The 56,299-nt window shown below is 68.3% G+C and carries 53 protein-coding genes and 3 pseudogenes; 26 read left to right on the top strand and 30 right to left on the bottom strand.

Annotated elements, in window-relative coordinates; all coding sequences use genetic code 11:
- Positions 1-105: 105 nt before the first annotated feature.
- On the bottom strand, positions 106-771 hold the full coding sequence (locus ACIQK6_RS31105) for a hypothetical protein (protein ID WP_402695978.1): 666 nt from the start codon (positions 769-771) through the stop codon (positions 106-108).
- 77 nt (positions 772-848) lie between these two features.
- On the opposite strand from ACIQK6_RS31105, the gene ACIQK6_RS31100 reads away from it, so the two are divergent.
- The 3 genes and pseudogenes from ACIQK6_RS31100 to ACIQK6_RS31090 all read left to right on the top strand — a co-directional run.
- The gene (locus ACIQK6_RS31100; RefSeq protein WP_329106832.1) at positions 849-1,505 is read left to right on the top strand and encodes an aminoglycoside phosphotransferase family protein; all 657 of its coding nucleotides are present in this window, start codon (positions 849-851) and stop codon (positions 1,503-1,505) included.
- 54 nt (positions 1,506-1,559) lie between these two features.
- Positions 1,560-1,778, top strand: a pseudogene (locus ACIQK6_RS31095) (helix-turn-helix domain-containing protein); the annotation flags it as partial.
- A pseudogene (locus ACIQK6_RS31090) lies at positions 1,774-2,195 on the top strand (ATP-binding protein); the annotation flags it as partial. The pseudogenes ACIQK6_RS31095 and ACIQK6_RS31090, both read left to right, overlap by 5 nt.
- Here ACIQK6_RS31090 and ACIQK6_RS31085 read toward each other — a convergent pair.
- Positions 2,192-2,638 carry a hypothetical protein gene (locus tag ACIQK6_RS31085; protein WP_329106830.1) on the bottom strand — a complete coding sequence of 149 codons (447 nt, stop codon included), beginning with the start codon at positions 2,636-2,638 and terminating at the stop codon, positions 2,192-2,194. The pseudogene ACIQK6_RS31090 and the gene ACIQK6_RS31085 sit on opposite strands and share 4 nt — an antisense overlap.
- A gap of 294 nt (positions 2,639-2,932) precedes the next feature.
- On the opposite strand from ACIQK6_RS31085, the gene ACIQK6_RS31080 reads away from it, so the two are divergent.
- From ACIQK6_RS31080 to ACIQK6_RS31065, 4 genes are all read left to right on the top strand, one after another.
- Positions 2,933-4,186, top strand: a complete 1,254-nt coding sequence (locus tag ACIQK6_RS31080; RefSeq protein WP_329106828.1) for an MFS transporter — start codon at positions 2,933-2,935, stop codon at positions 4,184-4,186.
- 810 nt (positions 4,187-4,996) lie between these two features.
- A complete protein-coding gene (locus tag ACIQK6_RS31075) occupies positions 4,997-5,689 on the top strand; it encodes an ATP-binding cassette domain-containing protein (protein WP_329106826.1) in 693 nt (230 codons plus the stop codon).
- Position 5,690: 1 nt separating this feature from the next.
- The gene (locus ACIQK6_RS31070) at positions 5,691-6,965 is read left to right on the top strand and encodes a hypothetical protein (RefSeq protein ID WP_402695976.1); all 1,275 of its coding nucleotides are present in this window, start codon (positions 5,691-5,693) and stop codon (positions 6,963-6,965) included.
- The gene (locus ACIQK6_RS31065) at positions 6,962-7,561 is read left to right on the top strand and encodes a hypothetical protein (RefSeq protein ID WP_402695975.1); all 600 of its coding nucleotides are present in this window, start codon (positions 6,962-6,964) and stop codon (positions 7,559-7,561) included. The genes ACIQK6_RS31070 and ACIQK6_RS31065 overlap by 4 nt, the downstream gene beginning before the upstream one ends.
- 215 nt (positions 7,562-7,776) lie before the next feature.
- Here ACIQK6_RS31065 and ACIQK6_RS31060 read toward each other — a convergent pair whose 3' ends face one another.
- From ACIQK6_RS31060 to ACIQK6_RS31020, 9 genes are all read right to left on the bottom strand, one after another.
- Complete coding sequence (locus ACIQK6_RS31060; protein ID WP_329106820.1) at positions 7,777-8,286, bottom strand: hypothetical protein; 510 nt, start codon at positions 8,284-8,286, stop codon at positions 7,777-7,779.
- A 92-nt stretch (positions 8,287-8,378) separates the two neighbouring features.
- Positions 8,379-9,113 (bottom strand): Crp/Fnr family transcriptional regulator, encoded by a 735-nt coding sequence (locus tag ACIQK6_RS31055; protein ID WP_329106818.1) that lies wholly within the window; start codon positions 9,111-9,113, stop codon positions 8,379-8,381.
- A gap of 2,112 nt (positions 9,114-11,225) precedes the next feature.
- The gene (locus ACIQK6_RS31050) at positions 11,226-11,822 is read right to left on the bottom strand and encodes a DUF6461 domain-containing protein (RefSeq protein WP_402695974.1); all 597 of its coding nucleotides are present in this window, start codon (positions 11,820-11,822) and stop codon (positions 11,226-11,228) included.
- 584 nt (positions 11,823-12,406) lie between these two features.
- On the bottom strand, positions 12,407-12,745 hold the full coding sequence (locus tag ACIQK6_RS31045; RefSeq protein WP_402695973.1) for a hypothetical protein: 339 nt from the start codon (positions 12,743-12,745) through the stop codon (positions 12,407-12,409).
- Positions 12,742-12,978 (bottom strand): hypothetical protein, encoded by a 237-nt coding sequence (locus tag ACIQK6_RS31040; protein ID WP_329106811.1) that lies wholly within the window; start codon positions 12,976-12,978, stop codon positions 12,742-12,744. The genes ACIQK6_RS31045 and ACIQK6_RS31040 overlap by 4 nt, the downstream gene beginning before the upstream one ends.
- 71 nt (positions 12,979-13,049) lie before the next feature.
- Complete coding sequence (locus ACIQK6_RS31035; RefSeq protein WP_329106809.1) at positions 13,050-13,352, bottom strand: hypothetical protein; 303 nt, start codon at positions 13,350-13,352, stop codon at positions 13,050-13,052.
- A gap of 111 nt (positions 13,353-13,463) precedes the next feature.
- Entirely contained in the window at positions 13,464-13,763 is a 300-nt protein-coding gene (locus ACIQK6_RS31030) for a hypothetical protein (protein ID WP_329106807.1), read from the bottom strand.
- Between the two features lie 653 nt (positions 13,764-14,416).
- A complete protein-coding gene (locus tag ACIQK6_RS31025; protein WP_329108265.1) occupies positions 14,417-15,049 on the bottom strand; it encodes a GNAT family N-acetyltransferase in 633 nt (210 codons plus the stop codon).
- A 331-nt stretch (positions 15,050-15,380) separates the two neighbouring features.
- On the bottom strand, positions 15,381-16,241 hold the full coding sequence (locus ACIQK6_RS31020; protein WP_402695971.1) for a hypothetical protein: 861 nt from the start codon (positions 16,239-16,241) through the stop codon (positions 15,381-15,383).
- Positions 16,242-16,434: 193 nt separating this feature from the next.
- On the opposite strand from ACIQK6_RS31020, the gene ACIQK6_RS31015 reads away from it, so the two are divergent.
- The 4 genes from ACIQK6_RS31015 (at position 16,435) to ACIQK6_RS31000 (ending at position 20,695) form a co-directional block, all read left to right on the top strand.
- A complete protein-coding gene (locus ACIQK6_RS31015) occupies positions 16,435-16,659 on the top strand; it encodes a hypothetical protein (protein WP_402695970.1) in 225 nt (74 codons plus the stop codon).
- Between the two features lie 572 nt (positions 16,660-17,231).
- Complete coding sequence (locus tag ACIQK6_RS31010) at positions 17,232-19,037, top strand: alpha/beta fold hydrolase (RefSeq protein ID WP_329106801.1); 1,806 nt, start codon at positions 17,232-17,234, stop codon at positions 19,035-19,037.
- Positions 19,038-19,218: 181 nt separating this feature from the next.
- Positions 19,219-19,632, top strand: a complete 414-nt coding sequence (locus ACIQK6_RS31005; protein ID WP_329106799.1) for a DUF6087 family protein — start codon at positions 19,219-19,221, stop codon at positions 19,630-19,632.
- Between the two features lie 211 nt (positions 19,633-19,843).
- Positions 19,844-20,695: a hypothetical protein gene (locus tag ACIQK6_RS31000; RefSeq protein ID WP_329106797.1), complete on the top strand. Its 852-nt coding sequence runs from the start codon at positions 19,844-19,846 to the stop codon at positions 20,693-20,695.
- 90 nt (positions 20,696-20,785) lie between these two features.
- Here ACIQK6_RS31000 and ACIQK6_RS30995 read toward each other — a convergent pair whose 3' ends face one another.
- From ACIQK6_RS30995 to ACIQK6_RS30985, 3 genes are all read right to left on the bottom strand, one after another.
- Positions 20,786-21,211 (bottom strand): hypothetical protein, encoded by a 426-nt coding sequence (locus tag ACIQK6_RS30995; protein WP_402695969.1) that lies wholly within the window; start codon positions 21,209-21,211, stop codon positions 20,786-20,788.
- A 101-nt stretch (positions 21,212-21,312) separates the two neighbouring features.
- Positions 21,313-21,957, bottom strand: a complete 645-nt coding sequence (locus ACIQK6_RS30990) for a hypothetical protein (protein WP_329106792.1) — start codon at positions 21,955-21,957, stop codon at positions 21,313-21,315.
- Positions 21,958-22,208: 251 nt separating this feature from the next.
- Positions 22,209-22,550, bottom strand: coding sequence for a hypothetical protein (locus ACIQK6_RS30985; protein ID WP_329106790.1), 342 nt, complete (start codon positions 22,548-22,550; stop codon positions 22,209-22,211).
- A gap of 497 nt (positions 22,551-23,047) precedes the next feature.
- Between ACIQK6_RS30985 and ACIQK6_RS30980 the strand changes: the two genes are divergently transcribed.
- Positions 23,048-23,425 (top strand): hypothetical protein, encoded by a 378-nt coding sequence (locus ACIQK6_RS30980; RefSeq protein ID WP_329106788.1) that lies wholly within the window; start codon positions 23,048-23,050, stop codon positions 23,423-23,425.
- A 652-nt stretch (positions 23,426-24,077) separates the two neighbouring features.
- Here ACIQK6_RS30980 and ACIQK6_RS30975 read toward each other — a convergent pair.
- Together ACIQK6_RS30975 and fdxA are read right to left on the bottom strand one after the other, a co-directional pair.
- Positions 24,078-25,286: an SMI1/KNR4 family protein gene (locus tag ACIQK6_RS30975; protein ID WP_329106785.1), complete on the bottom strand. Its 1,209-nt coding sequence runs from the start codon at positions 25,284-25,286 to the stop codon at positions 24,078-24,080.
- Positions 25,287-25,763: 477 nt separating this feature from the next.
- Positions 25,764-26,087, bottom strand: a complete 324-nt coding sequence (fdxA, locus tag ACIQK6_RS30970; protein ID WP_329106783.1) for a ferredoxin — start codon at positions 26,085-26,087, stop codon at positions 25,764-25,766.
- Positions 26,088-26,182: 95 nt separating this feature from the next.
- On the opposite strand from fdxA, the gene soxR reads away from it, so the two are divergent.
- Complete coding sequence (gene soxR / locus ACIQK6_RS30965; protein WP_329106781.1) at positions 26,183-26,647, top strand: redox-sensitive transcriptional activator SoxR; 465 nt, start codon at positions 26,183-26,185, stop codon at positions 26,645-26,647.
- Positions 26,648-26,757: 110 nt separating this feature from the next.
- On the opposite strand, the pseudogene ACIQK6_RS30960 reads toward soxR, so the two are convergent.
- Both ACIQK6_RS30960 and ACIQK6_RS30955 read right to left on the bottom strand, forming a co-directional pair.
- Positions 26,758-26,991: pseudogene (locus tag ACIQK6_RS30960) on the bottom strand (transcriptional regulator); the annotation flags it as partial.
- Positions 26,992-27,349: 358 nt separating this feature from the next.
- Positions 27,350-27,832, bottom strand: a complete 483-nt coding sequence (locus ACIQK6_RS30955) for a hypothetical protein (RefSeq protein WP_329106780.1) — start codon at positions 27,830-27,832, stop codon at positions 27,350-27,352.
- Between the two features lie 107 nt (positions 27,833-27,939).
- Here ACIQK6_RS30955 and ACIQK6_RS30950 point away from each other — a divergent pair, with 107 nt between their 5' ends.
- Together ACIQK6_RS30950 and ACIQK6_RS30945 are read left to right on the top strand one after the other, a co-directional pair.
- The gene (locus ACIQK6_RS30950; protein ID WP_329106778.1) at positions 27,940-28,641 is read left to right on the top strand and encodes a response regulator transcription factor; all 702 of its coding nucleotides are present in this window, start codon (positions 27,940-27,942) and stop codon (positions 28,639-28,641) included.
- A gap of 442 nt (positions 28,642-29,083) precedes the next feature.
- Complete coding sequence (locus tag ACIQK6_RS30945) at positions 29,084-30,298, top strand: alpha/beta hydrolase (RefSeq protein WP_402695965.1); 1,215 nt, start codon at positions 29,084-29,086, stop codon at positions 30,296-30,298.
- 552 nt (positions 30,299-30,850) lie between these two features.
- Here ACIQK6_RS30945 and ACIQK6_RS30940 read toward each other — a convergent pair.
- From ACIQK6_RS30940 to ACIQK6_RS30930, 3 genes are all read right to left on the bottom strand, one after another.
- Positions 30,851-32,035 (bottom strand): hypothetical protein, encoded by a 1,185-nt coding sequence (locus ACIQK6_RS30940; RefSeq protein WP_329106774.1) that lies wholly within the window; start codon positions 32,033-32,035, stop codon positions 30,851-30,853.
- A gap of 46 nt (positions 32,036-32,081) precedes the next feature.
- Positions 32,082-33,623 (bottom strand): hypothetical protein, encoded by a 1,542-nt coding sequence (locus ACIQK6_RS30935; protein WP_402695964.1) that lies wholly within the window; start codon positions 33,621-33,623, stop codon positions 32,082-32,084.
- A 153-nt stretch (positions 33,624-33,776) separates the two neighbouring features.
- Entirely contained in the window at positions 33,777-34,793 is a 1,017-nt protein-coding gene (locus ACIQK6_RS30930; RefSeq protein WP_329106771.1) for a hypothetical protein, read from the bottom strand.
- A gap of 554 nt (positions 34,794-35,347) precedes the next feature.
- Between ACIQK6_RS30930 and ACIQK6_RS30925 the strand changes: the two genes are divergently transcribed.
- A complete protein-coding gene (locus ACIQK6_RS30925; RefSeq protein WP_329106769.1) occupies positions 35,348-35,800 on the top strand; it encodes a subtilase-type protease inhibitor in 453 nt (150 codons plus the stop codon).
- A gap of 170 nt (positions 35,801-35,970) precedes the next feature.
- Here ACIQK6_RS30925 and ACIQK6_RS30920 read toward each other — a convergent pair whose 3' ends face one another.
- Both ACIQK6_RS30920 and ACIQK6_RS30915 read right to left on the bottom strand, forming a co-directional pair.
- Positions 35,971-36,717 carry a lytic polysaccharide monooxygenase auxiliary activity family 9 protein gene (locus tag ACIQK6_RS30920; RefSeq protein ID WP_329106767.1) on the bottom strand — a complete coding sequence of 249 codons (747 nt, stop codon included), beginning with the start codon at positions 36,715-36,717 and terminating at the stop codon, positions 35,971-35,973.
- Between the two features lie 66 nt (positions 36,718-36,783).
- A complete protein-coding gene (locus ACIQK6_RS30915; RefSeq protein ID WP_402695963.1) occupies positions 36,784-38,184 on the bottom strand; it encodes a fibronectin type III domain-containing protein in 1,401 nt (466 codons plus the stop codon).
- 412 nt (positions 38,185-38,596) lie between these two features.
- On the opposite strand from ACIQK6_RS30915, the gene ACIQK6_RS30910 reads away from it, so the two are divergent.
- Together ACIQK6_RS30910 and ACIQK6_RS30905 are read left to right on the top strand one after the other, a co-directional pair.
- Positions 38,597-39,520: an aminoglycoside phosphotransferase family protein gene (locus ACIQK6_RS30910; RefSeq protein WP_329106763.1), complete on the top strand. Its 924-nt coding sequence runs from the start codon at positions 38,597-38,599 to the stop codon at positions 39,518-39,520.
- A gap of 465 nt (positions 39,521-39,985) precedes the next feature.
- Positions 39,986-40,546 carry a GNAT family protein gene (locus tag ACIQK6_RS30905; protein WP_329106761.1) on the top strand — a complete coding sequence of 187 codons (561 nt, stop codon included), beginning with the start codon at positions 39,986-39,988 and terminating at the stop codon, positions 40,544-40,546.
- A 244-nt stretch (positions 40,547-40,790) separates the two neighbouring features.
- Here the strand turns inward: ACIQK6_RS30905 and ACIQK6_RS30900 are convergent, their stop codons facing one another.
- Complete coding sequence (locus ACIQK6_RS30900; protein ID WP_329106759.1) at positions 40,791-41,237, bottom strand: hypothetical protein; 447 nt, start codon at positions 41,235-41,237, stop codon at positions 40,791-40,793.
- A 738-nt stretch (positions 41,238-41,975) separates the two neighbouring features.
- On the opposite strand from ACIQK6_RS30900, the gene ACIQK6_RS30895 reads away from it, so the two are divergent.
- From ACIQK6_RS30895 to ACIQK6_RS30885, 3 genes are all read left to right on the top strand, one after another.
- On the top strand, positions 41,976-42,266 hold the full coding sequence (locus tag ACIQK6_RS30895) for a hypothetical protein (RefSeq protein ID WP_329106757.1): 291 nt from the start codon (positions 41,976-41,978) through the stop codon (positions 42,264-42,266).
- Positions 42,267-43,227: 961 nt separating this feature from the next.
- Positions 43,228-43,518 carry a hypothetical protein gene (locus tag ACIQK6_RS30890; protein WP_329106755.1) on the top strand — a complete coding sequence of 97 codons (291 nt, stop codon included), beginning with the start codon at positions 43,228-43,230 and terminating at the stop codon, positions 43,516-43,518.
- A 342-nt stretch (positions 43,519-43,860) separates the two neighbouring features.
- On the top strand, positions 43,861-44,565 hold the full coding sequence (locus tag ACIQK6_RS30885) for a hypothetical protein (RefSeq protein ID WP_402695960.1): 705 nt from the start codon (positions 43,861-43,863) through the stop codon (positions 44,563-44,565).
- Positions 44,566-44,751: 186 nt separating this feature from the next.
- Here the strand turns inward: ACIQK6_RS30885 and ACIQK6_RS30880 are convergent, their stop codons facing one another.
- A complete protein-coding gene (locus ACIQK6_RS30880) occupies positions 44,752-44,880 on the bottom strand; it encodes a hypothetical protein (protein WP_329106751.1) in 129 nt (42 codons plus the stop codon).
- A 241-nt stretch (positions 44,881-45,121) separates the two neighbouring features.
- The gene (locus ACIQK6_RS30875; RefSeq protein WP_329106749.1) at positions 45,122-46,288 is read right to left on the bottom strand and encodes an NAD(P)/FAD-dependent oxidoreductase; all 1,167 of its coding nucleotides are present in this window, start codon (positions 46,286-46,288) and stop codon (positions 45,122-45,124) included.
- 236 nt (positions 46,289-46,524) lie between these two features.
- Between ACIQK6_RS30875 and ACIQK6_RS30870 the strand changes: the two genes are divergently transcribed.
- The gene (locus ACIQK6_RS30870; protein WP_402695959.1) at positions 46,525-47,130 is read left to right on the top strand and encodes a TetR/AcrR family transcriptional regulator; all 606 of its coding nucleotides are present in this window, start codon (positions 46,525-46,527) and stop codon (positions 47,128-47,130) included.
- A gap of 89 nt (positions 47,131-47,219) precedes the next feature.
- On the opposite strand, the gene ACIQK6_RS30865 is transcribed toward ACIQK6_RS30870, so the two are convergent.
- Both ACIQK6_RS30865 and ACIQK6_RS30860 read right to left on the bottom strand, forming a co-directional pair.
- Positions 47,220-48,809, bottom strand: a complete 1,590-nt coding sequence (locus ACIQK6_RS30865; RefSeq protein ID WP_402695958.1) for an MFS transporter — start codon at positions 48,807-48,809, stop codon at positions 47,220-47,222.
- A 197-nt stretch (positions 48,810-49,006) separates the two neighbouring features.
- The gene (locus ACIQK6_RS30860) at positions 49,007-50,140 is read right to left on the bottom strand and encodes an ROK family protein (RefSeq protein ID WP_402695957.1); all 1,134 of its coding nucleotides are present in this window, start codon (positions 50,138-50,140) and stop codon (positions 49,007-49,009) included.
- Between the two features lie 523 nt (positions 50,141-50,663).
- Here ACIQK6_RS30860 and ACIQK6_RS30855 point away from each other — a divergent pair.
- The 3 genes from ACIQK6_RS30855 (at position 50,664) to ACIQK6_RS30845 (ending at position 52,641) form a co-directional block, all read left to right on the top strand.
- Positions 50,664-51,173 (top strand): hypothetical protein, encoded by a 510-nt coding sequence (locus tag ACIQK6_RS30855; RefSeq protein ID WP_402695955.1) that lies wholly within the window; start codon positions 50,664-50,666, stop codon positions 51,171-51,173.
- A 71-nt stretch (positions 51,174-51,244) separates the two neighbouring features.
- On the top strand, positions 51,245-51,619 hold the full coding sequence (locus ACIQK6_RS30850) for a hypothetical protein (RefSeq protein ID WP_402695953.1): 375 nt from the start codon (positions 51,245-51,247) through the stop codon (positions 51,617-51,619).
- Positions 51,559-52,641, top strand: a complete 1,083-nt coding sequence (locus ACIQK6_RS30845; RefSeq protein ID WP_402695951.1) for a choice-of-anchor A family protein — start codon at positions 51,559-51,561, stop codon at positions 52,639-52,641. The genes ACIQK6_RS30850 and ACIQK6_RS30845 overlap by 61 nt, the downstream gene beginning before the upstream one ends.
- Before the next feature lie 408 nt (positions 52,642-53,049).
- Here ACIQK6_RS30845 and ACIQK6_RS30840 read toward each other — a convergent pair whose 3' ends face one another.
- Positions 53,050-54,297, bottom strand: coding sequence for a GNAT family N-acetyltransferase (locus ACIQK6_RS30840; RefSeq protein WP_402696119.1), 1,248 nt, complete (start codon positions 54,295-54,297; stop codon positions 53,050-53,052).
- A gap of 519 nt (positions 54,298-54,816) precedes the next feature.
- On the opposite strand from ACIQK6_RS30840, the gene ACIQK6_RS30835 reads away from it, so the two are divergent.
- Entirely contained in the window at positions 54,817-55,542 is a 726-nt protein-coding gene (locus tag ACIQK6_RS30835; protein WP_402695949.1) for a hypothetical protein, read from the top strand.
- Positions 55,543-55,807: 265 nt separating this feature from the next.
- Here the strand turns inward: ACIQK6_RS30835 and ACIQK6_RS30830 are convergent, their stop codons facing one another.
- A complete protein-coding gene (locus tag ACIQK6_RS30830; protein ID WP_329106698.1) occupies positions 55,808-56,272 on the bottom strand; it encodes a lamin tail domain-containing protein in 465 nt (154 codons plus the stop codon).
- Positions 56,273-56,299: the final 27 nt, after the last annotated feature.

The raw sequence follows: 56,299 nt of genomic DNA, 5'->3' as shown, positions 1-56,299 counted from the left end.
AAGTGCGGCGCTCCGGGGAGGCGCTCGGTCCGGGTCGAAGTCGTGCTCACCCAGCACCGGCCCGGGGCCCGCATGCAAGGCCCACTCATGCGGCGGGCCCGGGGGTCACCAGTCGACGTGCGCAGTGATCCATCTGGCCAGGCCGTCTTCGTCCTCTTCGCGCGGCAGGTCAGGGCCGCAGCCGAGTGGTGTGTAGGACAGCTGAAGGTGGGTGAGGTAGCCGTAAGGGCCGTTGTCTGCCGCCGGTCCGAGTACCAGCGCGTGGGTGCGGGTGCGCCAGACGCGGTGCGTCAGCGCAGGACCTGTGACCACCGCTGCGGACGACAGAATCGTGCGCTCTGGAGCTGAGCCGAGGTACTCGGTGACGGCTCGCGCTGCCTGCGCGAGGACGTGCTCGCAGTCCTGATCGGTGCCCGTTCGGCGCCCACTCCAGCCGGCCTGTTCCTGCCAGTCGTCCATGAGGCCGTACAACCACGGTCCGTTCGTCATGCTCTCGTCGTCCGGGTCGACGGGGTAGACCTCGCCGAAAACCAGGAAACGCCGGGCCTCTGGCTGCCCGAACGGATTGCGGCCCTCAGCGCACAACACATGTCCGTATCCGGTGCGGAAGGAGTCGCAGACCAGGTCGTGCTCCCAGCTCCATCCGCGTTGCAGGATCACCGCTTCGACGTCGTCATAGTGGATGTGCAGCTCGGCCGGCAGAGCAACGAGCTCGGCGACAGCCGCTGCCGTCAACGGCCGGTGGGCGAAGGCATGTACAGGTATCGGCACGCGTCCCACCCTAGTGTCGCGTGAGGCAGCGTTCGCCCTGTTGGCGCGGGCTGGTCCGTCAAGACAGACTGCACCGCATGGAGTTGATCGCGCGGGGTCGGGATGCCGATGTGTATGCCCTGGATGAGTCCAGGGTGCTGCGGCGGTACCGGCACGGGGGTCCCACTGGTCTGGAGTCGCGTCTGATGACGCACCTGACGGCATGCGGGTATCCGGTGCCCCAGGTGTACGAGGCCACCGGGACCGACATGGTTCTGGAGCGGCTGACCGGGCCGACGATGCTGGACGTGATGGCCCGGCGCCCGTGGCAGGTGGGTTCCCTCGGCCGGATGCTGGGCGGCCTCCACGACCGCTTGCACGTGCTGCCGGCACCGGAGTGGCTGCCCAAGCGCTTCAGCACGGCGGATGATGATCGGGTGCTGCATCTGGACCTGCATCCGGGCAATGTCATGCTGACCCGCCGGGGCCCGGTGGTGATCGACTGGTGCAACGCGAGCGCTGGTGATCCCGCTGCCGATGTGGCGATGACAATGGTGACCATCGGCAGCGCGGACGTCCGCGGACTTGCCGCCCGCCTGGGGCGGGGCTTGTTGCTGCGCGGCATACGCGACGGCTCTCGGAGCGATCCCACGGGACGGATCCAGGAGGCGGTCAGGGCCAAGCTGGCTGACCCGAACCTGATGCCTGCGGAGGCAGCGTGGTTGCGGAGCCGCTTTGCCGAGGCCGCTTTCTGACACTCGTGTGGTGGCCCTGGCGGGGGCTGTGGGGATCTGCCAGGGTGCTGGTCTGTGGCTGGGCAGGTGCGGGCGCGCGAGATCGATGACGACGAGGCGGACGGCTGCTGCAGATCATCAGCAGGGGCATCGGGTCGGTGTGACCTGGCGGCGGGCCCAGATGATCCGCTGTCCGCGCAGGGCATGCCGGTGGCGAAGATCGCCGGAGTGTCGTTCATCAGCGTGGACCGGGTCCGCGACGTGATCCACAACTTCACCATCGACGGCTTCGACCATGCTGATCGCGCTGGGGACCGAGGCGGCGATGGCCGGCTACCGGCTCGAGTACGTGCTGGCGACGAAGCTGGTCAACTTGCTCGTCGAGGCCGCCGATGAGGAGCAGCTCTCGCAGATATTCGCCCGCAACGGCCGTATCGACCTGCCCTGCATCGACGGACTCGGCTGGGATGGGGCTCGGCCGCCGCGGCGCCGAACTCCTCTTCCAGGTCCTGACCGAACGCGAGGAGAAGAACATCGTGGCCGTCGCCTCGAACGAGTCGTTCGGCGGCTGGACGAAGACGTTCACCGATCCCCGCCTCTGCGCGGCCATCGTCGACCGCCTCGCCTTCGGCGGCGCCATCATCGAGACCGGCACCGACTCCTACCGCCGCGCCAGCACCCCGAGCCCGAGCCGAAGCCGCGGCCAGCTAGCTCCCGCCAGGGCCGTCGGCCGTTTGTCCAGCCTCACGGGAAGTTGGCCCGCGGCCATCAGGGCGAAGGGCGGTCCGCTCCTCGTAGGGGGGAGGCTCGGGGTCAGGCACCGGCTGGCCGTCGTCGGATGGCCAACCAGGGCGGATGCGTTCGACCAGGGCTGCGAAGTCGTTCCGCAGATACCGAGAATCGCATGGCACCAGCCGGATCTGTTGGCGGCCGTCAGCCCACCAAATCTTGAAATCGGCAACCGTGCCTTCCGCTGGCCAGTCCTCGACCTCACCCGACAGCCACAGGACGTCGACAAACCCTCCGACGCTCAGGCCGATGTCCACGAAGATCCCGATCACACCGGGCCGGGGAACCTTCACCACGGTGCCTTCAAATATCTGCCCGAAGCGCAAGTCCCTCCGGATCCGAGTCCACTCTGCATCCGTCACCACGAACAGATCCTCGCACCTTCGTCCGGGCGCCAGCATCCGGGATTCAACGTGAACCGAGCCAGCGTCCCCTCACGATGTTCGCCTCAGCTACACGGCACTGCCGCTACTTCTCGTGAACATCCACGCGCCAGATGGCCGACCAGACACTGCTTAAACCCATCAACAATCGCTGCTGCTGAACGTGAACAGAGCCAGAAAGTCTTCGGCCAGCCGGCACTTCACGCTTTCGGTGGTCCCGAAGAGACGCCTGTAGCGTCACGGTGCGACCGTACAGCTCGTCAAGGGAGAACGACGATGTCAGACTCGGCACACGATCAAGCAGCCTGGCGCGGGTTCCGGCGATTGTGGATATCCACGGCCACGTCGAACCTCGCGGACGGGATGCTGCTGTCCGCCACGCCACTGGTCGCCCTGACCATCACTCGCGACCCCCTGGCCATCACCACGATCACCGCCATGCAGTACCTGCCGTGGCTGCTGTTCTCGGTGCCGTTAGGAACCCTGGCGGACCGTGTCGACCGTGTGCTCCTGCTCCGCATGGCGAGCACCACTCGGGCCCTGGGTGTCGGCCTCCTGACCCTGATCCTGGCAACCGGGCACGTGCACATCCTCATGCTGTGCACCTTGTCGTTCCTGTTCGGCCTGGCCGAAACCCTGTACGACAACACCTCCTCGGCGCTGGTGCCCACGCTCGTCGAGGACCATCAGCTCGAACGGGCCAACGGCAGGCTCCAGGCGACCTACACCGTCGCCAACAACTTCGTCGGTCCTCCGCTGGGCGGCAGTCTCTTCGCGCTCGCAGTCGCCGCTCCCTTCGCCCTGGGTGCAACTGGCTATGCCGTGGCCGCACTGCTGTTGACCGTGCTCCCCCTCGCGCGCAGCAAGCGGGCGCCCGGCAGGGCCGCGACCACCTTCACGGAAGACCTCACAGCGGGAGTGCGTGGCTTCACCGGCTCGCCCCTACTCGTTGCCCTGTGCGTCCTGTTCGGCGTCGGCAACCTGGCAAGCTCGGCCACCTACAGCCTCATCTCCCTGACCGTGGTCGAACGTCTCGACGCAGGCCCCTCCGTCTTCGGTTTCGTCCTCGCCGGCGGTGCGGTCGGAGCCTTCCTCGGCGGCGTGTACGGCGACCGCGTCGGCAGGCTCACTCGCCCCGGTACGACCCTGCTCTGGACCACCGGCGTGTCCGGCGTGGCGACCGTCGCCCTGGGGCTGGCCGACCACGTCGTCGTCCTCAGCGCCCTGATGGCGCTGGACGGATTCGTCGTGGTGACCCAATCGGTCATCGCCGTGAGCCTGCGGGCCCGGCTCATTCCGGACCACTTGCTCGGTCGAGTCACTGCCGTCTTCCGGACGCTGTCGACCGGCGCATCTGCCCTGGGAGCGGTCCTGGGCGGTCTCTTGGCCCGCGCACTCGGCTTGTCCTGGCCCTTCATCATCGCCGGCGCCGTCGTCGTCGCTCTCGGGCCGGTCCTGTTCCACTGGCTCAGCAACGACCGCATCGCAGCAGCCCACCCCACCAGGCAAACGGCTGAAGAGAAGGTGTGATGTTCGAGGGTGCACCATCACGCACGCGCCCTCGGCAGCCACCGCGCCGCAGCGTTCACGCGCTGGGTCACTCGTACATCGTCCGCCCCTCAAACGCCTCCGCGGTCACTATTGACTAGCGCCACACCCAGTGACGATTGCGGAATTGGGACCGGCTGAACGAGGAGCAGCAGCGCAGGCTCGCCACGCTCGGCGTAGGAAGGCCTTATGGAGACCGAGTTCCGCATGGACGCACGCCCACGCCGTCGCCCAGCCGTAGTTGGCGCAGTGCCTTCGGCCCCATCCCCTGCAGCTGCCTGGCGAAGGCCGAATGCGCCGATCGGTTCGCTCCGCCCCCATTGCAGGGACTTCGCCGCTCCTACGCGCCGGTCCGCCGGCGTGCCCGGCGACGGTACTCAGTGCCCTGCGGGGTCGCCGCTTGGGACGCTCCTCTCCCCTGCTGCAATGCAGGGAGTGTCCGGGCACGCCTTCTCCTGTTCCACACGGAAGTCGGTGCTGCCGCCGGCGGCGGGGGTGACGGTGGATTCCAGGGCGGCCGGCCGTGCACCGTGCCCGTGCCGAACGCCCGGGCCGCTGCACTGTGTGTCGGGCCTGAAATTCGGCCGATACCTGACGGTGCGCAACGTCACCACCCTGTATTGATACACATTGCGCGACTACGGCCTCAAGTCTCCTGTTTCACAGGGCTCTTGAGGCTACACACGTTTCAGCAGACCACTACCAGCCGCCCGCACACCGGGCGGCGGATTGCGCAGCCTCATGGCTCTGGTTTTCGACGGCGTAACCTTCCGGTACACCCGGAGGAACGACGTGTTCGATGGGTTCGACCTTCACCTGGACAGCCCCGCTACAGTCCTCCTGGGACCCAACGGCGCCGGCAAGTCGACGCTCATGGCGCTGGCCTCATCACAGCTGCGTCCCCTCGGCGGCAGACTGTCCTTCAATGACCTCGATCCTGCGCAACGCCGCGAGAGGGCAGCCTTCCGCCGCCAGGTCGCCTGGATTCCCCAACAGGTGACGCCGATGCCCGGCCTCACCGTCCGGGAGCAGGTCGCCTACGCAGGCTGGCTCAAGGGAATGTCCCGTAGAGACGCCTGGCAGGCGTCCGAGCGCGCTCTTGACCAGGTCCTGCTGAGCAAGCTCGCAGACCGCAAGAGCCACCAGGTCTCCGGGGGCCAGCTCCGTCGAATGGGCATCGCGGGGGCACTTGCGCACCGCAGCGAACTGATCCTCATGGACGAGCCGACCGCCGGACTCGATCCACAGCAGAGGTCCGTTTTCCGCCGACTCGTCGAGGAACTCACCGGGGCCGTCCAGATCCTGGTCTCCACGCATCAGACCGAAGACCTCTTCGACCTCTACAGCCAGGTCGTGGTATTGGACGAGGGAACCGTCCGTTTCCAGGGCACGACCGCCCAGTTCCACGAGCTGGCCGACCACGGCGACTCACCCCGCGCACACGCAGAGAACGCCTACGCCCGTCTCGTCGGCAAGGAGGTCTGAGATGCTGCTGCGCGCCGTCATCCGTTCCTCCTCGGCCACCTGGCTGCTGCCCCCGCTCGCCCTGTTCGTGGTCACGGCCCTGGGCGACGACCTCACCACCTGGGTGACGCCGCTGTACTGGCCCTCCGCCACCGGCACCGCGACGTTCGCCCAGCCCTTCATCGCCTCCGCATGCGCGGCTGCCGGGGCGTGGGAAAGCGCCCGCCTCCATCGGGGACGCGTTTTCGACCAGGGTCCGGTCCGCTCCCCGCTGGCCATCGCCTTCCCCGCCCTCGCCCCGGTCGTCGCCATGGGCGTGCTCGCCCTCCTCGTCGCGTTCGCCCCTGCCGCGGCCGCCGCCGACCTCGGCTTCGGCATCCCGGACCTGGGCATCCTCGCCGTCTCCACCGCCGCCCTCATCGCGAACACTCTCGCGGGAGCCGTCCTGGGCCGAGCCCTGCCCGGCGCGCTCGCGGCGCCCCTCGCACTGATCGTGGCCTTCATCGCCAACGCCTACCCCGCGTCCTGGAACATCCGCTGGATCCGGCACCTCGTCGCCAGCAGCCTCGACAGCTGCTGCGCCGTTGACCAGGTCATCGACCCCCGCGCCCTGTGGAGCGGCGCCGTCTTCGCCCTTGCCGTCAGCGGCGCCGCCCTGGTCCTGATCCACTTCCGAGGCACCCTCACGGCAGCCGCGGCAGCCGTAGTCGTGGCGGTTTCGGGCGCCGGAATCGCGGGCTACCTGGCTCGGGACATCGGCTACGACCCCGTCGTCGCCCGCCCTGCCTCCGAACTGGTCTGCGACAACGGCGCCCCCAAGGTGTGCCTGTGGCCGGAGCTGGAACCCCGAGCGGGCATGATCGCGGCAGGGGCCCGGGCCGCGACAGACCGCCTGGCCACAGCCGGACTCACCATCGCGCCCATCCTCACGATGGCGGCTGAACCCGGCCCGGGGGAGAGCAAGCTCGGCATCCCCACCCGGCCCACCCCCCGCGACCTCGCGGCCGGTGTCGTTTCCGGGTTCCTTCCCAAGCCTCCCGCCTGCGCCCTCAACGGAGACGTCTACCCAGCCGGTGCTGCTCAAGGACCCGTCGCGGCGTGGCTCTATGCCACGGCCACCGGGGAAACCCGCCTCATCGAGGGCCGCTTCGACCCACGCGACGTCGCCTTCGTCACCGAGAAGGTCCTCAGCCAGCCGAAGAACGTCCAGCTTGACTGGTACCGGCGCAACACCGCTGCCATGGCCAACTGCACCGACGAGCCCCCGATCGCCCTCGTTGCCGGGAGCGGCCAGTGATCTGGTGGTGCAAGGCCCGCGCGGTCCCCGCCCTCCTGGCCACCCTCGCCGCGACCATCGTCCTCGGCCTCCTCATCGGCGACGTTCGGCTCCCCGTACCCGCGCTCACCGGGGCATCAGGTGTTTTCCTGATCGGGCACCTGATCACGCTGGCGCCGGCGATCGTCCTTCTCTACGGCACAGGGCGAGGCGACCTCGCCACCGAGACGGTCGCGAGCCGATCCTTACGCGTCTGGGACACCGCGCTTGCCGGGGCCGTCGGTCTCCTCGGACTGAGCACCGCAGTGGTCAGCCGCCTCGCCGGCTCGGACGGCCTCACCACCGTCCTGGGCCGCAACCTTGCCGGCTATACCGCACTCGCCTTGCTCCTCATGCCCATCCTCGGCCGGCACCTGTCCACCTCAGCCCTCGCCTGCATCCCCCTCATCTGTGCCGCCACGGGCTGGGTCCGCAACGGCCAACCCGAGCAGTGGGCCTGGATCCTCCACCACGCCGACTCCGTCCCCGCACTGCTCCTCGTCGCCGCCCTGCTCCCGGCAGGCATGGCGTTCGCACTGACATGGTGCCGACCGCCCCTGACCATCCGGGGTCTTTGAGTCCCCACCCCCAGACCCGGCCTCTGCACGAGAGGCCGTTGTCACGTCTCCCCTCACTCCGGTGGCCAGCCCCGAAGGGGAAAGCAAGCGCCAGTAGTTCTGGTGCCGGAGCGGTTCGAACAACCCTCCGCCTTCGGGATGCGTGGGTGGTAGCCACACGACCGGGTAGGCGGGCGGACGCGTGTTGCAGTCCGCCCGTACTGGTCGCCGCTTTCTCAGCCCTTGCGGAGCGCGCGGCTCTTCTGCTGAGCCTTCATGATCGCTGTGTGCAGGTGCATGCGGGCATTTTCCTGTTCCATGGCGCGCTCCAACTGCTGTCGTCGGTCTCCGCTCGTGAGCGAGGGGAGACCTGTTGAAAGGTATGAGGTGAAGCCCTCAACGACTTCCCTCAGCTCAGTGCGCATGGCTTCCGGCGCATTGGCAGGGGTGCTGATCTGGGTGCGAAGCTGGCGCAGTGAAGCGAGGTCGCCGGTCGTACACGGCACCTGGGCGAACTCGCACAGTTTTTCGTGACTCTGCCTGAGAGTTGTGTCGATGTCGTTCAGGTCGTCGCCGTTTCGGTCGATGGCTCGCGCGGTACGGGTGTCGTGCAAGACGCGCTGTCCGTGACGGTAGAGGAGAACGGATACGGTCAGGGCGGCCATGCCGATGACCGCACCGATGGCGCCGACGATCAAGGTGCCCGCACTGGTACCGATGGCCAGGACGGTGTAGCTGGGGAGCATCGTGGTCGTTCCTTCTGGAATCACTGCTGGACCAAGTCTTGGATGTTCAGCGTCCGTGGAGACCGTTCGTTCCGGGGAACGGGCGCTGCGAGCTATGAGGCAGCGACGCCTTGGAGCCTGCGCATGTCAGTGACCATGAGTTGCCGGTACTTGCAGGCGACCACTTGGTACTCGCGCAACTGAGCCACGGCCTTTTCCACGGTGGACTTGCCCAGGAGGAGGGCGTCGGCGATGTTCGTCTGGCTGAGTCCTGTGATCGTGATGCGCTCGGGGTCGTTAGGGTCCTTGGCGCCGGCGACGACGGCGAGGTGGGCGAGCAGGGTGCCGACACGCTGGACCGGTGACCGGTCGGCGGTGCTGTAGATCAGCTCGTCGCTGCGGTTGCGCGCCTCGAGGCTGAGGAGGAGGGCGTCTTCGACCTCACGGCTCTGCTTGAGCAGTACGTGCAGGCGTCGCGCGTCACAGGGCATGACCCATGTTGTGCTCAGGCACCACGTGGTGACGGACGAAGACGGATCGATGAGCTTCGCTTCGCCCACGACCTGCCCGACGCCGCGGAAGCGAGACACCTTGGGAGCCCTGTGGCCTCGGCCGAGGGGAAAGCGTTCCTGGATGACGCAGCCACCCATGACGATATAGACGTGCTGGTTCCCGGGGCCGAGGGGAAGTTCCTCGCCTCTCTGGTAGGTGCGGGCGTCGGGCCCCCAGGTGTGGACGAAGTGGGGCCAAGCTGCTGCCGAGAGGTTGCCGAGGAAACTTCCCGGGGGCATGGGTTGACGCCCCATGAGGACATCGGTGGTGTGGAAGGCTTCCACGTTCGGTGGCATCTACCTACTCCCCCGTTCCGGAGACGGAGGAAGCGTTCGTGTTCACGAGCGTGTGGGAGGACTGCGTACCACCAGGTTGGTGACGGGCAGTCAGTGTCGGCTCTGCAGTGGGGCGGACAGGCTGAGTCCGCGCTCCACGCGTGACGACGCCGTGAGTAACGGCGGTGGCCATCTGGTCTGAGCTCCTTCGATCGGGGACACAGCAGGTGGTGGGTCCAGCGCCCTCTCCTCCGCCTGTGCTCTCCGGTTGGTAGCCGGAAGCGGCGTCGACGACGTCAGGCAAGCCACGTTACTCCGTCGTTGGAGCGAATCCCAGCCGCCCCTACCCGGCTCCATTTAGCTCGACGCACTTCCCTTCTCCATAGGGCAAGTCACGCACTGCCGAATATAGCTGCGCGCTGCATCAAAGAAAACGCCATCACTTTTTCCAACGTTTCCAAAGTGCGCGACACGCGCAAGTAGATATCTGCAAATCACGGCAGCAACGTTAAATGTACGTAAAGGGCAGAAAAACAAAGAGGCCCCCGGGGTACCACCCGCCGAGGGCCTCCTGAAAGGGCCTGGACCCACCAAGGCTCAGACCTGTGCCCAGTTAACACCATGAGCCGCGAGAGAGTTGCGGGCGAGGGCCTTCAGTCGCCCACTTGCCGTATTTATGGGGGGTTGCACGGCGAGAAATCCGACTCGCGGTCGGGTGAGATCGCGCTCCAGCCGGCCGTCCCACATGTCCACTACGGCCCGAATTGCCACATCTACCGCACGCGGACGCCGAGCGGCCCTGCATACAACCGTTCAGACAAAGACATCCTGCGATCACTGTTGACTTCTTCCAAACATGCACCTGGTACGCCCTACACACCCTTCGACCGTACCCGAGCGGCCCAGGTCGGCCCGAACAGTTCCTCGCTCACAAGTTGACTGACGGTTCAGAATCAGTCCCACCCATTATTTTCCAAATGGATCTCTTGCAGTCGCCATTACCCTGTTCCGGTTTTACGCAGACCCCCACCGACTCCCCTTGAAGTCGACGTATACACAAACCCATAGAGGGAGTGCGACCCACACGGCACATTCACGCTGACCGAATGAGGAGGTCTCTCGCTTGACCGGCGACGAAGCATCAACTCCCCTACGAGCCAAGGGAGTCGTTGGCCCAGCCGACCCGCCGGTGAGGCTTATCACTCAGAATGAGAAGCTGCTCGCCCTGTGTAATCATCCGATGAGTAAAGCGGCCCGCCGCAGCGCATCGAGCCCAACTCCGAAGACGACCGGAGGGCGAGTACCCGTGCCGAAACCGTCCAGAGACCGGGGACCGGGGCTTGCCCAGGCATCAAGAGGCCCGCCCGGGGCGGAAGCGGGAACGCCAGCCGCGGGCTTTTCGGTCGGGGCGGCCCCCTGCTCCAGGCGGTCGCGCTCAGCTGGTCCGTGGCCGCGACCATCTTGGTCTCGCACAGCGTCGGCTGACACTGTTGGCTGTTCCTCCATGGGTCACGGTCGAACCTCGTCCGCGGACGTCGCAGACCGGGCGGGCGGCTTCGTGCTCGGCCCGCTGCTGCTCGACCGCGCGCCGCAGCTTCGCCCGATATTCCGCCTGGTCCACCCGAGCCCGCTCCGCACGGCGAGCGAGGACGGCGTCTCGGCGGCGCTTGCCGGATCGCGTCGCGCAGTGACTGCATGTGGGTGCGGCCAAGCGGAGCAAGCCGGGCGATGCAGATCTCGGACACCTTCGGTCTGTGCACCTGCGTCCGTGCCGAACAGTGCACGGACGGCTTGGCTTGCTGCAGATCCTCATGGGCATGTGTCATGTGGGCCGTGAAGACGTCGACGCCGACAACCCTGCATCGTCCTGCCCGGGTTCACCCGAGGCCCTGGATGCGGTAGGGGACAGAGGCCGGAGCCGGGGTGACTGCTGACCGGGGGCGGCGCCGGCGACGTGTGACGGCTACCTGGCCTACCCGCGGTCGACAGCACCACGGGGCCGGGAGCAGCCCGTCCGAAGGCGGCTCCACAGCGGTCGCTATTGCACCTCTCGGCGGGGGTCCGGCAGGGCGTTGCCGCGCTGGCGATTCCCCGCCCGCGTGGCCGTCGGCTCGCTGCTCGCTCCGCTGCTGGTCACCGGATGAGGAAGGCGGGTAGGCGCTGGTGCGCCATTGCGTCACGGGGAAGGAGCAGCCCGAACCGGGCCTCGATGAGCGCCAGCGTATGCCGGTCTCGGTCGCGGTAGTCCTCGCTCTCCGGTCGCGCGTACTGGCCGTCCGGGTGCAGTACACCAGCTGCTATCAGCTCCGGCAACAGAAGGTCCGGGTCCTCACCCCATCGCCAGACTTCTTCACCGATCCCGAAGCTACAGACGTGCACACCGTCTCTGGCGTAGGCGAACATCGACGGCGGATGGTCAGGGGAAGGCTCCAGGCCGACGGCCTCCACTCCGTTCAGGGAGACCTCGGACAGCCGGCCACCCCCGTCGCCCAGCCCGTATTCGATGGCGAAGGACCAGCCAGCACACGCACCGACCCGCACGACGTCTTCATCGTCCGTACTGAGGTCCAAGACCATGTCCCACGCCTGCGCATCCGTGATCGGCGACACGACGGATCCCGGCGTCCCACCCATCCGCAGGCCCAGTTCCTCCGGCTCGATGCCGCGCGCGAAGACCACTGTGTGCTGCCAAGGATCCTGATCCACAAGCCACTGAATTCCGCCCACCACGATGCCCCCTGCTCCACGGACACGGGCCGTCCGCCCGTGCCCACCGAAGTGATCAGCCTATTCGGCAGCACCGACAGCGCCAGGCGCGACGCTGGGGCGCGTGAGCGATGCGGCAGTGGGCGCTGAACACGGCGGCCGCCACCGGTTGTCAGTCCGCCGGCGCGTCCACGTCCTCACACGCGCTGTTCGCGGCCGTCTCGGAAGGTGTGATCGCACGTCCACCGGCGCAGGGTGCAGCAGAGGGCTGAGTGCGGCCGACCGGAGTAGTGACCGGCGAAGTGTGACGGCAGCCGGGGTCCTGTACGCGGTTGGCAGCGCCACGGGGGCGGAAGCAACCCGTCCGTCCACCGGCCCACTCCCCCGCCACCCGCACACAGCCGGCCACAGTGCGGCTGCTGGCCGTCGCACTGAGCCCGTTTCTGCCTCCCGGCGCCGGTGGTGGAAGCGTCGACCTCGCGGACTTCGCCCGTATCTGCGCCCTGCCGAGGGCCGTTTCCGGGAGACCGTGGAGGTGCGCTGCGCCACCTCCTCTGTCCAGCCTCCGAGTTCCTCAGCACGCGACCAGAATCAACTCGTCCACGGCGTCAGAGCTCAGGCGTGAGGAGGGTAAGGCGCAGGATCGCGGCGAAGGCCAGCAGTGCCGGCAGGGTCAACCACCATCTGCGCAGCCACTCGGCCTTCACGAACACCCACGTGAGGAGTGCGATCACGGCGGCAAGGGCCAGGGCCAGGCCGGCCGCGAAATGGGAGTGGGCGACGCCTTCGCTGTCCCAGGGGCCGGCGGGTTCCGCAGCGTAGGCGAGCAGGAGGAAGTATCCGCTCGCCAGGCCGCCCAAGGTCAGGAGGATGGCGCACACGACAGCGCCTATCTGATGCGAGGGGCTCCTGAGGTGCTGCTGGGTCATGGTCCTCGTCTCGTTCACCGCAATGCTCTCCCCGCGTCATCCAGGTTGCCGTCGAGTAGACGGCCGTATGCCTGCACGCTGCTGCTTTCGTAGGAGGGGCCGCCGTTGTAGCGGGCCGCGAGTTCCCTCGTCTGTTTGCGAGTCATGTCCTCCGGCAGCACGTCGGCGAACCCTCTCTCGGCCCTGGGCTGGGCAAGGTGCTCGGAGGCGATGAAGATGTTCTTCGCCGGGTTTCTCACGGCGGCCACCACCTCGCGCTGTATCTCCGTGAGGCGCTGCGGGCAGAGGCTACGCAGGAGCCCAGGACCATCTCTGCGACCCTCTAGCCGGACGCCGTCGCCGTCAGCCGTAGCCGCGTCGTGCCGCTCTTCTCCTCGATGACGACCGTATACGTGAGCGTGGTCGGTCCGCAGGCCATGCTCATCGCCGGGCAGGCCTCGGCAACCTGCGTAAGGTCGGAGGGGACGCCGTTGCCGTTCCACTCGCGGACTAGGGGGTACGGGGCCTCGCCCTTCTTGAAGCCGCGGAAGGCGTCAGTGTCCTCCTCGTGACCAAGCAGGGTGAAGAGCTTGTCGCAGGCGGCCGGCGAGGCCTGGCCCCGTTCCATCTCGGCGCCCTTCAGCACGGGTTCGCTCTGCCACCCGGACCGCTCCAGATCCCTTGGCAACGAAGGACCGCCGCCCCCCTCCACAGCTGGTCAGGACAAGGGGAAGGACGGCGGCCAGGTATCGCTTCTTCACTTCACTCCGAGGTACTCGCACAGCTCCGGTCCGGACTTTTCGGCCAGGGCCAGGAACTCGCCCAATACGACGGGCTCGTCTGTTTTCAGCGCGAGAACCTCCTCGACTTCGGGAGACATGCGGATCTGAGGCGGTGAGGTGCTGTTCTGGGCGGAGATAGTGGGGGACTCGCCTGCCGGGGTCAACTCGCGCAGGACGTGGGCGACCGCCAAGTCTCGAGGTTCGACAGCGACACCGTGACGCACCCGCGCCACCTCGACCGCCACGGCCAAAAGCCGCCGGGCGTCGGAATCCATTGTCCGCATGCGCGCTCCTTCAGGGGGTCAGGTCAGCCGGTCAGTTAGCGGGTCCGGGAGTAGAACGTCGGGAGGGTCCAGAAGTTCCCGTGCCGGCCGAAGTGCGTGCCCTCGGTCCGGTACAGGTATACGCCAGGGACCTCGCAAGGAAATCAGCACCTTTCACCGGTCGGCGTCTGATCTTCCGGGGCAACCTCCACCACGTGGTGGAGGCCCTCGACGACAACCCAGCCAACGCGGGACGCCTCCGCGAGCAGGCCGCAACTCCCCGGGCCGACATGCCGTCGCGGCCGGCCCCGGGCCGGACGTCAACCGCTGCCCCTCTGCACGCCTACCCCGAAGGCCTGTTGCCCGCACTCGGGCAGCGGGCGCGGCACGAAGGGCGCCCGCGCTACGTGCCCGAAGACCTCGACCTCTCCGCTCTCCCCCGCTCCGTACGCGTGAAGGCAGTCCTTGTCCTTCACCACGCCTCGAGATGAGCTCGGAAAGGGCTCCGCTTTCAACGGCCATGCCGCTTCGCCGGCCGGGTGCGGCAAGCGGGAAGGCCGCGATCGCCGCGCAGAAGGGCTCACACGCAGCACACGGGTGCCCTCGCACCTCTGGGTTGCGGGGGCGTCCGTATGTCCGGTCGTGGCTATCTGGGCTACAAACCCTCAGTGCCAGTCCGAGTAGCGCGTCAGACTGCTGGTATCGGCCAGTTGCTCCACGGCTCCGTCAAGGTCCTCCGGCAGAAGGCTCCAGACGATGAAGTCGGTGCGTACGGCGGTCCAAGCGCCGTCGTTCATGCGGGTGCGCACTATGCACGCGTTACGCAGGACGCCCTCGCTGAGGCAGCCGATCTTCTGGGCGACCTGCTGGGAGGCGGTGTTGTCGGCGGCCGTGCGCAGTTCGATGCGTTCGAACTTCTGCTCGCTGAACAGCCAGTGCGCAGTGGCGAGCGCCGCCTCGGAGGCGTAGCCCTCGCCTCGAGCCCAGGGGGCGACGATGTACGACATCTCGGTGGAGCGCACCCGCCAGTCGGTGTTGCGCAGGTGCACGGTGCCGACAAGGCGCTGCGTGAGGGTCTCGACGATGGCAAAGACGATGCCGCGGCCCTCAGCGCGTTCGGTTGGGGCGTACTCGGTGACCCAAGCGCGCGCGTCGCTCTCCGTGTAAGGCTGCGGAGCAGTGATCCAAGCCGCGACCTGTTCGTCGTTCATCATCTCGGCCAGTGCGGGCACATCCTCATCGTGGAGGGGACGCAGCAGCAGGCGCTCAGTGTTGATGGGATTGTCGGAGAAGGTCACAGTGCGCGGCTGGAAGGCTGTGGGAGGTTCTTCAGGACTTGTGGGTCCCTGAGCGGTATGTCCCGCATCGGCGACGGTGAGGGCGGCACGGATCACACTGAGCAGCTCGTCAGAGAGTGCTCCTTGCGTGCGGTACCCACTGTCCTCGAGGAATTGGAGAAGCTCGTGGGCGGCCTGCACGGTCCCCTCCGGGCCGCCACTTGAGTGTGCGATCTGATTGCGCAGCTCGATGATCCTGCGCACCGTACGAGCCTGGCTGTGCGGGGTGCGCTCGCGTAGCCTTCGGGCGGCTGGGCTGCCCAGGGACGACCTCTCCAGCAATGCCTCGAAGTCATCGTCTTCCTGGCTCACCATGTTCGTCACCTTCTTCCCTGTCCCAGTTTCGCTGCTCATTGGTCCGCCAGCGATGGAGCAGTCCCTCGACTACGCGGACCGATGCCGCGTCCAAGACTTCGCGGATTTCATCCTGAGGGCAGTCGTCGATGGTCAAGGCCACGGCCACTCGAGTCCGGGTGTTCTTGATGCGGCTCAAGCGCCCTTGCACCACCATTTTGCCCAGGACTTCGTCGTCGACCCTGACCGGGCTGACGGGGTCCCCGGAGTGCTCTTGTAGATGCTGCAGGGCGCGGCGGTGTCGTTCCTCGCCTTTCCGCCACCGACGGAACTCGTTGGCGAATTCGTAGGTGCAGGCGCCGATGAAGTAGGTGCTGATGCTCGCGCCACCCACGGGGGTCCAGCCGCCCTCGATGAGCGCTCGTTGTCTGAAGCGGGGCAGTGCGCAGGCTATCGTCATGATCGCCAACTCCTCCCGCAGGTCACTGTCCGACGCCAGTAGTTCCCGTTCGAAGTCGTGTGGCTGGAGGGCGTGGCCGCGTTTGGCGAGCAGTGTGAAGATGAAACCGGAGTACATCCATCCGCGCAGTACCGGGATGCTGTAGCGGACCAGCTCGTCCACAAACCGATCGTAACGCGGGCCCTGGAAGTCATCCCGGGCGAGGATATCGAAGATCTGCTGGTCAGCATCGGTCCTCCCCTGCAGCCGTGCGGCGTCACGACTGTCGTCGCCGTTCAGCTGGTGCAGCCCGTCGTCGGCTACGGGCTCATCTTGATCCTGGAGCCTCGGTTGAACCGAATGCCGAAGGTCGTGAACAGGCTCGGCCGCGGACTGCCCGCCCGCGTCGTCGCCTTCCATGTCCTCTCCCTTCCTGTCCTGTCGTCGTGCGGCCATTTCTTGTATGTGCGTCGCACGCGGATACCCCACGCATCCTTTCAAGATTTCCCGGAAGCCGTGGGGGACTCGAACCAACTCGAATCAATCCGTGGGGTCCCGGGCCGGACGCGACGTAGGAGCAGGCGTCCGACCACCAACACCGCTGGAGCAGTCAGTGAGTTCAACATCTACGCCTACCCCGCCGAACCAGCCCGAGCCGATGCAGAACGACCCCTTCGTGAGTCAGCACACCGCCATCATCCTCTTGGCAGGGTTCGTCATCGGCCTGGTCGTCGGTGGCCTCACGTTCCTCAGCGGCACCCCGGCCGCCGGCGCGGTTCTCGCCGGGCTCCTCAGTGCCGGAGGCAGCGTGCCCTTCCTGCGCACCCTCATCGGCTGACATGCCACCGACACTGGACCGGGGATCGTGACCGTGGCCGATGCGCACCCCGACCTGCTGCTTGGTGATCAGGACTCGCACGTCACATGAGCCGGCCACTCCAGCGGCAGAAAGGCGTCTCGCCCCGTACGTCCGAGGCCAAAAGGCGGCCGCGCTCGAATCCGCCCAACGGTGCCAGGTTCGAGACGACCGTGAACCTCACGCCGAAAGCCGAGGCCAAACGCCCGACCCTGCACCGCTACCCGACGGGCCCGTGTTTGCCCGGGCTCGGCTAATACTCCAGTGTGACTTCGTGATCTCGGGCTGAAGTGAAGTCATCGAGCGTGCTGTGCGCGGCAACGCAGTAGGTTCAGCGGACTGTCGGATGCCATTCGTGGAGCATGCGCTCCAGAATTCTGCGGGCGGCGCAGTGGGGCGCCAAGTATGTAGTGCGTGGCGTAGCCGGGGCGCGCGATATCCCACATCGCAACAACATCACTAGCTCCGGTGAATGTTGATGACGTGTCATTCCGGCTCCCTCTGATCTGATCATGGTGCCGATCGGCATCCGTTCACAGAGAAGGTGGTTCCGAATGACCAGTGACCCGACTCCGTCGGTCACCGAAGCGACGCTCACCGACATCGCCACCAACGGCATCTGGGGCCCAGGCCACACCGTCAGCCAGGCCGTCGTCGACGTGTCCCGGGCACTGCTCGCCTCCCTTCAGGGCGAGGAGGGCCTCGAACTCCCGCCGGAGCTCTCGGAGCTGGTGGCCGAGGTGAAGCGGATCGCCACGATCGCACTCCCCCGCATCACCACGCACGACGGTGTCCGGCTGTCGGCATTCAGGATCAAGCTGAAGGACGACGCCCCGCACCCCGTGGTGATCGTGCCCGCCGGCTGGAACCCGTACGGCTGGCTGCCCTTCCTCTACGCGTACCTCAAGCTGGCGCAGCGCGGCTACCACGTGCTCGCCTACTCGCCGCGCGGCATCGGCATCGAGGGCTGGCCGTCGACCTCCGAAGGCTTCGTCGACGTGGCCGGGCCCAACGACTGGGCCGACGGCTCGTACGTGATCGACTACGCGCAGCAGTCCCTCGAGCCCAGCCGGATCGGCTTCCTCGGCGAGTCCTACGGCTCCGGGATCAGCCAACTGGTCGCCGCGCACGACCCGGCCGGCCGGGTCGACGCCGTGGTCGCGCTGAGCACCTGGGGGAACCTCGCCACCAGTCTGTACAACAACGGCACCCGGCACCTGGAGGCCGTGCAGGCGCTGATCGACTTCACCGGTGGCCCGCTGGAGGAGAAGTTCGACGAAAGGGCCCAGCAGGTCCTCAAGGACTTCATGAGCGGCCGGAACCTCGACGAAGTGATCGCGTGGGGCACTGAGCGCTCCCCAGAGACGTACGTCGACCAGACGAACGCGCGGGGCATCCCGACGTTCATCTCGAACACCTGGCACGAGACGCTGTTCCCGGTCAACCCGGTGCTCGACCTCTTCGAGCGGCTCACCGTGCCGAAGCGGCTGAACCTGTGGATCGGCGACCACGGCGCCCCCGAGGGCCCCGGCCTGGCCGGGCTGGTGCTCGGTGCGCCGTTCCCCGGGCTGGCGGTGCCGACGCGGGAGGCCTACGAGTGGCTTGACCACCATCTGCTCGGCGTCGACAACGACGTACCGAACTGGCCGGCGGTGAACAGCCAGAGCATGTTCACCTACCGGACGGTCGCCAACTCGGGCGGCACCCACCTGATCACCGCCCCGGCGCGCCGCGAGACGTACGCGTCCTGGCACGAGGCCACCACCGGCAGCGAGGCCTGGTACCTCACCGGCACCGGCGACAGTGGAGACGGCGCGCTGACCGACAAGCCGACCGCCGGGTGGTCGCGGGACTTCGAAGCCGGCGCCCTGACCGCCTCCGTCGCGGGCGAGCTGCTCAAGACCGGGCAGCAGGAGTGGTTCGGCAACCCCAAGGCGTACGAGCCCGCGAAGTTCGAGCGCGACCAGCTGCTGGTCTGGTCGACCGACCCGCTGACCGGCTCCGGTGAGGTGGCCCGCCGGATCCGGGGCGCCGCCACCGTGCGGCTCACCGTGCGCAGCAACGTCGACGCCGCCACGGTGATCGCGTACCTGTACGACGTCGCCCCGGACGGCACCGCCCGGATCATCACCCACGAGCCGTACACGGCCACCGACCTGACCCCGAAGGCCGACACCGCCATCGTCTGGTTCCTCCAGGCCGTCTCCTACGACCTGCCGGTCGGGCACCGCCTCTGCCTGGTGATCAACAGCCGTGACCCGCTGTACTCCTACGCTGGCTCCGACCTCCCCGCCCTCACCACCACCACGGTCAGCTCAGTGAGCGGGAGCGAGGCCCGGCTGGAGCTGCCGCTGGGCTGATACCCCACGGCTCCAGTGCCCGTACAGCAGCCCGCCGATCGGTGTGCAGCGGGCTGCTGTACCGGTGTCACGGGGGCCGGGTGGGAACGGCAACGGCGCCTGGAAACCGCCGAACGACGGGGGTCGTGTGAACTCCCGAAGATCATGCGATGGCCGCGGGTCACGGCATTGACGCCGCCCGTTGGCTGGCGTTTTTCGACCAAGCCATGGCCCGGATCGCAGGCCGGTTCAAGCGGGTGAACCCGCGTGCCGCGGCGGCGCCAGCCACCTCCGCCCCAACGAGCCCCGCGTCCTGGAGGAACGGAACGGCTTCGCGTACGCACCCGCCGGCACGACCCCGAACCTCGCAACCACCCAGGAGCGGGTGAACGAAATCCCGATCGACAACAGCCCCGCCGCGCAGCCACCTCTGGTGACTGGCAGAGGCCGTGATCGGCAGCCGCGGCCCCGAAGGGCCAGCGGTGATGTTTCCTGGCTGCAGGCCCCCTGTCTCCAGTGGAGCAAGGGCCCGGCGGCGTTGACGGTGTGGTGTCAGTCGAGGAGGTTTCCCACACCGGAGGCGCGCAGGGATGTGGGCGTGCTCAATCTCTTGTGAGGCGTGTGAGGCGTTGGCGCGTTCGGTGAACGGCCGTCGGCAAGGAGGCCGCGGCGCGGCGGCTCGACCACATGTAGGCGATCACACCAAAAGAAGCGATGCCTCAGTCAGTACGCGGGCGCCCCGGGTGCGGACCCGGCGCCCGGGGGACGGAAGGCGCCCGGTACAGTCCCCTCTCGATCTTGATCAACTCGGGGGACGGGAGCGCTGCATGGCGCGGCGGGACGGGTACGAGCAGCAGCCGGACGGCTGGCCTCGGGCGGGACGGGCCGACGCCGGACCGTACGGGACGCCACCGGCGGACCGGGAGCAGGCGCCGCGCCACGGCTGTGTGACGGTGCTGATGGCTCCCTTCGTCACGGCCGCCCGTTTCCAGCGGCCGGGACGCGAGGACCGGCTGGCCGACCCCGCCATCTCCGGGACCCAGGTGGCCCGTACCTGCATCGGCCTGGGTGCCACGGCCTGGCTGTTCTACGCGTACTCGCTGCGCCAGGGGGCCGAGGACGTAATCAACGACAAGCTCACCGAGGTGCTGATCGCCGCCGCCGTGCTGATGGTCGTGGGACCACTGGCGGTCGGCGCCTTCGTGCTCGCGGCCCGGCCGCCGCTGCGCAGCCGGTACCGCCGGCGGCTGCCCGGCCCGCTGACGGCGTTCGGCGTCCTCTTCGGAGCGGCGGCCCTGCTGGCCTTCTCCTTCAGGCCCGACCTGCACGACCGGCTGTTCGGAGGAGCCGGCGACGTCGGCTTCCTCCTGAGCCTGCTCACCGGGATGGCCTCCCTCTTCCTGCTGCCCTTCGTCCTGACGTCCTCGGTGCTGTGCGTCCACCACTCATTCCGGACCGCTGACGTCCACGAGGTGCTGCCGCCCCTGCTGTCCCCGGTCGTCATCGTGGCGATGTCGGTCCTCCAAGCCATCGACGGGCCACCGGTCAACGCCCCACAAAGCGTGTGGTTCCTCTTTCTCGCCGGAGCACCCCTGTCGGTGACCGCCCTCTCCTTCTGGGAGATGCGCCGGCTGCGCACCCGGTACGGGATCACCCTGCGCGGCGCCCTGGGCCGGTAGGCGGCCGCACCGGTTCCGCGCCGCCGCCGGAACCGCCCGGTGCTCCGACCGCGTCGGACGGCGCATGTGGCCTTCGCCTTACTGCCGACATCACAACCTGCCGGTCAGCGGCTCGAAGCCGTTCTGCATCGCGACCATCATCGGCCTCGCCCCACACCAACTCGCCGGGTGGGCGATCCCCGAACACGTGCGAACCGAGCTCGTCAGCAGTGCCTTCGCTGAGATCTGCAGTTCAGCGGGGGGCCGGCAGAGCACTGGCACGGTCGGGTCCAGCGCGGACAACGCCGCCGCGGAAGCTTCAACGCCGCCTTCAAGAGAGAGACCGATGGGGCGGCCCGGGTGCTCGGGGCGGTGAACCCGCTGATCGCCCTCCCGCACCGGATGCGGTGCGGGGCGTTCCCGGTGGAGGTATCGCTGCTTGAGCGCGCGGCGTCGGTCAACCATCTCGGTGCCGGCCTCGGTGATGCGACGCGTCTGCTCGGCGGTGAGCTCCAGGGCCTCCGCGGGGCTCGTCACCACGCCGTCCCGTCGAGCCCGAAGGGCAAGCAAGGGCCTCCCGCACCCGGGAGAGCTCCCCTCCCGGGCAGGCAGTGCTCATACGGTCCCCGCTCCGAGGATCAACGGGAGGCGGCGCGGCGGCGCCGGAACAGGACGTAGGTCCCCGCACCTGCGGCGGCCAGAGCGGCGGCGGCACCGACGAGCCAGGCCGCCCTCCCCGCGGACTGCCCGCCCGCCAGCGCGGCTTGCTGGTCCCGACACGCCCGGCGGGCCACCTCGTCGATCGGCGCTACCCGGTAGCGGGCCCAGACCTCGTCCCTGCCCACCCAGCGGACCTCGAACAGGCCGGGCTGGGCGTCACAGCGAACGACCGCCTTCGCCGTCAGGACGGCCTTGGCACCGCTCATGACGGCCTCCCCGGTGAAGCCCGGCGAGGTGAGAGTGTCGCCGTACCCCAGGTCCGCGTCCGAGCCCGTGGGCGTCATTTTCTCGCCCGGCCAGAAAGTCCGTACGTCCCAGGGCGACTGCGGCCAGGAGTCACCCGCAGGCCAGCGCTCCTCCTGCTGCTCCGGGGGAAGGGCCGCCACTTCCGCGGGGCACGCCGTGCGTTCGCTCTCGTCGATGTCCGCGACCTTGACGGTCACCCAGACATCGCCCTTGGCGCCTTTGGTGGGCCCGCCGGGCCCCGACCGCTCGACCGGGTAGACACCTGGTCGGGCGTCACATGCCACGGTGGCCACGGCGCTGATGACCGGATCGTTCATCCTCAGCGTCCCGTGCTCAATGAAGATCTCAGAACTTACCCAGTTTCCGTTCATCCCCGGCAGGTACGAGCCCACCGCAAACGTGAGCCTCTCACCGGGGCGGGCCGATAACTGCGCCCCCACGGGTGGTGAAGGGGCCGGCGGACCCGCGGTCTGCGCTGCCAAGGCAACTCCCGCAGGCGATGTCAGCATCAATGCCAATGCGGCAGCCCCACTGGCCCTCATCCTCATTGCACGCATTTGCCCTCTTCTCATCTTCGTTGACGATCTTCGGTGCCCTGCATGACCTGCCCTTCGCCGAACTGGAGCGCCGTCACCGCTCTTCGTTCCGAATCCTCAACTCGCCCAGGAAGCGAGTCTTTGAGATCCAGATGGTTCACCGCGTTGACGCTCAGCGTGATCGCAACCGTAGTGAGTTCCAGCCCGAAGCTCGCCGCGACCGTCCCCCCGAGACCACGACCCACCCGCCCCACGGTCGACTCCGACCCAAAACCGGGCACCACCACGATTCCGTAGGCGACCGGCACCTCCAGCCCGCGCGCCGGCACGCCGGCCGCGAGGACCACTGCAACGCGGCCGACCTCCTCAGACAAGCTGCGGGTTGAGGAGGAGTACTGGACGGTCGAACACTTGGCCGTCGCCGTGCCCGTCAACGACGCACGGGCGCGCTGAGGCAGATGCACGGCATCGGGGGCGCCCAGTAACCAGCAGCCGGGCCGCAGTGCGGTCCTCGCCGACCAGAACCTGGAAGGAGCCCCCGGACCTCGACTTCAACGCCAAACCAACCCCGATCGCCTACCGGCGCACCCACGGCATCACCTGCTTCCACGTCTGCTACTCCGTCGGCGACGACCAGATGTGCGGACCAAACGGCGCCGCAAAGGCATCGACCACACCTGGGCCGCCCGCCGCGGCCCGACCACCCAGCCCGGCGAACCTTCCCGGTCACAGCAGTAGATGATCGATTCCAAGGGATCGGTTGCGCTATGAGGCGGGGGAACCCAACGTCAGAGTGTGAAGACAGAGTTGGACCCGCTCACGACCGCACATTGCGTGAAGACGGACGACCTGCTGAAGGCGTCGCCGCGTCATGCACCCTGGCGTCCGGTCGTCGGGAATGCTCCGCGAGCTGACCGATGCTGAGCTAGTCACGCTCACGATGATGCAGGCCATGCTCGGCGTCACCTCCGAGGCCGGGTGGCTCCGCCATGCCCACGCTCACCTGCGGCATCTCTTCCCCTGCCTGCCGAAGCTTCCCGGCTACAACAAGCGGCCATGCAAGGCCGCCAAGCTGCTTCGCCGGGTCACCCGGACTCTGGCCACCGACACCTCAGTGTGGAGCAACGACGTGTGGATCCTGGACTCCACACCCGTGGACTGCGCGAGCCACAGCCGCTTCTTCTGGGGCTTTCGGCTGCACCTGGTGTGCACCCTCCAGGGCCTGCCGGTCGCCTTCACCCTCGCCTAATCGCGGCCGAACCGGGGCTCGTCGCCGGCCAGCCCGAGCAGACGCTGATCGGGACTTCGGTCGCGACTTCGAGCATCCGTTGGCCGAGCAGGGCATCCGGCTGCTGCAGCCGGCTCGGCGCACCACTGTTCAAGCCCTTGCGGCAGGTCATCGAGTCAGTCAACGAGACCTTCAAGGGCCAACTCGACCTCGAGCAGCACCGAGGGTGCACACCCGGCGGTGTCGTCGCCCGCGTCATGCAACGCACCCTCGCGGTCACGGCACCGCGATCTGACACAAGGGCCACACCGACCAGCCCGTGCTGCGCTCATTGACCGCCTCCGACCCGCGTGGGGGAGGCCACCGTCATCCTCCGAGGCCATGGCCTCCGCGAATCCGGCCGCGCTTCTCCGGCACGCAGTCGGTTGGACCGATGGCTGCCCGGCCGGGTGAAACTATGTGCGGGTAGGGCAGGGTAGTTGTCACCACAACAGCGCGCTACGTGGCACCACCGGGCCCCTGCAGCATTACTCTCGGCCGTTGGCCATCTCATCCACCCCTGAGTAGGACGGCACGGGGCATCGCCTGGGCCGGCGCATCGTCAACGGCGGCGCGAGCGCGACACCCCGGCGCACCCGCCGGACGGACAACCGCACGAGTGCCAGCTGAGGCCTCACCAGTAGGCGCGGTCGTCAAAGGGCCGGAAGTCCGCGACCTCGGCAGGGTCGTCGTCCTCGTCCGGGGTGGCGAACCCGGGCGCGACCAGGGTGCCGCGCTGCCAGTCGAGGAGGGTGTCGATCAGGCCGCCCTCGAGTGGCGGTCCCTGGTCTGCGTGGCGGGGCCAGAGGATCAGCGGCCATGTATCGGGATCCTCGCCCTCGGTGAGCCAGCCGAGGTAGTCGCCGTCGATGGAGTTGGCGAAGGCGAGGAAGCCGCCGGGCTCGGGCCAGACGGCCAGCGGGTACCAGCCCGGGTGGTCGTCCTTGAGCTCCCGGTAGGCGTCCGCTGTGTCCTCGACGTGTGTGAGGAAACGCCGCTCGCCGGTCCGGAGCGGGGTGTGGAAACGTAGCCACCCGTTCCAGATGCCGGCGCCGTACCCGTCCATCAGCCGCACGTACTCCCCGGGCAGCCGTGTGCCCAGTTCGACGAACAACCCTTCCCAGGAGCCGTTGCCGAGGTTGCCGAGGTACGGGCGCTCGGGTGGCGGCGACAGCAGCCGCAATGCGTCCAGCCCGGTGCCGGTCTCCAGCGCGATTCGGCGCTCGGCCTCGGTGAGCCGAGGTGGGGTAGGAGCGGGTGGGGTCCACGGCGCGGCGTCGGGGAGGAAGCCGGTTCGCGCGACGGCGCCCGGCAGCGGGCCCAGCAGCGGGCCGGGAGGAGAAGGGAGCTCCCAGGTGTCGCGGACGGTGTGCCGCAGATAATCGGTGAACGTCAGGTCGTACCGGTGCCAGCGGAGCAGGCCACTGCCCGGCACCGCCCCCGAGTGCCGTACCACCACGGTCCACTTGTCGGGGTCGACGGAGGCCGAGGTGTCCCAGAACAGTACGTCGCTGCCCCGTGTGCAGCCCCAGGCCAACAGGCCTCCGGGCTCGGGGTGGAACACGGGCCGCTCGACCTCGGGCAGCCCCCGCGCCTCGATCCGCGCCTGCCGGTGCGTCGCACGCAGCCAGTCACCGTAGTCGAAGCGGTCCCGCTGGACGCACGGCACGTGGATCCACACGTACTCACCGAAGTCCAGCGGCCCGTACCGGTCGGCGAGCCGCTTGTAGTCAGCCGGTAGCCGCAGTCCGAGCCAGTCCTCGACGGCCGTCCAGTCGATGGGTACAGAGGAGGGCGGGCGCTCGGCGGATGGGCTGGCAAACGTGCCTATGTCCGATGTCAATTGACGTCCCTCCAGCGTGCCACGTGTTCGGCAGATTCTTCCGTCTCCGCGGACCAGGAGGAAATCGGGCGGCGGCGGGTATGCCTTACGGATCAGACTGGTGCGCCCGCAGGGTGGCGATCTGGAAGCGGATCGGAGTCGACCGAAGCGGCCCGAGTGTCCTGTCGAAGCGCCTCTGTCAGGTACCGACTCGTTGACCTGCTGAGATGCCAGTCAGGAGACACCGGTTGAAGATCGCTTCCCAGGCGGCAATTGTTCTCTTCCCGAGGCGAGCGGACCTACAGGAGGGCCGGGTCTTCGAACCTGACCGTGCTCGTGGCACGATCAGTGAGGGTGTCGGTCAGTAGCTGTAGCCGCCACCACGGATCCGGCGTTCCCGTGCTGTGGTGGACGTCTTGCAGACTCCGCCGTCGGTGTGCTCGGCTGGGCATCGGATGGTGGCGGCTACGGTCATGTGCTGCTCCACGGCCTGTTGGCTCAATTGGCTCCCTGAGGCGGCAGCGCCGTGACGAGCGGATGATCCCTCTCGATCGGGCCGAGCCTCGCGCTGCTACCGGGGGAACCGAGGTCGGAGAAGAACTCGGCGTTCACAGCGTTGAAGTGCTGCCATTCCTGCGGGGTGTCGTCCTCGAAGAGGATCGCTTCGACTGGGCACGCTGGTTCGCAGGCGCCGCAGTCGACGCACTCGTCCGGGTGAATATAGAGCATGCGCTCTCCCTCGTAGATGCAGTCGACAGGGCACTCCTCGATGCATGCCTTGTCCTTCACGTCGACACAGGGCAACGCGATCACAAACGTCATTGGACTGCCATCCTCTCCAGATCATTTCTGCTTGCCGTTCCGACGCAGCCGACCGTAGGGCCTCAAGTAGGCTTGAGGGCAAGAGGAGGCTCTGGATGACGAGCGATCTTTCCGTCGGTGTCCGGGCCACCCCGGACGACTGGCTGAGCATCGGCGAGGTGAGCGCGCGGACCGGATCAGCGGTCTCCGCTCTGCGGTTCTACGAAGAGCTCGGTCTGATCGCCTCCGAACGCGACGAGCGCAATCAGCGCCGCTACCCGCGGCACATGCTGCGTCGTATCGCGTTGATCTCGGTGGCGAAACGAATCGGCATCCCGTTGCAAGACCTCCGGGAGGCGTTCGCCGATGTGCCGCTCGACCGTCCGCCGAGCCACCAGGAGTGGCAGCGGGCCTCGCGTGAGTGGAAGCGTCGACTGGAGGAGCGCCGACAGACCATCGAGCGGCTTGAGGCCGAGCTCACCGGGTGCATCGGCTGCGGATGTCTCTCGATGAAGGCCTGCGCTCTGCTGAACCCCGGCGACGCGCTCGCCGACGAAGGCGTCGGGCCCCGACGGCTGTGAGGGACGATCGCGCGCAGGTCGCGGTGGGCAGCGCCTTGGGCAACGGCGGTGAAGAGGCGCTCGGAGTAGGCGGCGGGGAGGTGGACGGTCAGGCGGCGCACCCGGCCGTCCTCCATCGCGGCCAGGCATCCGCCGTCGGTCACGTCCTTGGTGACACGCCCAAGGTCGGCCAGGGTGTCCATGAACGCCGTCTTGAGGCGGTCGTGCCAGGGGCCGAGGTGGGCGCCGGTCTCGCTGCGCAGGGAGGCCTCGATGGGGTGGACGTCGTGGCCGAGTTCCTGGGCGTAGGCCAGGGTGTGGACTTGGTACCAGGCCGGTCCGGTCAGCCGGGTGCCGTCCGACGTCGTGGCGGTCAACTGAACCAGCCTTTTCCAACAGCCAATGCTCGGAAGGAGGACGGCTGTTCGATGCTCTCGACGGGGCCAGCGACTCGGGCGGCGGTACGGCGTTGTCGTGGGTGTAGTCCCAGTCCTCAAGCGTGATGGCGCCGCATGCTGGTTGCCACCCTCCCCCTCTCCCCTTCCTCGACTCGCCCCAGCAGCGCCTCCCGTTCCGCCTGGGGCCAGAAGCGCTTTGGAGGTTCGGGCCTCCTCGGCTGAAGACCGGCGCGCCAGGTGGGTGGCTTTCTACGTGTAGTTGAGCGTGAGGAAGCAGGTGGGCTGGTGGGCTGGTGGGCTGGTGGGCTGGTGGGCTGGTGGGCTCCTAAGCGCTACGGAACAGTGGCTTACCGTCCCGCAGCCGACGGCAGACCCGCCGGTAGCTCGGGCGGCCCAGCTTCGGCAGCAGGCCCTTCCTGGCCCGCTTCGCGCCACCGTCGTACACCTGCGGTACGAAAATGTCGCGGGCGGCCCGGAGTTGCTCCTTGGGCGGATGGTAGGACTCCACCTCCACGCCCAGCTCCCCCGTCTTGTAAGAGGCGGACTTGTCGTACAACACCAGCGCTCGGGCGTGTACCTCGCCCTTCACCTCGAACGTGAAGTCGTTGTAGTAGCCGTAGACGATGCCCTCCGCCCGCAGGTCGCCGTCCACGTATACCGAGCCCCAGGAGACCAGGTCGCGGACCACCAGGTCGCCGAGCACCACGAGCATGCCGATGTCGTGGACGTAGTCGTCCAGGAAGCCGTGCACGATCAGGTCGCCGTCGACGACCAGCGCGATGTCGAGGGCGAGGTCCTTCGGGATCACCAGGTCGCCCGCGTGGTATTGCCACGCGATGCCGGCCCCCCGCCCGTGCCCAAGTCCGAGTCCGAGTCCGAAGCCGCTACTACCGCCGCCGACACGGAGGCCTACGCATGACCATCCGCGTGCTCATCGCCGATGACCAGGCCATGGTCCGGGAGGCCTTCGCCATCCTGCTCGGCGCCCAGCCCGACATCGAGGTCGTTGCCACCGTCGAGAACGGTAGGCAGGCCGTAGCCCGGGCCGAGGAGCTGGCGCCCGATGTGATGGTGATGGACATCCGGATGCCCGGCCTGGACGGCATCGAGGCCACCCGCCAGGTCGTGTCCGCCCCCGGGCCATCGACGAAGATCCTCATCCTGACCACCTTCAACCTCGACGAGTACGTGTACGAGGCGCTGCGCGCCGGGGCTTCCGGTTTCCTCCTCAAGGACGCCTCCGGCATCCAGCTTGCCGAAGCCGTAAGGGTGGTGGCCCGGGGCGAGGCCTTGCTCGCACCCGACATCACGATGCGGCTCATCGCAGAGTTCTCTCGCGTGAGTCCGAGCGCCAAGCAGCCGACCGATGTGCGCATCGATGCGCTCACCGACCGCGAGAGCGAAGTTCTCGCGCAGGTGGCGCAGGGCATGTCCAATGCGGAGATCGCCCAGGTGTTGGTCGTCGCTGAAGAGACCGTCAAGACCCATATGGGTCGCATTCTGCACAAACTGCAGCTGCGCGACCGGACCCAGGCCGCCGTCTTCGCCTACGAAACCGGCCTGGTCGTTCCCGGCAACGCTACCCACTGGACGCCCTCGCTCCGAACCGCCACCTAGCCGGGCCGCTTTCTTAGGATCGCCGGGCCGGCGACTGCCGCTGTGGCCGCGGCGTCCAACGGGGCGCTCGGCCTCCATCCTCACCACCGTCTTCGAGGTTCCTGGGGAACGCCCTGGCGGCGTTGCCGTGCCGTGCCAGCCTCGGTTGCCGCATCGGGTGGCCGTTCGCCTCTCTGGTGGGGCCATGGAGGAGTGGGTCGGAGGGGCCGCCGTGGCATTCCGTCCCGTCGGCTCCTCGATGGTCCTGCTGATACACCGTCGGCGGCAGGTGGTCGTTGCTCCGGTCGAGGCGTCGGCGTTGCAGGTCGGCGTAGCCCTGGAGGGCTACGCAGCAGGTTGGCTCCTCCGGGGGACGCAGATCACCGACCTTGAAGGCGAACCTTGTAGAGCCCCAGTTGGAGGCACCGTCCTCCCGCGCCCCACGCCTTCAAGGAACGCCACCATGTCAGAAGTCTCATACCCGGTACCTGGTTCGCAGGCCTCGTCCCCCGGCAGGATCAAGAGGTCCCTACGCGTCGTTCTCGCTTCGGTCGCCTCGGTCTTGGCCTTCTTCACATCTGCCATCATGCTGGGTGCGTACTTTCCGGCCATCCCCAAGGCCGGCGTCATCGGCCCGGTCGTCGGCGGACAGTACCCCCTCCACATAGCACTCATCGGCATCGTTGGTACCGCTCTGGGAACCCTGGCTTGGCGTAGCGGCTTGGTGCGCTGGGGGCGCGTCCTCACCGCGGTGACCGCACTGTCAACCACCGCTGCCCTGGGCATCGGGAGCGTCCAGTTCACTGCCACGCGCGACGCCGGTACGAAGGTCTCCTTCAGACAGGTCTTCAGCCAGCTCGCCTCCCCCGTCGGTGCCGCACCGGACGCGACCCACGTCTACGCCACCCATGACGGTGAGGCGCTCGAAGCGGACGTGTACCTGGCCAAGGAGAGCCGGGACAGCAAGGTGCCGGCCATCGTGCTCGCCCATGCCGGAGGCTTCCACACCTTCGACAAGAGCGACCTGCGGGGTATTGGCCGTTGGTTGGCGGACCACGGCGTGGCGGTCATTGCCGTCGACTACCGCCTGGCCACCCCCGAGCGCCCCACGTGGAACAAGGCCCCGCAGGACCTGATGACCGCCCTGGGTTGGACGCGGGAGCACGCCGACGAGTACGGCATCGACTCGTCCCGTATATCGCTGGGCGGCATGTCAGCTGGCGGCACGCTCGCCATGAACACGGCCTACCGGCTCAAGAACGGCACCATACGGGCCACCGACGGCGCCACTCCGAAGCCCCCGTTCTCCGTCGTCGGCTTCTACCCGGGCACCGATGTCGACGGCATGTGGAAGGAGGACGTCGCCGGCACCCGTGAGGCCGCGGAACTCTTCACCGGCGGCACGCCTGCCCGCTACCCCGAGCGCTACCGCGAGGTCTCCCCGATCACCGACGTCCAAGAGGGCCTGCAGCGCACCCTGCTCGTCGTGGGAGACCGCGATCGCAGCGCCCGCCCCGACACCATCAAGGACTTCGGCGCCTCGCTCCGGGCCAAGGAGGTGGACACGACGGTGAAGGAACTCCCATTCGCCGAGCACGCCTTCGACGACGCCTACGGCAGCCTCACTTCCCAGACCAGCCGCCAGATCCTCCTCGACTTCCTCAACAAGAACACGTGACACTGCCTTTGCGGCCGCAGCCTCGTTGGTCGCACCCTCGGTGTGACCCTGGTCAGGCCGCGCTGCTCCGCTCGCCAGGGCCGCAGGCCCGCTCGTCTGGCTGAGGTCCCGCAAAGGGCGCAGGCGGCCTGCTAGTCGCCGCAGTGCCGGGCGCGTGGGCGAGGTCGCCCGGCGCTCGGGCGTGCGCACGCACAGGGAGGACCGGCATGTTCGGACGTGTGCCCGGCCGGGTGGTTGAGGTCCGGTCGGGCACTGGGCCTGTGGGCGTGCAGTTCGCCAGGGTGGTTGGGCCGCGCTCCGTTTGTTGGGGTGTCGATTCCGGTGGTGTGTGGTTCGACGAGTACCGGCGCTGGACTGGGCCGTCTCTTCCGGATCTTGTCGGCCGAGCCCGCGGCGTCCGGTGCCATGGGGTCTCCCCAGGCCCGCCAGGGCCGAGGGGAAGGCCGGCAAGGCGGAGGGGCGCCCGTGTACTGGACGTACTCGGGCGCCCCGACAACGCGGCCGGGTGCGGTGCCGGGCGCCGCGGGCCCGACAAGATCCGGAAGAGACGGCCTAGCCGTGGTGGGTGGAGATCCGGGCCGGCTTGAGGTGCTTGGTGGTGCTCGGGCGGGTGCCGGAGGCCGGTGCTTGGATCTCGTACACGTCCGGAAGGCCTTCGATCGCCTTGCTGGATCCACGGGAGGGGCCGGTGGGCTGGGGGTCCGCGGCGTCTCGGGTGGGCCGCAGCGTCTCGCACTGCCCGGCCCCGGTGAAGGTCTGCGCGATGAGCGAGCTGGCAGTGACGGTGGAGGGACTGTCGACGGTGATGTTCTCCACGGTGGCGCTGCCGGTGTCGTCGTTGACGTTCAGGGTGCCGGTGGTGCGGACCATGGCGTTCTGCGCGGAGAAGGTGAGGATGTCCTTGGGCTTGAGGGTGGTCTTGTAGTTCATCCTTTCCGAGGTGCCGGTGGCGATCTCGGTGCCCGCCTGGAGCCGGAAGGCGGCTTCGAATGCTGCCCTGACCCCGACTTCGAGCTGGTCCCTGGCCTGGACCGTACCGGTGGCCTCGGTGGTGTTGGTGAGCTGGTTCTCGGCGTCCTTGGTGACGGAGTTCTCCGTCTTGTTGGTCACGGTGCTCGTGGCCTCGGTCGCAGTCTCGGTGGACGTGGTGGACTCGTTGTTGGGGCCCGTGTCTTTCGGGGCGGTGTGGAACGTGTTGGAGCTGGTGTTGGTGTTGGTGCCCTTCACCTCTCCGGCCACCTCCTTGCTGTTGGTGGAGGTGTTGCTGATCTTCTCCGTGGTCTGCTGGGTGACGGTCTGCTTCAGCTCGCCGGTGACCGTGACCTCGGCCTGGTTGTCGACGTGGCCCTCGATGGTGGCGGTGCCGGAGATCTCGCCCTCGATGTTGTCCGTGATCGAGGATGTGAGGATGACCTCGCGTTCGACTTCCATGTCCTCGTTGGTGCAGTTGATGATGGCACTGCCGACGTTGGTGACGGCGGTCAGGAACTCGGTCGGGCCTGCGGTCACCCGGAAGCCGCAGTTACTGCCCTTGCAGGCCTTGAGGACGTCCTTGACCGCGACCTTCTGGCCGTTGCGGAAGGCCTGGGCGGCCGGGTTGCCGCCGGGTGGTGCGGTGGCGAAGGCCGGCAAAGCGGCCATCGCCGTGAGCGCGAGCGAGACGACTCCCACGTTGGCGGTCAGTATCGGGCGGCAACGCCGGGCAGAGCGAAGGGAGCTGTTCTTGAGATTGCGCATGGGACTCTCCAGTTGAACGATCAACGTTGCAGGGACGGGGATCCGGTTACGGCTTGACCGCGATGAGGGGGGTGAGCTCGGTTTCACGGCCGGACGGTGAGGCCGGGGTGCGCACCAGCTGGTCTCCTGCGTCACTGCCTCGCATGAGCGAGCGGGTGCCGCCGTTGTCGGGGGTGACCTTCAGCGGACGTTCGGTCAGGCAGTGCTTCTTCTCGTCCTGCGTCAGCGGGCCCGAGCGCTCGTAGAGCCGGTCGGGAACCTTTCCGGAGGGGAAGTCGAGGCTGGCCTCGATGCTGATCGCGGTGTTGGCGGCGGTGCTGCGGAAGAGCCCCTCGACGCGTTCCCGTGAGGCCTGCACCTCGATCCAGCTGGCCTCGCCGGGCTGGACCGCGGGGTCCACCGCCTTGGTGGTGGTGCGGGCTCCCAGGAACGGGTTGGTCGTGTTGACCAGGTTCGGGTTGCCCTCGTTGCGCTGGAAGCCCGCCGCGGCCTGCTGGAACATGTTCGGGTTGCCGCCCAGGTTCGCTGCAGTCGTCTGCATGTTGGCGTCGTCCACGCCGGTGTTCGCGGCGTTCTGGTCGACGGAGTGCGCGTTCTTGACCCGGTTCAGTTCCTGGCTGATGCTGTCGAAGCCCTCTTCGGTCCAGGTCACGTTCCGCCGGTCGGTAATCTGGTTGCGGGTGCAGTTCAGGTACGCCTCGCCCAGGATCCGGTTCGCGAGGTAGTACTGGTAGGTGTAGCGGGGGTCGGCGGTGAACCTGCAGGCGGTGGGGGACGACTTGCAGGTGTTGCTGGCGGTTGCCATGGAGACCTCGTCGACGCCGTTGAAGGCGCTGAACGGCATCTTGTTCTGCTCGATGTCATGGTTGATCGCCACCGCCTGCTCCTCGGCCGAGACGTCCGTGACCATGGGGCCGCAACTGACGTCGGCGGGGGCGTTCTCCTCGAGTGACTCGAAGACGATCATGGGGTTGTCCTCGGCCGCGGTGAACTCGAACACCTTCGGCGTGTCCGACCAGGCGCCGCTGCCGGGCGTGGTGGTGCCGGTCTTCGGATAGCCGAGGGTGGTGTAGTCCTGCGTGACGTGTACGGTGCGTGCGATTTCCTGGGTGTTGCCCACCTTGGCGGGCTCGCCGTTCGCCTCGTAGGCCGTCTCCTTGTAGGCCGTCACCCGGTACTTCTGGCCGGAGGCGACCTCTCCGGGCGTGCAGGAGGCGAGGGTGGAGGCGGAGTCGGAGAACCGCAGGCGCACCTTGGAGCCCGCGTTCACGTTCCACAGGCGCTGGCGCAGCTTGCCGGTGCCGTTGTTGTTCAGCGACACGGCCTGCAGGTTCTGCGGATGCCTGGCCAGGGTCGGGGAGAACATCTGGAGGCGGTTCGGGTTGGGTGTCGACTGGTACCAGCCTGTGGGCGTGTTCGTGTTCGACTGGGCGGGAGGCACAGCCGGAAGGGCGAACTGGGCGTTCTCGATCGCCATAGGCGTCCACGCGGTGTCGGCGCGGGCCGGGGTCGCGGCCACCGACAGGGAGAGTACGAGGACTCCACCGAGGACGTACGAGGCGGGAGTCCGCGTGACACGGATCAGCACAGTCTTCTCCTGTTTCGGTGCTGGGGGCCGCCGCACACGGCGGCGGAAGACAGAAGGGCGCGCGCCGATAGACGAGTCCGGCGTCACGAGGCGGGGCCGGTGGCGCGGACCGGGGCATTCGCCCGCGGACCGCGCGATCAGCAGCCGGGCCACCTAGGAGGAGGGAAGCTGGGTGAGAGTGCCGCTCGGGGTGGGCCGGATCTGCTCGCCGTCCTGGTTGGACAGACCGCCCTTGCAGTTCCAGGTGCCGGGGACGTACTCGTACTGGTCCTGCGTGTACGGGCTGGTGTGCTGGGTGTAGATCCCGCACATCGCGTTCGCGGCGTTCGCCGGGCTGGAGTACCGGTCCTTGTTCACGATGCCGTCGACGAGACCAGCGGTGTAGGCGGTGTCCTGCTTGGTCGCCGCACCGTCGGTGGCGTACTTGGCGATGCAGGAGGCGTTGCCCGGCGGACAGTCGTCGATCGCCTGCTGGTTCTCCGTCTGTTCGATGCAGCCGGTCGGCATCGAGCCGTCCGAGAAGGGCACACAGGTGTTGGAATTGCCGACGGGCGGCCTGTCCCCCGAGGGAATCGGGGGCCGGCTCGGATCCGGCGTGTTCGTCGTCGGGGTCTCCGGGTTCGGAGTACCCGTGGCGGCGGTGTTCTGGTCGATCCGCACGTCGGCGATCACAGCACCGTAGACGCCGGTGTCGAGCGACGTGAACGTCAGCACGGGGTTGTCCGTGCTCGCGGTGAACGTGTAGGAGTTCGCGAACCGCCAGGGCGTGCCCACCGTGGTCCGCGGGAGCGTGACCAGCTCCTTCGTGGCCCCGCCGGGGGCGCTGATGTTGTAGCGCCGCGTGGCGGGGGCCCCTGCGTCGTACTGGTTCGGCGAGTCGTCCCACCGCACGGTGACGGAGCTGCCGGCCTTGATGTTCTGCAGCGTCTGCCGCAGGAAGCCCGTCGTTCCGGGATTCAGGTCGAACGCCTGAAGGCTCCTGGGATGCTTGGCGAGACCGGATCCGTACAGGTCGCCACTGCCCTCCCAGAAGTCGGGAGCCCTGGTCAGGAAGCCGCCGGTGGCGACCGAGGGCTGAGCCATGATTCCGTTCACAGCGGTCGGCAGATCGTCCGCCAGTGCAGGAGTTCCCGCCGCATACATGCCGAGGAAGGCGGTCGATCCGACCACGGCGGCAAACCTGCCACCAAGAATCCTGAGAGACACGTCAATCCTTCGATTCGAACGTCCGTGTGGGGAGATCCCCTCACGAGGACGATGCTTTGCCTCCACCGAGAGCCGGGCAAGCCGAAACGACGACTACTAGACCGTCTTGATCACAAAGATTTTCGGAAACACGATCGCTTTTGAAGCACTCGTGCGAAGTGCTCGGGAGCTGATGGGGCAAAGGTGTCACGGACCTTTTCGCATCCGCCTTCTGACGCCTTTTTCGGTCGTGGCAGCCGGCGTAGCGGAAGGCGACGGACGCACCCGTTCTCGCACCTTCCCCAGCGGACCGAACCGGCCTCGGCGTGGTCCACGGCGATGAAAGCGCCGGTCGTCGATGCTTTCCGAGCCTGGCCACGGTCACCTCAAGGCGGTCGCTTCACGGCAGAACCTGAAGCGTCGGCGCAGGAGCCCTGCACGGAGCCGAACGCGTGAACGGGCGAGACGGCCACCACACTTGGGGGGATGGGTACAGAGGACCGCAACAGCGATCGCCCCCTCTGCCCCAGGAGATTCCCGTGCACCGCTCCACATGCGCCGCAGCCGTCGTGATGCTCCTCGCCCTCGGCGGGGCCGCACCCGCTTACGCCGTGGCCTGCCCCCCGGAGCAGAACCAGCGAAGCAGCCTCACCTTGACCGTGTCGCCCACAGACGGCACCTCGGCGCGCACCGCGCAACGGAGCGCAACACTGGAATGCGGGACACTCGCCGGAACCCACCCCCGCAAGGAAGAAGCCTGCAGCCAACTGGAAGCCGCCGGCGGGAATCTCGACTCCCTCAATGTCGAACCGGAAGCGTTCTGCACCATGATCTACGCGCCGGTAACCGCGACCGCCACGGGAACCTGGCGCGGCGCACCCGTGGAATGGCAGAAGACCTATGCCAACGAATGTCAGCTCACCAGTGAGACCGGCCGCGTCTTCGACACCTCGGCGGTCGGTGACGCACCGCAGAACGACGCCGCCCGGTAGCCGTCGGCGGAAAGCGAGGCCCGTCATCACGGCTGCCCAGATTCCTCGGCTCCTTCGCAAACCGCCTCTCTCGGCAGCAGCACGGTGCGCTGGTGCCGAGAGGGGCGGCTGAGCCCCCGAGCCCGGGGAAGGGGACCGGGGCTCGGGGTGTGGGGCCTACCGGCGTCCGTCTACTTGAAGGTGACGTCCGAGCAGGAGTAGAAGGCCTCCTCGCTCTGGAAGGAGCCGTCGGGCCTCTTCAGCCCGTGCCAGATCGTGTAGATCAGGTGCTTGCCCTTCTTTTCGGGGAGCACGGCCTTGAACGTGAACGCCTTCGCGCCGAGGAAGCCCGCGGGTGCCGTCGTGGCCGCGGTGTTGTCGGCGCTGAGGAAGGGGGTGTCCTCCAGGTCGGACCACTTCAGCGGCTTCTTCGGGTCGTAGCCGTCCTTGGTGACGTACATCTCCATGCGGTACGGGTTGTGCAGCGCGCTGATGTCGTAGCGCAGGTCGTACTCGGCACCACCCGGCAGTGTCGTCGAGGGGAAGTCGTCCCGCGCCAGGTCCAGACCGGAGAACTGGGCATTGCCGGCGCTGCACAGCTTGCCGTCGGGTATGCGGGCGCGGTGCTGCGGGGAGGAGGTCGGGGTGCTGTGGTCGATGGCGCGGCCCTGGACGATCGACTTCCAGTCGCCGGGGATACCGGGGCTCTGGGCGAGGGCCAGCCGGCAGGCCTCACTCGCCTTCGGGTTCTTGGTGCAGGCCACGCTGCGGCTCACCGGGTCGGCGAGGGAACCGTGTGCGGAGGCGGGTGCGGAGCCGAGGGTGGTCACGGCGAGGGGGAGGGCCACGAGCGCGGTGAGGCGCAGCAGGGCGGTGCGGCGAGCCGGGGGCCGTGCCAGGGCGGGGGACGTCGTGGCGGCGGGGCGGGTCGTACTCATGAGGGGGACGCTCCTGGTCATGGGGTCGGTCATGCGCGTGGGGCGGCAGGCGGGCGGGCGGGTGGGTCAGCCCGCTGTCTTCACGGTCAGCTCGCGGGAGAACGCGCCCCACGTGCCGTCGCCGAGCCGTGCCCGGATCTTCACGGTGTACGAAGAGCCGGGGTGGGAGCCGACCAGCACCTCGCGCGAACCCTTCGTCGTCGGCACCGGCAACACCGGATCGCCGGTGCCCCACATGAAGGTCTGGGCGGGCTTGCCGTTCAGGTAGACCTGGTAGGCGGTGATCTGGCCGACGCCCTGCGGGACGGACCAGGTGAGGTTCAGGTAGTGCTGGGTGACAGCGCCGTCCTGCTTGGTGGCGGTGGTGGCGGCGAAGTCGCCGGGGGCGGCCTTGCCACCGTTGCCGTCAGGTGCCGCAGTGGTCGTCACCTGTGCTTCGCGGGTCGGGTCGGACTCCTTGCCGGAGGCGTCGACAGCAGTGACCTTGAAGCGGTAGGCGGTGCTCGCGGTCAGGCCGGAGACGGTGGCCGAGGTGGCCTTGGCGTCCGCCTCTTGGACCTTCGTGCCGCCCCGGTAGATCCGGTAGCCGGTGACGGCGACGTCGTCGGTCGCCGCGCGCCAGCGCAGGGCGGCCTGGTACGGGCCCGAGGCGGTCGCCTCCAACTCCGCGGGGATGACCGGCTTCACCTTGTCCTGGCCGGGCGCCACGAGGGTGGTGAGCACGATGTCCTTGCTGAAGCCGGTAGTGCGGCCGTCGGCGCGGACGGCGCGGACCTTGAACGCGTAGCGGGTGGCGGGGGTCAGGCGCTCGACGTCGGTCATCGTGTCCTTGACGGTCTTGACCTGCTTGCCGTCCTGGAAGACCTCGTAGCGCACGACCTCGGCGCCGCCGACGGGCGGCTTCCACATCAGGTGGACGGCGGTGTCGTCCTTGACGAAGGAGCCGCTGTCGGCGGGGACGGCCGTGTTCATGCCGGTGTCGCCTCCGTTGCCCGACGGGCCGTTCACCTTGCATCCGGTGATTTTGGGCATGCCCTTGCCGGCGGGGTTGATCCCGACCTTGACGGTCCGGTTGCCCTTGGCTGCCACGTCGGCGCGGTCGGCGATCGGCTTGATGCTGACGTGCTTGCCGGTCTGGCGGAGTTCGTACGCCCAGGGGTTGTCGAGGGTGACTTGCCCCTGCGACACGTCGAACTCGGCGGTCCAGTCCCGTACGGGCCGGTCGCCCTTGTTGGCCACGGAGACCTCGCCGGACGCCCACCACACGGTGGCCTGGTCCGCGAGGCGGCAGGCGGCGCTGAGGCCGTCCTTTTCCTCTCCTGCATTGGCGGCCACGGGAACGACGACGGAGCCAACCCCGACGACCACGGCCGCGCAGGCCAGGGCAATTCGCTTTCGGGACATCAGAAACCTCTTGGTCAAGCCGATCCGCCGGTGCAGCGGCAGCATCGAAAGTGTCTTGGTCAACACCCGTGACCCTAAGCACGGTTTGCGGCCGGAACGGGCCTCTGAGGGGCTGCGAGCTATCTGTTATCCGTCCCTTAAGGTCCGGATAGGACGCCCTTGATCCCCCTGGCCGCACCCTTCGACGCTGCGAACGCTGAAGATCACGCTCCGTTCCCGACCTCCGGGTGCCGCCCCCTGGGAGCACGGTGGGTTCGGCGGCGTCCGCGACCGCGCCCACCAGCCGCGCCGCCTCCTCGGGCCCTGGCACCGACCGGTGGACATGGACGCCGAGCATCCCGGGAACCCGCCCTGCGAGAGCACCCGGTCGAGTACCTGAGGTGCACGAGCACCTTCAACGCGACGAGCGGATCCTTGGTACGCGGCCCTACGTTGGGTCGTTGTGGGAAACCCGCTCTCCGAAAGGACACCCCGCATGCGTGGACCGCAGGGCATCGAAGTCCCTGGCGCCCTGGTCGCGTCGTACACGAGGAACGGTGGTGAAGAGGAACGGGCCTGGGTCGCCCGGCTGCCCGCACTGGTGGCGGAGCTGCTCGACAGATGGGGACTGGAGCGCGACGGCGGCACCGCTTCTGGCGAGGCCTCACTGGTGGTCCCGGTGCGCCGTACGGACGACACCCGCGCCGCACTCAGACTCCAGATGCCCCGCGAGGAGACGACCGCCGCGCTGATCGGGCTGCGAGCGTGGAGCGGCGACGGCATCGTGCGGCTGCTCGACCACGACCCGGAGAGCAGCGCCATGTTGTTGGAGCGCCTGGACCCCTCACGCACCCTGGCTTGCGTGGGGGACGACGACGTAGCCATGAGCACCTTGGCCGCCATCATGGGCCGGCTGCACTCCGTCCCGGCGCCCGCGGGCCTGCGCGGTCTCGGTGACGTCGCGCGCGACATGCTGGCGTCCGTGCCGGAATCCGCCGCCGCTCTGACGGACCCCGCGGACCGGCGGCTGCTGCGCGACTGGGCCTCGGCAGTCACCGAGCTGGTCGACGAGCCCGGCGACCGGATGCTGCATTGGGACCTGCACTACGACAACGTGCTCGCCGCCGAGCGCGAGCCGTGGCTGGCCATCGACCCCGAACCCCTCGTCGGCGATCCGGGCTTCGATCTGTGGCCGGCGCTGGACACCGGGTGGGAGGGGCTCCACGCCACCGGGGACGCCTCCCGGGTGCTGCGGCGCCGCTTCGACCTGCTGACCGAGGTACTCGGGCTGGACCGGCGACGCGCGGCTGGCTGGACCCTGGCCCGGCTGCTGCAGAACACGCTGTGGGACATCGAGGACGGGCGAACCGCCATCGACCTCTCCCAGACCACCGTGGCCGAGGCGCTGCCCCGCCACTGAACACTTCGCCGACGAACGCGGGCTGCCCCGCACCGGACCGGCCTGGGGGCCTTGACGAAGACATCGAGGCCATCGGCCTGGACACCTGTGCGGTGGGCGACGACCGAGTCCTCGACTCGGGGTCCGGGCGAGCGCGCGGGCCGCCCTCGTTGTGGTGTCCCTCAGCGGTGGCGGTGACCGTCCCCGTACCTGCGGGCGGCCGGTTGCTGCGGGAGGCGTCGGGACGGTCTTCGTTCGGGTTCGGGTTCGGGTTCGGGTTCGGGTTCAGCGTCCAGTCCTGGCGCTCCAGGTCGGCGCAGATCACCCCGAGACCCGGTTACAGCAGCCGTTTTGACCTGCGATTTCAAGTTGGCAGGGGCTCGCTGACGTACCAAGTTGATGTGGCTCCACCTGTGTGACAGGGGCAGTTCGGATCGGGTTCTGGAGGGGCTGTGCAGCGCACACTGCAGCATGATCGAATAGGGGATGACATCCTTCTGGACTGGCGACCGGGTACGCCTTCGCGGTATCGAGCCCGACGACTGGACGGCATTCATGCGCTTCGCCGTCGACGAGGAGCGGTTGGGAGACGTGCTGCACCCACCCCGTTCCGCCGAGGGCTTCCGTGCCTGGGCGAAGGAACAGGCCGCTGCCAAGTCCGACGGCGACTGCTTCGGGTTGGCAATCGAAGCAGTTGGCACGGGGGAGATGGTCGGTGCGATCGGCTCGCACCACGCTGATCCCCGTGCGGGCTGGTTCGAGTACGGCATCACGATGGGTGCTGACCACCGGCGCAAGGGCTACGCAGCAGAAGCCGTGGTGATGTTGATGCGCTTCATGTTCGCTGAGCGGCGCTATCACAAGTGCGGGGCACGGATCTTCGCCCACAACGAGGCGTCGTTGGCACTTCATCGTCGGCTCGGTTTCGTCGAGGAGGGTCGCCTCCGCGATCACGTGTTCTTCGCCGGCCGGCACCACGACCTCGTCGTGATGGGCATGCTCGCCAACGAGTTCGCGCGGCTGCACGCGATGGGCGAACTTGCCTGAGTGTTGGATCCTTCGCGGGAAGCTCACCTCGATCGCCTTCGACTTCCGCCAGGAGGAGGACGAGCTGACACCGCTGCCCGGTAAGGGCTTCGTGTGCGGCAGTTCGCTGTGCAGTGCCGGCGGGACTTCCTCGAGCGTGGAGCGCGCACTCCGGTCACTCCCCCAGGGTCCTGCTGGTCCTGGCCGTCCTGCTGGTCGTGCTGGGGTCGCCTTCTGCGAAGGAGGCAGCTTGACGTCACCGTCCTCATGGCAGCGCGGTGAGGCGGGTGATCAACTGGCTGAGGTCAGGGGTCGATAGGTGCGACATGAGTTGGCGCAATGCCGTGGCATGCTGACCAACCCGCTTGAGCGTCGACCGTCGTTTCGGGGCTTGACCGGGAACGTCCTGAGCGGGCCCGCATCCGGCAGCAACGTAGAGCCTGTCCAGTCCAACCCGCCGCCCCCTGACTCCGTCTGGCCCGACGACGGCCAGGCCGGTCACGACCTCCGGTTCTCGGCCGTCGTAGAGCTGTACTTCCACGTCCAGTTCAGGGCCGCGGAAGAACAGTGCAGTACCGCTGAAGGGCAGGACTTCCGCCGCTTCTGGATGCGCGAAACCCGCTTCCTCATGCAGGAACGAGAACGCCGCTGCAGCCTCGGTCCGGAACTCTGCCTGCAGATCTAATGCCGGGCTCATGACCTGATCATCCACCCACCGGGCCACCTCCGGAAGCCCTCGTCCTGGCATGGGCTGCCGGTCGTAGCACGTCGAAGTGCTTGGTCAGAGCCTTGGTGGAGACCGCTCGGGGCTCTTGCGTCCCCTGGCGGTCCGGCGGTCATGAGAGTGATGGCTACCCAGGTGACGAGGGTTCCGGAGTGCTGGACGAGTCGTGTCCGGGTAGCGGGGACGCACTGCTGCCATCCCCGCCCCGGGTCGGGAGGCGCTCGCCGGTGGCCGTGGCCGCGACGACCAGAACCGGTCGACCACGCGTGCCTCGCCGAGAACGGCGAGCGGCGGTGTGCCGGACGCGGCCGGTTGCTCGACGGTCAGCCCGTACGTGCCCGCGGACGAGGCGGCGAGGATGTCAGCCTCCTCTTCGGTGGTCCAGCCGGAACCCGTGCGCATGGGGGCTGTCGGCGACGACCAGCGAGGCGGGCCGCTCGAAACTGGCGAACGGCCGATGTGGGCTCCGGACAGTTCGAGCAACAAGGCGACGCCGTTCAACGGATCCGTCCAGATTGATGGCGATGCAAGTACCTGACCGGCCAGAAGTGCATAGATCGTGCCCGAACGATGGCCCGCGCGATATATGCCCGCACAGCATCGAGTAGGTAAGATCGCGAACGCCTGTGCGATACGTCCTGCAGGCACCCTCTGCTTGGGCGCACCATCTCACGCCCGCCCACTTTGATTCGGCTGCGCACGCATGGCGCATCGGAAGGACCAGTCATGTCAAAGTCGCCGCAGGACCGCCCTCTTACACCACTCGCCAAGAAGAAGTTCTTTGACGGACTCGCCCCATGGCAGGTGGTTCTCTCCCTGCTCCCGCTGGGACTGCTGTTCATAGGCGGCGCGATCGGCGGTGGGCTGGGCGCTGTAGGCATGGTCGCCAACATGAAGATCGCCAAGACACAGCTGCCGACTGCCGGCAAGGTGGCGGCCATGCTAGGGGTCGGTCTCGCAGCGGTCGTCGTCTTCCTCGTGGTCGCAGGATTGCTGTCCTACGCCTTGCACGGCTGATTCCACAGCGGAACCCTCGGGGCGGTGGTCCATGCCGATGGCCCGGGGACTTCGGCGACGTCTGCGCCGGCCTTCTCGCAGAGTGTGGCGATCTCGTTGGCAAAGCCGACCTTCCTGCTTGCGGACTTTCGCCGAGCGGGCAGGATTCATCCGGCGGTACTTCACTGTCGCTCTGGTGGCGCGGGCCGATGACCCGGTGCACCCGCCGTGTCGCGCCCCGCTCGTCGGTCGCCGCGGGGATCGCCGCATGCCGGGGCCGGAGCGGGGGCGGGCAGCGGGGTCGAGGTCGCAACGTCCGACCGACAGCACCCGGATGGCCGAGGGCCGGTCCTACGTGATCGCGGTCGCGCACGGTGCACAGAGGAAGAGCGCTGGATGTTGCCGGGAAGCGTCCACGTGGACACGCCGTCGCCGGACGACACCGGAGACTCCCGGCAGGGCGAGCACAACGCGTCCCTGTGCGAGGCAGCACCGGCAGGCCAGGGAGCCCGCTGGGTACGGGCCGTAGCCCGACAGATGGAACGATGACTCCGGTCAGCAGGCACCCTGCGGGAATCGCGCGAGTCCTACGGTCCTGAGCCGGGGGCCGGGGTGGGCGCGGCCCGTGGGTCGTCGGCCGGTACCCGGGCGCCGGGCGTGGCCGCCGGAGCGGGCGAGACCGAGGTGGTCGCCCCCGACACGGGGCCCAAGATCTGATGGAATTCGGGCGACAGGAGGACTTCTCCCGCGTCTCCGCTTCCGCGGAGTTCTACTCCGTTGCCGAGCTGCACCGTGTGGCGCGGGAGTTGTCCCCGGGATGGTTCCGGGCGCGGGAGCAGCACGGGGAGTTCGACGGCGTACCGCTGGAGGAGCGACCCGCGCTGGTCGTGGGAGTGGAGGGACTGACCTGCCGACCGACCCGGCCTCCTACGAAGGTCGGCTGCCGGTCGAGTTCGATCTGTACGACTGGGCGGTCGGCAGTGTGGAGGACGCCTTCACAGCGGCCATCGGCCTGAACAGGGGCGAGATCAACTGGCGGAACCTGTGCTGGCCGGATGTGCCCGCACAGGCCTTGTACGGCGAGTGCACGCACGCCGAAGTGACGCTCCTCTTCAACACCCGCACCCGTGACCTGGACGAGCCGGCCGACGACCACACCGTCCTCGTCCACGTCCGCAGCATCACCGTCGACGGCCGCCAGAGAACGGAGCCGCAGGCGCAGTGGCTCGCCGGACGAATGGGCCTCACGGTTCTTGGACCCGGGCAGCTATGAGACGTGGACGGCGCCCTTTCGCAGCCCAAGATCGACGGGGCAGAACCCGGTGGTTCGGGGGAGGGATGGTCGGGAGGCACACGGCGCCGTCGCGCCAGCGCGGGATCCGCCCGGCGAGGCCGCTGAGGATCCAGCCCCCTCGAGCGTGGGCGAACCTGCCCCCGCGCCCAGGTCCGGCGTCCAGGTCCGGTGCCCGCAGGCGCGTAGCTCTGCTTCGTCACCGGCGTCCGGTCTAAGGGGCGTTCACGGCCCGCATCGACGGCCCCACCCCATCGCGGGGCGCCGTCTTGACGCCTCGTATTCTCCTTCCGACCCGCTCCCTCCCCCTTGAAGAGAGTCTCCGTGTACACCGCTCACCGCTCGATCGCCGCCGTCGCCCTCACGAGTGCCGCGGCGCTCGGGCTCACCGGATGCCTGGCGTCCGAACCGTTCCCCGGCCAGCCTGCCTCTCGCGTCCTGAACGACTCCTTGACCGCGCTGCGCGGCGCGTCCACGTTCACCGTCAGCGGGACCTCGTCCAGCCAGGGCGTACCCACGCAGGTGAACCTGTCGATCAGCGGGACCGGCGAATGCAAGGGCACCCTCTCGGCCCAGAACGGCGGCAACATCGAAGTGGTCCGGACCCAGAAGCACACCTTCCTCCGGGGTGACGAAGCCTTCGTCCTCGCCCGGACACAGGACATGCCCGAGGACCAAGCGGTCGAGGCCCGCAAGGAGATGGCGGGCCGCTGGATGCGCACGGAGACCTCGGACCCCTCCATGAAGGGACTGACCAGCCTGTGCGACCGGGACGGTCTGCTCAGGGACTTGTACGGCGTTCAGGGCGCGGAGAAGGGCGCGCTGACCGAGATCGGCGGCCAGGAGGTGGTCACGGTCAACACGACTCAAGGGGTCTTCCTCGTGGCCACCAAGGGCGAACCGTTTCTGCTGAAGGCGACCACCAGCGGCTCGAACGCGATCGATCTCGCCTTCACCGGCATCAACAGCCCCGTACAGGTGGACGTTCCGGCCGACAAGGACGTCTACGAGCCCGACGACAACGGCTGACGTCCGCCCGCACCTGTTGCCTTCGATGCGCGCTCGGAACAAGAGGTCCACCGCGTCGAACCGCTGCCGGGCGGGTCGTAGCCGGGGGCGGCGAACGCGTCGAACGGACGGTTCCTCCCGGCGGCGGATCGTACCGCGGCAGTGCGCGCCGGGAGAGTAAGGAAGCCGGCATCGTCAGGTCCCTCCCTACCGGGTCAGAGTGCGGGTGAAGGTCTGGCGGACGCCATCCCGGATCTGGACGGTGCCGGCGTCCTCGCGCGGTGGGTCGGGGGTGGCGACGTAGAAGTCGGGGTGGTTGAGGATCGCCGCAGCCACCGCGTCGGTCAGGACCCGTGCGGGGAGGACGTCGGCGGCGGCTCGGCGTCCTGCAGGGTGAAGGTGACGTTGATGCCGGCCGGGCTGGTGAAGCGGACTCCGTCGCCGCCCGGCTCGGCCGAGGCGGCAATGGTGTGCGGGCCGCCCAGGAGAGCGTCGGCGATACGGGCAGGTCGAGCCGCACCTGCTCTCCTGGTGGCGGTCCCGTCGGTGGGAGTTGGGGGCGCTTTGCCGGCCGGGCTCAGTTGGTGCGAACGGGGCGCGGCTCAGGGAGGGTGTGGGCCGGCCAGAGGCTGTCCGGGAAGGCGGCGTCGTCGGAATCGGTGTCGGGCATGAGGGTGGTGAGCATCTGCTGGGCGGCCTTGGCGTTGTTGGTGGCGCGGGGCAGCATGACGCTTTCGTAGGCGTCGAGTGCCTGGTCGATGGTGGGGTGGTCGATGATGGCTCGGGCGAGTTCGGCGCCGTCGAGCAGGGCGAGGTTGGCGCCTACGCCGACGGGTGGCATCAAGTGGGCGGCGTCGCCGAGCAGGGTGATGCCGGGGACGCGCTGCCAGAAGTGGTGAACGGGAAGGACGAACATGGGCCGGTTGATGAAATCGCCCTCGTTGTAGCGCAGGATGTCCAGGAGGCTCTCGTGCCAGCCCTGGTACTCGGCGAGGAGGCGCGCGCCTACGGCTCGGGGGTCTGTGAGGTCGAGGCCGGCGTGCCAGTCCTGGGGCCCTCGGAAGTTGATGTAGGCGCGGACGTGTCCGTTGCTGTTCCGCTGCAGCACCAGGCTGCGGCGGCCCGCCTTGGCCGACATGGTGCCGCGCCCCACCAGGCGGGCGATTCCGGGGTGACGGTGGTCAACGTCGTCGAAGTGGGCTTCCACCAATGTGACGCCTGCGTAGATGGGTTGGGCGTCGGAGAGCGCGGGGCGTACGCGGGACCAGGCGCCATCGGCGCCGATGACCAGGTCGAAGTCTTCGCCCGTGCGGTCGTGGTGGAGGCGGGCGGCACCGCGGGGTAACGGGGTGACGGCCTTCACGGTGTGGCCCCAGCGGACCGTGCCGGGAGCGAGGGAGTCCAGCAGGAGCGCGCGCAGTTGGCCACGGTCGATCTCGGGCCTGCTCAGGTCGCCCTCGCCCGCCTGGTCGTGGCGGATCAGGTTCGCGTGGCGGTCGTACAGGCGCCACTCCTGGCCCTCGGGCCGGGAGAGGGCGAGGAACTGGTCGAACAGGCCGGATGCGCGCAGGGCTGCCTGGCCGGTGTCTTCGTGGATGTCGAGAGTGCCGCCCTGCGAGCGGGAGTGGGGGGCGGGTTCGCGTTCGAAGACCGTGACCGGCACGCCGTGCTGTTGCAGGACGCGGGCGCAGATGAGGCCGCCGAGGCCCGCGCCGGCGATCGCGATGCGAGTGGTGGTGGACACGAGGGTCACGCTCCGTTCAAAGGTTGGGGAGGGTGCTGGGGTACTGGGGCGACGCCCCGTTCTGGGCATGCCGGATCAGTCGTTCCGGTGTGGAAGCGCGTCCCGGGTGACGGGGGCCGGGTGCCGGTCAGCCGCCCTCGCTCACAGAAGCACAGTAGATCCAAAAGTATAACTACTCCGACTTTGCAGTCGGTTGCCTTTACGATCGAGTCCCCTCAAGGGGGTAAGGTGGCGGAATGACCAGGACAACGACAGGACGTCGCGAACGCAAGAAGGCCCAGACGAGGCAGGCCTTGACGGATGCCGCAGTGCGGCTGTTCACCGAGCGCGGCTTCGACAACGTCGGTGTACGCGAGGTGGCGGAGGCGGCCGACGTCTCGCTGAGCACTCTCTTCAAGCACTTCCCCAGCAAGGAAGCCCTCGTCTTCGACCTGGACACGGACATCGAGAGCGCCCTCGTCGCCGCCGTTCGCGACCGAGCCCCCGACCAGCCCGTGCTGCACGCCCTGCGCGACCACATGGTGCGCACCCGGACCTCCGTGCGGACCGACGATCCCACTTTCGTCCTCGTCGAATCCACCCCCGCGCTGCGGGACTACGCCCGGCACATGTGGTTGCGCCACGAGAAGGCGCTGGCCGCCGTCCTCGCCGAGGCCACCGGGCTCGCCCAGGAAGCCGCCGCCGTCACCGGCCTGGCACGCTTCACGCTGGAATCCGCCAGCATCGCCCGTACGAGCGAGGACCCGGCCCGAACCATGCGCGACCTGTTCGCCCTGCTGGAACAAGGCTGGGCCACCACTCCCCTGGCGGGACGGGAAGACCAGACCGATTGGGACGGGTGACCCGACACGGGGAACATTCGCCGTTGTCGGGGCGTGGCGACGGGGTCGGGTGGCGGCGCGGTTGTCGGGGGCCGTGAATCAGTTCAGGGTCAGTGCACTGCGGCGGCGCGTTCCAGTTGAGCGGTCTCCCCGTGAGCCGTCGGCTGTCGTCGCAGCGGGTACAGCAGGAACGCGCCGAAGGCGAGTGCGAGGACGGCGAGGGGGATGCCGCCGAGCATGAGGCGCATGCCCCAGGTGGCCCCATCGGACTGGCGTGCCGCGCCCGCTTCGTATCCCGTGGCGGAGAGTACGACGGAGGTGATCGCTGCCTGGATGGAGACCGACCAGCGGACGATGAACCCGTTCATGCCGATGTACATGCCCTCGCGGCGCGCCCCGTGGCGTGCGGCGTCGTCCTCGATGATGTCCGCGAGCAGGACTTCCATGAGCACCATCATTCCCGCGACGGCCACGCCCGCCATCGCGGACGCGATCAGTACTCCCTCCAGCGTGGACACGAACAGGAAGGGGACGAGGGCGCTGGCGTAGACGAGTGTCGTGGCGAGTACCGAGGTGCGTCCGCCCCACCGTGCGAGGGTCTTGCCCCAGATGAAGACGGCGGGGATGGTGGTGAGGAAGACGGTGCCGAGGATGTAGGTATTGGCGATGTCGTCCATGTGGAGCACGTATTTACTGAAGAAGGGAATGCTGCTCTGCATGAGCGCGACGACGAGTTGGAGCAGGAAGCTGCCGGTCACGTAGGTCAGGAAGGCCTTGTTGGCGAGGGTGTGGCGCAGGGCCTTGCCGAGTTCGGCGTGTTTGTCGGTGCCGGCGGTATCGCCCTGTTCGATGCTGCCGGTCAGGGAGACGGCCAGGGCGCCCAGGGCGATCAGGAAGAAGGACAGTCCCATGCCGGGCCAGCCGATGCGCTGGTGGACGACGGGCGCTCCGGCGACGCCGATGATCATTCCGATGATGCCGAAGGCCTGCCGGGCGGGGGCGGCGGCGGCCCGTTGCTTCGTCGTGCGGAACATCTCGGGAAAGAGGGAGCCGTAGTTGAGGACGACGCTGACGAAGAGTACGTCGTAGATCAGGATGGTGATCAGGAAGTACCAGAAGCGGGCGGTGGCACCGTCGAAGACGGGTATCCAGATCAGTGTTGAGACGGCGGTCAGCGGTGCCATGCCGAAGCCGATGTAGGGAGTACGGCGCCCCCAGCGGGTCGGGGTCCGGTCCGAAATGTGGCCGAAGACGGGGTTGAGGATGCCGCTGGCGATGCCGTGGACCATCATCGCGACGCCGATCAGCACTGCGTCCACGCCGAGGTGGTCGATGTAGTAGAACGTCACATAGGTCGCGAAGACCTGTGCGAGCAATTGAACTCCGAGGTTTCCCGCCCCGTAGGCGAGCGGCCGGCGGGCCCGCTTCATGCGCGGCCGCCGGAGACGGTGCCCGGGGGCCGGTGGTGCTCGACTGCGCGCAGGTCGCGGCGGCCGATCCGGCCCGTGCCCTCGGCGGCCAAAGCGGTCGCCGGGGTCCGTGGCGCGCGGAACGTGCGCGGCTCCCGGGTCGTTCTCTCCCTGTGCACGGTGACGGCACTCGACCTGCCGGTGTCGGCGACGGGGTGTTGGAGCCGTTCGTTGGCGTCGGGCGGCGTGCTGCGTGCGGGGTCGGGCTCCGCCGTCTTCGCGTCTTGGCACCGGGCCCTGGTAGGTCGGCGCAGATGTGGCGGGGCTGGCGGATCGGCGGGCCGGACTCGGCGCGGGCGCACGGTTGCGAGGTTCACGAGTGGTGCGGGTCCTTCTCGTTTCGTGAGGGAAGGTCGATGCGTGCGCCGCTGATGTGGCGGTGGCAGGCTGGTCCCGCCGGGTCGTCGTGGTCGTGTGGGCCGGGGCCTTCAGGCACAGACCTGCTCGTAGAGCCGGTTGCGGAGTTCCTCGCGCGCGAGTCCGGCGGCCCCGCGCAGTACGGCGGTGTCGGGAGGCAGCGGCGAGGCGAGCAGGCGGAGGTGGAGGGGTCCGGCATCCCGGGCGAACTGGTCGCCGACCAGGTCGAGCAGGGCTTGGTTGGCGTGTCCGACGGGCCCGCCGACCACGACCGCCTGTGGTTCCAGGAGCAAGCAGACGGAAGCGATCACCAAGCTGAGGCGGCGCGCGTACTCCATGGCGGGCAGCAGTGCCGCCCGCTCTCCGGCCAGTGCGCGGGCGAACAGGTCCGGGGAGGGCGGGCCGTCCGGGGTGGGCAGGACGTGCTCCCCCACGCCGAGTCCGGGCTGTGGCAGGTAGCCGGCCTCACCCGCGCCGCCGGCCGCGCCCCGGTGCAGGCGGCCGCCGAGGACGAGGCCGGCGCCGAGGCCGCTGCCGAGCCGTAGCAGCACGAAGTCGTCCAGGCCCTGCCCTGCACCGTGCCGTTGCTCGGCGAGGGCGGCCAGGTTGGCGTCGTTCTCCAGGACGAAGGGAACGGGCAGCCGTGCGGTGAGCTCGGCGAGCAGGGCAGCCGGATCGTCGCCCAGCGCGCGGCCGTGGCGGATCGTTCGCCGGTCCGTGGCGACGAGAGCGGGGACGCCGAGGACGGCGTGGCCGAGCCGGGTCCGGTCGGCGCCGCAGGCGTCGAGCGCCTGCTCGGCGAGATCGGCGAGGGCTGTGGCGAGTGCTGCAGCAGAGCAGTTGTCGCGGCGGCGCGGCGCGACTCTGTCGCCGTACTCCTTCCCGGCCGTGGAGATGACGACGGCCCGCAGGGTGGTGTGGCCGATCTGTAGGCCGAGGGCGTATCCGAGCCCCGGGTCGATCTCGTACAAGTGGGCGTTGGGGCCGCGACTGCCGTCCCTGGCCGTGTGTTCGTGTTCCCGTACGGCCCCGCGCTCGCGCAGTGCATCGAGTGCCTGGGCGATGGTGGGGCGCGAAAGACCGGTGGCCGCGGCCAGGGCGGCCCGGCTCAGCGGCGTGTCGGCGGCGTCGAGCGCGTCGAGCACGGCCCGGGTGTTGAGGGTCCGCAGCAGTTGCTGGGGGCCGGCAAGGAACTCCTGCGCCATGGTGGTGCGGCGTCTCCTCCGGGAGGGGGCCGGCACGTGAAGCGCCCGACCAAGCAATGTGCAAGAACGATGCACGTTTACGTGCGACACCGCTATAAGCCCCACCCAGCCCGCCGGGCAAGTGTGCGAATCCATGTCACCAGCTAGACTTTTACCCCTTATGTCAGCTTTTCACTTCGGCTCACATGGCACCTCCGGCGGGGCTCACGAGCCTCGCTCGCGTAAACACGAAGTCTCACGCCATGTTTTTTTCGCGCATGCAGGGCGCACGCGAGGGCTCGATAGACCTCAATTGCCTTGCAGTGAAGGCGAGTTGACGAATCACACCCGACTCCAGGCAAAAGTGACCTGCGTCACCAGTTAAGGATTGTTCAAGAATCAACGTCGAGAGTGTCCTTATTTTCCAGATTTTGTTCGCAGTTGACGGTCACCTTGACTGTCGATCAAAGTCTCCTCGTCTTCAGCCTCACTCTCCACGGGTTCGCCACCTCACCCGCAGCTACTCCATGTCTGGAGCATCTGAATGCTCAACAGGACGGCCCTGACCACAGCAGTCACATCAAGCACCCCTGAACCAGAGTCGCGTCCCGCACAGGACAACCTCGTCTTCGGAAAGGTCGCCCGGCCGGGCGGCAACCATGCGGGCGCCCTCGCGCAGGACGTCGACCTCTTCAACGCCACCCTGCCCCTGCCGCGGATTCCTGGAGACACCGGGCCGCACGCACGCAACCAAGTGCGCAAGACCCAGCACGTCCGCAACGCGGCGCGGTCAGGGGTCTCGAGGACGACTGGGAGCAAAGAACGGATCGAAATGCCGCTGCCGCTGCTGCTCTCGGGCGCACTCGCCGCGGGAATCCTCATGGCGGTCGGTCTGACCTTCGGAACCGATCGGTCTCCTGACGGTCCGGCGCTCGCGATGCCCGAGCTCCCGCCACCCAGCGCAACCCCGGACACCGAACCGCCGGCCACCCCGCACACCCCCACACCACCGACGACGGTGACAGCCGCCCCGACCAAACTACCTGCGCCTTGATTCCCTCGCTCCCTCGTTTCCCCACCCTCCCCACTTTCTCCACCCTCCTCATCCCACAGAACGGCACAGCCATGCCTCAGTCAGCCATCGCCCGTACGTCCCCACGAGTACGCGGCGCCATGACGCTCGGCCTCGTCCTCGGCCTCACGGCCGCCCCGTGCACCGCCTTCGCCGCACCCCTCACGCCCCTCACGCCCGCGACCGGGCAGTCCCCGTCATGCCCGGCTCCGGGCAAGGAGCCGGGGATCGGGCCGAACCCGCTCTTCACCGACTCCAACGTCGCCCTGTACGCCGGCGGCGACTACACCGCGGACGGCGGGACCGCCGAAACGGAGGGTCTTGTGGTCGTCCGGGGGAACGCCACCTTCGCCAAGACGTCGGGGGTGTGTTCAACATCGGCCGGGTCGGGGCCGGTTCGGGAATTCTGCCCGCGTCGGGTTCGGTGATGCTGGCGGTCGGCGGCAACCTCGAGATCGCCAAGGCAACCACCGTCGACGTGGGCCACGGCCTGACGGCAGGCCCGCGCTACGGCGGCTCCGTCCAGGTGGGCGGGAACATCTCCGAGAAGGGGACCCTGGAGACGAACGGCGGGACCCGTTCGTCCGGCACCGGCACCCGCGCGGCCCTGAGCCCCTACGACGCGTTCGGCGACACGGTCCGCAACGAATCGGCTTCGCTCTCCGCGCTCAAGCCCACCGGTACGAGCGCCCGCTCGGGCCAGACCATCACCTTCAAGGGCGGCGAAAACATAACCGGCCCGCAGGTCTTCGAGATCCCGGCGAAGGACCTCGACGGCGCTTCGACCTTCCTGTTCACGGCGATTCCCGAGAAGGACGCCGTGGTGGTCAACGTGACGGGCGGCCAGACGGTCGGCATCTCACCCTTGTCCGTCGGCTTCAACGGTGACCGCGTCGACGTCTACGACTCCGCGCACTTCGGCGAGGCCGCGTCGCGGATCCTCTACAACTTCCGGGACTCCACCGCAGTGAACCTCGCCGGCGGAGGCAACTTCATGGGCTCGATCCTCGCGCCCAAGGCGACCGCCGACATCACCGCCAGCACCAACGGCCGCCTCTACATCGGCGGCAACCTGCGCACCCACGGCTCCGGCAACGAGACCCACAACTACCCGTGGACGGGCAGCAGCGTCTTCGGTTGTACCCCCACCCCGCCCAAGCCCGCGCCCACCACACCCACTGGGCCCGCACCGCAGCCCCCCACGCCCACCGCGCCGTCCGCCAGCCCGACCAGGCCCGGTGACTCCAGCACCCGCACGGGCACACCGCCGACCCCGACCGGCACGCGTCCCGCGAGCCCGACCGCTCCCGCCCCGGCTCCGTCCCCCGGCCGGCCCCACGGATCGCTGGCCACCACCGGAGCCGAAGTCACGGTGTACATCCTGCTCGCCGCCTTCCTCGCCGCGATAGGTGTCGCCGCCGTGCTGATCAGCCGCCGCAAGCAGAACTGACCCCGCCCCGGTGGTCCCCCGACCACCCCATCGGCCGCGGCGGCGCCCCACCCCCTCCGCGGGGCGCCGCCGCACCCCGCGGCTGAGAGAACGGCTCTCTGCCGCAGCACGCCGCTCTGCAAGCGCCTGCTTCCCTGGGAGTCGGTGGAGTCTGCCGTTCCCCACGGTGGTGGGCTACGCCCGTCTGTCCTCCGATCTCGCGCCGGCCGCTCGTCCGGCTGCGATCTCAAGGAGGCGCGGCAGCGCGGCGAAGCTTGCGGAGAAGGCGGTGTCGTACATTGGGCAGAGCCGGTCAACCAGCTCCGTTGAGAGGGCTTCGGGGTCCGCCTCGTACCGGTCGAGTAGGGCGGGCACCCCGTCGGCCGGACCGTATGCGTCGCTGAGCCTGGACCGATCTGCGTCAGGTCGCTAGTACGGGAGGTAGTAGCTGAGTACGTCGGCAGTGAGTGGCGGGAACAGCACTTGGAACAGCTCCTCGTCCGCGGCGTAGACGTCGGGGCGGATCCGGCTCAGCCCCTCCATTCCGTGCGGGCCGAAGAGCAGGGCGGGTAGATGGTCGGGCGCCACTCCGGCGCCTCCCACAGCTCCCGGCGACTGCATCGCGCCACCGGTGACGACCTCACCGAGCCCGGTGGCGAGAACCGGAATCCGGTGGTGCGCGCCGAAGGTGGAGATGACGATGTCTTGGCCGGTGCGGTCGATCCCGGCCGCGGTGAGGCGCTGCCAGAGCAGCGGACGCAGCCTGTCGAGCAGCGCTGCGGCTTCCGGGATGCGGATGTAGTACTGCTCTGCACTCCGGTGCGGTTCGTGGTCGATGAACTCCTGCCACGCGTCGGCGGTCACGGTGCCTGTCCGGTGCACGGTTCGTATCTGATCGCCGGGTGCCAGGGCGGCAACGCCGTTCAGGAGGTCCTGTGCTGCCGCCTCGTCGCGTGCCGCTGCCTCGGCCAGGAGCATCCCCTCGCCGGGAGGTGTGGTGCGTGCGGTGGCAATGACCGTGCCGGTACGTTCGAGAACCCAGAGGTTGCTCGACTCGTGGTCCAGGAGCCATCGCCAACACGCTGCCGAGTGCGGCATGGTCACGTCGAACCCGCTCTGGGCCGAGGTTTGCAGGGCGGCCATGGCAGGGATGTCGCTGGGCCGGGCGGCACGGAGCGTGGCCGTTCCGTCGCCAGCGTCGCCAGCGTCGCCAGGTGGCAGCGCGTTCACGTGCAGCGTCTGCGGTATGTCGATGGCGTACTCGTAGCCGAACAGCCGGTAGAAGTAAGGGATTCCGATCATCGCCTGGACGAGGTGGCCCCGGGCGGCCGAGCGCTCGTGAGCCCAGTGCATGAGCGCTCTTACGAGCCCGCGTCCCTCGTATTCGCTCTCGGTGGCGACCAGTTCTACCTGCCCGGCAGGCAGGCGGACTCCTCCGATACACACCTCCTCGTCGAGGAGCGTCGCGGTGGACACGACCCGGTCGCCGTCGACGACCACGGCACAGGCGGACAGGCCTGCGTCGGGGTCGGTGACAACCAGCCGGTGGTCGATGGCGTCGTCCGGGTCACCGCGCTCGGACAGGAGCGCGCCGATCTGGTCAAGATCTGCGGGCCTCGCCTGTCGCAGGGTGAGGCCGTCGGCCAGCGAAACGGCTCCGGAATAGCTTCTGATCATGGTCACGGCCAGACTGTGGCACCGCCCGGCCATCCCGGCCAACAGAGTTTTTCGCAGACCGTCGTCAGTTCCGACGGGCACGGGGTCGTCAGCCAGGCCGGCTCACGTCTGCTCGCGGTTCTGACCGACGCCACCACGCTGCGCTGCCGTGCCCAAGGACTTCCTGGTCGTCCGCGCCTGCATCGCCGCCCTCGGCAGGATGCCGGTCGACACGTCACCCCGACGTCACCGGCCTGAACGATGTCCTGGCACGCCGCCCAGAACTGGGCACGGCTGCCGGGCGCGTCCGCAACGCCGGCGAGATGTGGGCGGTTCAGGTCGGGCCGCGTGCATGCGAACCGATGCGAACCCACGCGAACTCGTGCAAACCCATCTGCCCGATCGGGTACTTGTCCTGGTCCGACGAGCGTGGAAGCATTCCACCGCGCATCCTTGGGAGGCCGGGGCGGATCGGCCTCGGCACTCCTCTTGTCATGGTTCCGTCCCGTGAACGAACAGACAGCCAGGAGTGCATTCCTCATGGTCCGATCGAAACTGTGGACGTTCCTGCTCGGTGCCGGCAGCGCGGCCGTCATGCTGGCCGCCGTCCTCCTCCCCGTCGGCGCCTCTGCCGCCGCCCCGCTCTCGGGTCCGGTGGCCGCGGACGCCCGTGGCCTGGCGGCCGGCACGACCGTCGGTCCCGCCGCCGGATTCTGGTCCTGCACCGTCCCGCCCGGCTACACCTACACCACGACTTCCAGCACCTCCACTTGCGGAAGCAGCAACACGCGGTACTTCGTCCAGCCGGCCGCGGACAACCTGTGGGCATGTACGCTCCCCGCCGGATTCACCTACATCTCCGCGCAGAACACCTCGGACTGCGGGCCCGGCGGCAGCAGCGTCAAGTACTACCTGCGCACCCCGGCGACGAACCTTTGGGCATGCACCGCGCCCGCCGATTTCACGTACATCTCCGTGCAGAACACCCTCGACTGCGGGCCCGGGACCGGCACGAAGTACTACCTGCGGACCCCGGAAACCAACCTGTGGGCATGCACTCTGCCCGCAGGCTTCACGTACATCTCCGTGCAGGGCACACAGAGCTGCTCAACCGGCGGGATCCGCACCAAGTACTACCTGCGCACCCCTGAGTCGAACATGTGGGCGTGCACCGTTCCCCCGGGGTACACGTACATCTCCACGCAGAGCACCAACGACTGCTCGATCAGCGCAACGACCACCAAGTACTACATCAGGGCCTACTGACCCCTCCCGGTTCGAACAGGCCGGGACGGCCATGTGGGGGAACAGCTGGCGGCCTCGTCGCCACTCCCCCACCCCTTTGAGCACGACGACGCGGGTAGCACCGTTCGGACCCACGTTGGGGGTAGTGGTGTGGGCCGTCGCCCGATCGGGGCGACGGCCCGTGTTCGCGTGCCGGTCAGTAGCCCGTTGCCACACAGCCCGGCCGCGGGTGGATCACCTCACGCAGGTTCCACGCCATCAACACGCGGACCCAACACGGGGCAGGTTAGCGCCGACCCCAAGACTCGGTGTCAACGGTGCGACCACGCTCATCGCGCAGCGTGGCCGTGTCGCCACGGTTGCCCCAAATGTAGTCGCGGCGGTCCTGGAAGAGGTCAGTACGGGTATCCCGGCCGTTACCAGTGTGGATACGAATCGTGGCACGGGAGCCGATACGGACGTTGTCGAAGCGGTAGCGGTTGCCGTCACTGTCACGCAGCGTCCAACCACGCAGGTTGATCGCATCGCGGGTGGTGTTCGTGATCTCCACCCACTCGGCGTTCAGAGACCGGTTGGAGTGGTCATCGCGTCCGGGACTGTCGGCCTGGACCCGGCTGATCTCCACCCGCGGCCGCTGGTGATGACGGCCTCCATCGTGCGCAGCCGCCGGCAGAGCAGCAGCAGAAACGATCGCGCCGGCAGCCACAACAGTGGCCGCGATACGACGCACGGAGGAAGAAGCAGAAGACATGGGTGACGCTCCCTCAAGAACAGTGCC

The sequence above is a fragment of the Streptomyces sp. NPDC091682 genome (assembly GCF_044756625.1).
GTDB lineage: Bacteria > Actinomycetota > Actinomycetes > Streptomycetales > Streptomycetaceae > Streptomyces.
This window is presented reverse-complemented; position numbering and strand designations above follow the sequence as displayed.

Bases quoted from the DNA above. Each gene is read 5' to 3' on its own strand.
- ACIQK6_RS31100 (WP_329106832.1), top strand. From the start codon at position 849: ATGGAGTTGATCGCGCGGGGTCGGGATGCCGATGTGTATGCCCTGGAT.
- ACIQK6_RS31080 (WP_329106828.1), top strand. From the start codon at position 2,933: ATGTCAGACTCGGCACACGATCAAGCAGCCTGGCGCGGGTTCCGGCGA.
- ACIQK6_RS31070 (WP_402695976.1), top strand. From the start codon at position 5,691: ATGCTGCTGCGCGCCGTCATCCGTTCCTCCTCGGCCACCTGGCTGCTG.
- ACIQK6_RS31060 (WP_329106820.1), bottom strand. From the start codon at position 8,286: ATGCTCCCCAGCTACACCGTCCTGGCCATCGGTACCAGTGCGGGCACC.
- ACIQK6_RS31055 (WP_329106818.1), bottom strand. From the start codon at position 9,113: ATGCCACCGAACGTGGAAGCCTTCCACACCACCGATGTCCTCATGGGG.
- ACIQK6_RS31030 (WP_329106807.1), bottom strand. From the start codon at position 13,763: ATGGATTCCGACGCCCGGCGGCTTTTGGCCGTGGCGGTCGAGGTGGCG.
- ACIQK6_RS31020 (WP_402695971.1), bottom strand. From the start codon at position 16,241: ATGGAAGGCGACGACGCGGGCGGGCAGTCCGCGGCCGAGCCTGTTCAC.
- ACIQK6_RS31010 (WP_329106801.1), top strand. From the start codon at position 17,232: ATGACCAGTGACCCGACTCCGTCGGTCACCGAAGCGACGCTCACCGAC.
- ACIQK6_RS31000 (WP_329106797.1), top strand. From the start codon at position 19,844: ATGGCGCGGCGGGACGGGTACGAGCAGCAGCCGGACGGCTGGCCTCGG.
- ACIQK6_RS30990 (WP_329106792.1), bottom strand. From the start codon at position 21,957: ATGAACGATCCGGTCATCAGCGCCGTGGCCACCGTGGCATGTGACGCC.
- ACIQK6_RS30980 (WP_329106788.1), top strand. From the start codon at position 23,048: ATGCACCCTGGCGTCCGGTCGTCGGGAATGCTCCGCGAGCTGACCGAT.
- fdxA (WP_329106783.1), bottom strand. From the start codon at position 26,087: ATGACGTTTGTGATCGCGTTGCCCTGTGTCGACGTGAAGGACAAGGCA.
- soxR (WP_329106781.1), top strand. From the start codon at position 26,183: ATGACGAGCGATCTTTCCGTCGGTGTCCGGGCCACCCCGGACGACTGG.
- ACIQK6_RS30950 (WP_329106778.1), top strand. From the start codon at position 27,940: ATGACCATCCGCGTGCTCATCGCCGATGACCAGGCCATGGTCCGGGAG.
- ACIQK6_RS30945 (WP_402695965.1), top strand. From the start codon at position 29,084: ATGTCAGAAGTCTCATACCCGGTACCTGGTTCGCAGGCCTCGTCCCCC.
- ACIQK6_RS30940 (WP_329106774.1), bottom strand. From the start codon at position 32,035: ATGCGCAATCTCAAGAACAGCTCCCTTCGCTCTGCCCGGCGTTGCCGC.
- ACIQK6_RS30920 (WP_329106767.1), bottom strand. From the start codon at position 36,717: ATGAGTACGACCCGCCCCGCCGCCACGACGTCCCCCGCCCTGGCACGG.
- ACIQK6_RS30910 (WP_329106763.1), top strand. From the start codon at position 38,597: ATGCGTGGACCGCAGGGCATCGAAGTCCCTGGCGCCCTGGTCGCGTCG.
- ACIQK6_RS30905 (WP_329106761.1), top strand. From the start codon at position 39,986: ATGACATCCTTCTGGACTGGCGACCGGGTACGCCTTCGCGGTATCGAG.
- ACIQK6_RS30895 (WP_329106757.1), top strand. From the start codon at position 41,976: ATGTCAAAGTCGCCGCAGGACCGCCCTCTTACACCACTCGCCAAGAAG.
- ACIQK6_RS30870 (WP_402695959.1), top strand. From the start codon at position 46,525: ATGACCAGGACAACGACAGGACGTCGCGAACGCAAGAAGGCCCAGACG.
- ACIQK6_RS30860 (WP_402695957.1), bottom strand. From the start codon at position 50,140: ATGGCGCAGGAGTTCCTTGCCGGCCCCCAGCAACTGCTGCGGACCCTC.
- ACIQK6_RS30855 (WP_402695955.1), top strand. From the start codon at position 50,664: ATGCTCAACAGGACGGCCCTGACCACAGCAGTCACATCAAGCACCCCT.
- ACIQK6_RS30850 (WP_402695953.1), top strand. From the start codon at position 51,245: ATGCCTCAGTCAGCCATCGCCCGTACGTCCCCACGAGTACGCGGCGCC.
- ACIQK6_RS30840 (WP_402696119.1), bottom strand. From the start codon at position 54,297: ATGATCAGAAGCTATTCCGGAGCCGTTTCGCTGGCCGACGGCCTCACC.
- ACIQK6_RS30835 (WP_402695949.1), top strand. From the start codon at position 54,817: ATGGTCCGATCGAAACTGTGGACGTTCCTGCTCGGTGCCGGCAGCGCG.
- ACIQK6_RS30830 (WP_329106698.1), bottom strand. From the start codon at position 56,272: ATGTCTTCTGCTTCTTCCTCCGTGCGTCGTATCGCGGCCACTGTTGTG.